At 62.4% G+C, this 57,671-nt stretch carries 49 protein-coding genes (2 of these 49 running past the window's edge); 29 read left to right on the top strand and 20 right to left on the bottom strand.

Going from position 1 to position 57,671, the window contains the following annotated elements:
* The 3 genes in view from BLR69_RS24900 to BLR69_RS24890 are tightly spaced (at most 10 nt apart) and all read left to right on the top strand, a layout consistent with a single transcriptional unit that may run on beyond the window.
* Positions 1 to 25 carry the final stretch of a type II secretion system F family protein gene (locus tag BLR69_RS24900; protein WP_071493025.1) on the top strand. It extends 863 nt beyond the left edge of the window, so only the last 25 of its 888 coding nucleotides appear in the window; the start codon falls outside the window, past its left edge; it ends in the stop codon at positions 23 to 25.
* A gap of 10 nt (positions 26 to 35) precedes the next feature.
* Positions 36 to 746, top strand: a complete 711-nt coding sequence (locus BLR69_RS24895; protein ID WP_071493024.1) for a tetratricopeptide repeat protein — start codon at positions 36 to 38, stop codon at positions 744 to 746.
* Between the two features lie 10 nt (positions 747 to 756).
* Entirely contained in the window at positions 757 to 1,026 is a 270-nt protein-coding gene (locus tag BLR69_RS24890) for a DUF3613 domain-containing protein (protein ID WP_071493023.1), read from the top strand.
* Between the two features lie 3 nt (positions 1,027 to 1,029).
* On the opposite strand, the gene BLR69_RS24885 is transcribed toward BLR69_RS24890, so the two are convergent.
* Both BLR69_RS24885 and BLR69_RS24880 read right to left on the bottom strand, forming a co-directional pair.
* Positions 1,030 to 1,818 (bottom strand): response regulator transcription factor, encoded by a 789-nt coding sequence (locus tag BLR69_RS24885; protein ID WP_071493022.1) that lies wholly within the window; start codon positions 1,816 to 1,818, stop codon positions 1,030 to 1,032.
* A gap of 124 nt (positions 1,819 to 1,942) precedes the next feature.
* Positions 1,943 to 2,392, bottom strand: coding sequence for a prepilin peptidase (locus BLR69_RS24880; protein WP_071493021.1), 450 nt, complete (start codon positions 2,390 to 2,392; stop codon positions 1,943 to 1,945).
* Between the two features lie 72 nt (positions 2,393 to 2,464).
* On the opposite strand from BLR69_RS24880, the gene BLR69_RS24875 reads away from it, so the two are divergent.
* Together BLR69_RS24875 and BLR69_RS24870 are read left to right on the top strand one after the other, a co-directional pair.
* A complete protein-coding gene (locus tag BLR69_RS24875) occupies positions 2,465 to 2,908 on the top strand; it encodes a TadE/TadG family type IV pilus assembly protein (RefSeq protein ID WP_071493020.1) in 444 nt (147 codons plus the stop codon).
* Positions 2,905 to 5,631: a PAS domain-containing sensor histidine kinase gene (locus BLR69_RS24870; RefSeq protein WP_071493019.1), complete on the top strand. Its 2,727-nt coding sequence runs from the start codon at positions 2,905 to 2,907 to the stop codon at positions 5,629 to 5,631. Before BLR69_RS24875 ends, BLR69_RS24870 begins: the two co-directional genes overlap by 4 nt.
* Here BLR69_RS24870 and BLR69_RS24865 read toward each other — a convergent pair.
* From BLR69_RS24865 to pbpC, 6 genes are all read right to left on the bottom strand, one after another.
* A complete protein-coding gene (locus tag BLR69_RS24865; protein ID WP_071493018.1) occupies positions 5,628 to 7,577 on the bottom strand; it encodes a pilus assembly protein TadG-related protein in 1,950 nt (649 codons plus the stop codon). The genes BLR69_RS24870 and BLR69_RS24865 overlap by 4 nt on opposite strands.
* A gap of 171 nt (positions 7,578 to 7,748) precedes the next feature.
* On the bottom strand, positions 7,749 to 8,306 hold the full coding sequence (locus BLR69_RS24860) for a DUF4136 domain-containing protein (RefSeq protein ID WP_071493017.1): 558 nt from the start codon (positions 8,304 to 8,306) through the stop codon (positions 7,749 to 7,751).
* 45 nt (positions 8,307 to 8,351) lie between these two features.
* Positions 8,352 to 8,954, bottom strand: coding sequence for a DUF4136 domain-containing protein (locus tag BLR69_RS24855; RefSeq protein WP_071493016.1), 603 nt, complete (start codon positions 8,952 to 8,954; stop codon positions 8,352 to 8,354).
* 24 nt (positions 8,955 to 8,978) lie between these two features.
* Positions 8,979 to 9,728 carry a methyltransferase domain-containing protein gene (locus BLR69_RS24850; protein ID WP_058423593.1) on the bottom strand — a complete coding sequence of 250 codons (750 nt, stop codon included), beginning with the start codon at positions 9,726 to 9,728 and terminating at the stop codon, positions 8,979 to 8,981.
* Positions 9,721 to 10,029, bottom strand: coding sequence for a MazG-like family protein (locus BLR69_RS24845; protein WP_071493015.1), 309 nt, complete (start codon positions 10,027 to 10,029; stop codon positions 9,721 to 9,723). The genes BLR69_RS24850 and BLR69_RS24845 overlap by 8 nt, the downstream gene beginning before the upstream one ends.
* 147 nt (positions 10,030 to 10,176) lie before the next feature.
* Complete coding sequence (pbpC, locus tag BLR69_RS24840) at positions 10,177 to 12,507, bottom strand: peptidoglycan glycosyltransferase PbpC (protein ID WP_071493014.1); 2,331 nt, start codon at positions 12,505 to 12,507, stop codon at positions 10,177 to 10,179.
* A 90-nt stretch (positions 12,508 to 12,597) separates the two neighbouring features.
* Here pbpC and BLR69_RS24835 point away from each other — a divergent pair, with 90 nt between their 5' ends.
* Complete coding sequence (locus tag BLR69_RS24835; protein ID WP_071493013.1) at positions 12,598 to 12,891, top strand: hypothetical protein; 294 nt, start codon at positions 12,598 to 12,600, stop codon at positions 12,889 to 12,891.
* A gap of 76 nt (positions 12,892 to 12,967) precedes the next feature.
* Here BLR69_RS24835 and BLR69_RS24830 read toward each other — a convergent pair whose 3' ends face one another.
* Positions 12,968 to 17,866 (bottom strand): alpha-2-macroglobulin family protein, encoded by a 4,899-nt coding sequence (locus tag BLR69_RS24830; protein ID WP_071493012.1) that lies wholly within the window; start codon positions 17,864 to 17,866, stop codon positions 12,968 to 12,970.
* A gap of 152 nt (positions 17,867 to 18,018) precedes the next feature.
* On the opposite strand from BLR69_RS24830, the gene BLR69_RS24825 reads away from it, so the two are divergent.
* Complete coding sequence (locus BLR69_RS24825; protein WP_071493011.1) at positions 18,019 to 18,798, top strand: hypothetical protein; 780 nt, start codon at positions 18,019 to 18,021, stop codon at positions 18,796 to 18,798.
* Positions 18,799 to 19,103: 305 nt separating this feature from the next.
* Complete coding sequence (locus tag BLR69_RS24820) at positions 19,104 to 20,441, top strand: MATE family efflux transporter (RefSeq protein WP_071493010.1); 1,338 nt, start codon at positions 19,104 to 19,106, stop codon at positions 20,439 to 20,441.
* Here BLR69_RS24820 and BLR69_RS24815 read toward each other — a convergent pair.
* The 5 genes from BLR69_RS24815 to BLR69_RS24795 form a co-directional block, all read right to left on the bottom strand.
* Positions 20,386 to 21,249, bottom strand: a complete 864-nt coding sequence (locus BLR69_RS24815) for an alpha/beta hydrolase (protein WP_083365826.1) — start codon at positions 21,247 to 21,249, stop codon at positions 20,386 to 20,388. The two genes, BLR69_RS24820 and BLR69_RS24815, sit on opposite strands and share 56 nt — an antisense overlap.
* Before the next feature lie 140 nt (positions 21,250 to 21,389).
* Entirely contained in the window at positions 21,390 to 23,303 is a 1,914-nt protein-coding gene (speA, locus tag BLR69_RS24810; RefSeq protein ID WP_071493008.1) for an arginine decarboxylase, read from the bottom strand.
* A gap of 143 nt (positions 23,304 to 23,446) precedes the next feature.
* On the bottom strand, positions 23,447 to 23,818 hold the full coding sequence (locus BLR69_RS24805) for a translation initiation factor Sui1 (RefSeq protein WP_017849660.1): 372 nt from the start codon (positions 23,816 to 23,818) through the stop codon (positions 23,447 to 23,449).
* Positions 23,819 to 24,155: 337 nt separating this feature from the next.
* Positions 24,156 to 24,692: an NUDIX hydrolase gene (locus tag BLR69_RS24800; RefSeq protein WP_071493007.1), complete on the bottom strand. Its 537-nt coding sequence runs from the start codon at positions 24,690 to 24,692 to the stop codon at positions 24,156 to 24,158.
* 2 nt (positions 24,693 to 24,694) lie between these two features.
* Complete coding sequence (locus BLR69_RS24795; protein WP_371322043.1) at positions 24,695 to 25,672, bottom strand: DUF2333 family protein; 978 nt, start codon at positions 25,670 to 25,672, stop codon at positions 24,695 to 24,697.
* Positions 25,673 to 26,060: 388 nt separating this feature from the next.
* Between BLR69_RS24795 and BLR69_RS24790 the strand changes: the two genes are divergently transcribed.
* From BLR69_RS24790 to BLR69_RS24730, 13 genes are all read left to right on the top strand, one after another.
* Positions 26,061 to 27,731, top strand: coding sequence for a response regulator (locus tag BLR69_RS24790; RefSeq protein WP_071493006.1), 1,671 nt, complete (start codon positions 26,061 to 26,063; stop codon positions 27,729 to 27,731).
* 53 nt (positions 27,732 to 27,784) lie between these two features.
* Entirely contained in the window at positions 27,785 to 29,746 is a 1,962-nt protein-coding gene (locus BLR69_RS31640; RefSeq protein ID WP_071493005.1) for a methyl-accepting chemotaxis protein, read from the top strand.
* Between the two features lie 235 nt (positions 29,747 to 29,981).
* Positions 29,982 to 30,437, top strand: a complete 456-nt coding sequence (gene aroQ, locus BLR69_RS24780; protein WP_071493004.1) for a type II 3-dehydroquinate dehydratase — start codon at positions 29,982 to 29,984, stop codon at positions 30,435 to 30,437.
* A 24-nt stretch (positions 30,438 to 30,461) separates the two neighbouring features.
* Positions 30,462 to 30,926 carry an acetyl-CoA carboxylase biotin carboxyl carrier protein gene (gene accB, locus BLR69_RS24775; protein WP_010213489.1) on the top strand — a complete coding sequence of 155 codons (465 nt, stop codon included), beginning with the start codon at positions 30,462 to 30,464 and terminating at the stop codon, positions 30,924 to 30,926.
* Positions 30,927 to 30,943: 17 nt separating this feature from the next.
* Positions 30,944 to 32,305 carry an acetyl-CoA carboxylase biotin carboxylase subunit gene (accC, locus tag BLR69_RS24770; protein ID WP_058423580.1) on the top strand — a complete coding sequence of 454 codons (1,362 nt, stop codon included), beginning with the start codon at positions 30,944 to 30,946 and terminating at the stop codon, positions 32,303 to 32,305.
* A 266-nt stretch (positions 32,306 to 32,571) separates the two neighbouring features.
* On the top strand, positions 32,572 to 33,450 hold the full coding sequence (prmA, locus tag BLR69_RS24765; RefSeq protein WP_071493003.1) for a 50S ribosomal protein L11 methyltransferase: 879 nt from the start codon (positions 32,572 to 32,574) through the stop codon (positions 33,448 to 33,450).
* A 30-nt stretch (positions 33,451 to 33,480) separates the two neighbouring features.
* Positions 33,481 to 34,677, top strand: coding sequence for a DUF3426 domain-containing protein (locus BLR69_RS24760; protein WP_071493002.1), 1,197 nt, complete (start codon positions 33,481 to 33,483; stop codon positions 34,675 to 34,677).
* Between the two features lie 185 nt (positions 34,678 to 34,862).
* A complete protein-coding gene (gene dusB, locus BLR69_RS24755) occupies positions 34,863 to 35,876 on the top strand; it encodes a tRNA dihydrouridine synthase DusB (RefSeq protein ID WP_016976994.1) in 1,014 nt (337 codons plus the stop codon).
* The gene (gene fis / locus BLR69_RS24750) at positions 35,873 to 36,193 is read left to right on the top strand and encodes a DNA-binding transcriptional regulator Fis (RefSeq protein ID WP_002555375.1); all 321 of its coding nucleotides are present in this window, start codon (positions 35,873 to 35,875) and stop codon (positions 36,191 to 36,193) included. Before dusB ends, fis begins: the two co-directional genes overlap by 4 nt.
* 82 nt (positions 36,194 to 36,275) lie before the next feature.
* The gene (gene purH / locus BLR69_RS24745; protein WP_071493001.1) at positions 36,276 to 37,883 is read left to right on the top strand and encodes a bifunctional phosphoribosylaminoimidazolecarboxamide formyltransferase/IMP cyclohydrolase; all 1,608 of its coding nucleotides are present in this window, start codon (positions 36,276 to 36,278) and stop codon (positions 37,881 to 37,883) included.
* A gap of 125 nt (positions 37,884 to 38,008) precedes the next feature.
* Positions 38,009 to 39,301, top strand: coding sequence for a phosphoribosylamine--glycine ligase (gene purD / locus BLR69_RS24740; protein WP_071493000.1), 1,293 nt, complete (start codon positions 38,009 to 38,011; stop codon positions 39,299 to 39,301).
* A gap of 100 nt (positions 39,302 to 39,401) precedes the next feature.
* Positions 39,402 to 42,173 carry a hybrid sensor histidine kinase/response regulator gene (locus BLR69_RS24735; protein WP_071492999.1) on the top strand — a complete coding sequence of 924 codons (2,772 nt, stop codon included), beginning with the start codon at positions 39,402 to 39,404 and terminating at the stop codon, positions 42,171 to 42,173.
* 238 nt (positions 42,174 to 42,411) lie between these two features.
* Positions 42,412 to 43,008 (top strand): MarC family protein, encoded by a 597-nt coding sequence (locus BLR69_RS24730; protein ID WP_003171467.1) that lies wholly within the window; start codon positions 42,412 to 42,414, stop codon positions 43,006 to 43,008.
* Here the strand turns inward: BLR69_RS24730 and BLR69_RS24725 are convergent.
* The 5 genes from BLR69_RS24725 to cobG form a co-directional block, all read right to left on the bottom strand.
* Positions 43,005 to 43,784, bottom strand: coding sequence for a hypothetical protein (locus BLR69_RS24725; RefSeq protein WP_071492998.1), 780 nt, complete (start codon positions 43,782 to 43,784; stop codon positions 43,005 to 43,007). The genes BLR69_RS24730 and BLR69_RS24725 overlap by 4 nt on opposite strands.
* A gap of 236 nt (positions 43,785 to 44,020) precedes the next feature.
* Complete coding sequence (gene cobJ, locus BLR69_RS24720) at positions 44,021 to 45,658, bottom strand: precorrin-3B C(17)-methyltransferase (RefSeq protein WP_071492997.1); 1,638 nt, start codon at positions 45,656 to 45,658, stop codon at positions 44,021 to 44,023.
* Complete coding sequence (locus BLR69_RS24715) at positions 45,658 to 46,389, bottom strand: precorrin-2 C(20)-methyltransferase (protein ID WP_071492996.1); 732 nt, start codon at positions 46,387 to 46,389, stop codon at positions 45,658 to 45,660. Before BLR69_RS24715 ends, cobJ begins: the two co-directional genes overlap by 1 nt.
* Positions 46,389 to 47,015: a precorrin-8X methylmutase gene (locus BLR69_RS24710; RefSeq protein ID WP_071492995.1), complete on the bottom strand. Its 627-nt coding sequence runs from the start codon at positions 47,013 to 47,015 to the stop codon at positions 46,389 to 46,391. The genes BLR69_RS24715 and BLR69_RS24710 overlap by 1 nt, the downstream gene beginning before the upstream one ends.
* On the bottom strand, positions 47,008 to 48,354 hold the full coding sequence (gene cobG, locus BLR69_RS24705; RefSeq protein WP_071492994.1) for a precorrin-3B synthase: 1,347 nt from the start codon (positions 48,352 to 48,354) through the stop codon (positions 47,008 to 47,010). Before cobG ends, BLR69_RS24710 begins: the two co-directional genes overlap by 8 nt.
* 38 nt (positions 48,355 to 48,392) lie before the next feature.
* Here cobG and cbiE point away from each other — a divergent pair, with 38 nt between their 5' ends.
* Together cbiE and BLR69_RS24695 are read left to right on the top strand one after the other, a co-directional pair.
* Entirely contained in the window at positions 48,393 to 49,598 is a 1,206-nt protein-coding gene (cbiE, locus tag BLR69_RS24700) for a precorrin-6y C5,15-methyltransferase (decarboxylating) subunit CbiE (RefSeq protein WP_071492993.1), read from the top strand.
* Complete coding sequence (locus tag BLR69_RS24695; protein WP_071492992.1) at positions 49,595 to 50,314, top strand: cobalt-precorrin-6A reductase; 720 nt, start codon at positions 49,595 to 49,597, stop codon at positions 50,312 to 50,314. The genes cbiE and BLR69_RS24695 overlap by 4 nt, the downstream gene beginning before the upstream one ends.
* A 118-nt stretch (positions 50,315 to 50,432) precedes the next feature.
* Here BLR69_RS24695 and BLR69_RS24690 read toward each other — a convergent pair whose 3' ends face one another.
* Positions 50,433 to 50,681 carry a DUF6124 family protein gene (locus BLR69_RS24690; protein WP_071492991.1) on the bottom strand — a complete coding sequence of 83 codons (249 nt, stop codon included), beginning with the start codon at positions 50,679 to 50,681 and terminating at the stop codon, positions 50,433 to 50,435.
* Between the two features lie 576 nt (positions 50,682 to 51,257).
* Between BLR69_RS24690 and BLR69_RS24685 the strand changes: the two genes are divergently transcribed.
* The 6 genes from BLR69_RS24685 to BLR69_RS24660 form a co-directional block, all read left to right on the top strand.
* A complete protein-coding gene (locus tag BLR69_RS24685; RefSeq protein WP_071492990.1) occupies positions 51,258 to 51,653 on the top strand; it encodes a DUF2946 domain-containing protein in 396 nt (131 codons plus the stop codon).
* 46 nt (positions 51,654 to 51,699) lie between these two features.
* Entirely contained in the window at positions 51,700 to 52,182 is a 483-nt protein-coding gene (locus tag BLR69_RS24680) for a copper chaperone PCu(A)C (protein WP_071492989.1), read from the top strand.
* Between the two features lie 11 nt (positions 52,183 to 52,193).
* On the top strand, positions 52,194 to 52,595 hold the full coding sequence (locus tag BLR69_RS24675) for a DUF2946 domain-containing protein (RefSeq protein ID WP_071492988.1): 402 nt from the start codon (positions 52,194 to 52,196) through the stop codon (positions 52,593 to 52,595).
* A 93-nt stretch (positions 52,596 to 52,688) separates the two neighbouring features.
* Positions 52,689 to 54,758, top strand: a complete 2,070-nt coding sequence (locus BLR69_RS24670; protein ID WP_071492987.1) for a TonB-dependent copper receptor — start codon at positions 52,689 to 52,691, stop codon at positions 54,756 to 54,758.
* Positions 54,759 to 54,882: 124 nt separating this feature from the next.
* The gene (locus BLR69_RS24665) at positions 54,883 to 56,265 is read left to right on the top strand and encodes a PepSY-associated TM helix domain-containing protein (protein ID WP_071492986.1); all 1,383 of its coding nucleotides are present in this window, start codon (positions 54,883 to 54,885) and stop codon (positions 56,263 to 56,265) included.
* A 150-nt stretch (positions 56,266 to 56,415) separates the two neighbouring features.
* Positions 56,416 to 57,671, top strand: partial view of a TonB-dependent receptor gene (locus tag BLR69_RS24660; RefSeq protein WP_071492985.1) — the 5' portion only. The gene runs 853 nt beyond the window's last position; 1,256 of the gene's 2,109 nt are visible here — the first part of the coding sequence; its start codon is at positions 56,416 to 56,418; its stop codon lies beyond the right edge, outside the window.

Below are 57,671 nucleotides of genomic sequence, written 5' to 3'. Positions count from 1 at the left end.
CGCCCGCGCGTTGAGTCACTTTTAAGGAGACCGCTATGAAAGCACTGATTGCCGGCCTGACGCTGCTGATGCTCGGCGGCTGCGCCACCAACGGCCAATCACCCTGGGCGACGCTGACCTCACCGGGCAGTTGCACCAAGCCGAGTTCGGACCAGGAATTGGCGCTCAACCTGTCCGATGACCTGGCAAGCGAAGGCAAGCTGCACGCCAGCCTGGCCAACCTGCAAAACCTGCCCGAGTCCCTGCCCCAGGTGCGCCAGCGCAAGGCCCGCACTTACCGCCTGCTCGGGCGCAGCGAAGCCGAGCCGTTGTACCGCAGCCTGCTCGGCACCTGCATGACGGCCGACGGCGAGCACGGCCTGGGGCAATTGGCGGTCGCCAGGGGCGACAACGGACAGGCCATGGCCCACCTGCAACGGGCAGCGCAGCTAGCACCCACAGACGAAAAAATCCGCAATGACCTGGGCGTGGTGTACCTCAACCAACTGCGTGTGGAAGACGCCCGTTTTGAATTCATGACCGCCATCGAACTCAAGCAAGGCGACCCGTTGGCCGCCGTCAACCTGGTTACGCTGTTGATCTACCAGAACGACTGGGGCCAAGCGGCCAAGGTGGTCAGCCAGTTGGGCCTGAGCCGCGAGCAGTTCACCGAAGCCCAGGCCCGTGCGGAGAAACTCAAGGCCACCGGCGTCGCCACACGCAAAGTCGCAGCGGTCAGTGAGACCCGGCCGGTGACCCTCAAGTAAGGAGAGTGAGATGAAAGCACATTACTTCATCGGGCTGGCGCTGCTACCGTTCAGCGTACTGGCCATCGAACCGGGCCCGTCTTCCCCGTACCAGGCGCAGACGGAAAACTGGATGGCACTGCAGGTCGATGGGCGCGCGGCTTCAGCCACGCCACAACGGACCACGCCCGCTGAGCGGGAGCAGGCCTTGCAACGTTGGCTGGACAGTAACAAGCACCCGATTCCGGAGTTCTTTGAGTCGCAATCCGGCGGGTCTTCCAAGGGCGGGAAGAGTCAGTAACCGTCAGTGCGCCGTCACCCGTTGCCGCAGCGCCGAGTTACTCGGCGACAAGGCCAGTGCCAGTTGGGTGCGGTTATGCATATGGGTGAGGCGCAACACCTGGGACACGTAGAGCTTGACTGTGTTCTCGGTGATCCCCAGTTCACAGGCGATCTGGTAGTTGGTCAGGCCCTTGCCCACCAGGCGCGCAACATCGAGCTGACGCGGCGACAGCTGATTGAAGATGGTCGGGATTTCGATCGGCCCTGCATCCTCGACGACAAGCTCGCCATCATCGGCCAAGCCAGCGCCAGGGCTGCGCCGCACTTTGTCGAGGTCCTGGTACAAATCGTTGATGGATTCAGAGAGGTATTGCAGCTTCTGGTTCAGGTGCCCCAGGTGCAGCTCTTTTTGCCGCTCCTCCAGCGCCGCTTCCTGGCGTTGCAGGCCTTCGAGCAACTCATCGAGGTTGATCGGCTTCTGGTAGTAATCCGAGATCCCTGCGCGCAGGGCCTTGATCACATCCTGCTTGTCGGCACGCCCGGTGAGCATGATTGCCTCGAACGCACGCTGCTTGCCCGCGACCTTCTGCATGGCCTGCACCAGTTCGATGCCATCCATGTCCGGCATATGCAGATCGCACAGCACCAGGCCAATTTCGGCGTCTTCGCTGAAGCGCTGCAAGGCGTGTCGGCTGGACTCACAGGGGACGCAGCGGTAACCGCTGCCTTCAAGAAATTCGCAGAGTTCTTCCACGATCAACGGTTGATCGTCGACCACGAGCACTTTTACCGCCGAGGTAAGCTTGTTCACGCGCTACTCCATGCCTGGCAAGCCAAAGGGCGACCCATCCATTTGGATAAAAATAACTTCCGGATACTACATAAACGTAGACGTACTTTCCGACTATGTACATAGAAGTAGAGCGGTTGTACGACTAATGGATCCAAAACCAGTACAGCACAAATCCTGTCAAAACAAAGGGGGCAAATGGCTGTTTGGTTGACACCTGCGCATCTGCCCTCCACCGACGCGCCCTAAGCCTTTGACTCACAAGCACCCAGCACGCCTGAAAGAGCGCCGCACCGATCAACGACCACAGCAGGTAGTCCAGTGTACTGGCCAGGGCCAGCGCAGCCAGCAGCTTCACATCCCCCGCGCCAAAGCGGCCCAACGCATAGCCGGGCAAGGTCAGCAACAGGGCCAGGGCAAAGGCCCAGCCGCCTTCGCTCGCGGGTGCTCCCAGCCAGGTCCTGCCCGTCCACAACAAAAAGATCAGCGCCAACAGCGCCGCCCCCAAGGTCAAGCCATTGCCGATCTGCCGCTGACGCATATCCTGCAACGTACACAGTCCCAGCCAGAGCAGAATCACCACGCCATGGATCACGTAAAAAACATCCCTTTTCCCTGAATGATTCTATGCTGATATCAAGTAGTAGCCGTCAGGGTAGACGCAGTCATGAAAACAGGCCTCCCTAGAAAGCAAAAAGGTGCGGCGGCGATTGAGTTCGCCCTGGTCTTCGCGATCTTTTTTGCCGTGTTCTACGGGTTGATCAGCTATAGCCTGCCGTTGCTGTTGATGCAGTCGTTCAACCAGGCGGCGGCGGAGGCCGTGCGCCAGGCCCTGTCGGTGGACCCGATAGCTGCCGGTACCGCTTACGGCACGCAGGTGACCGACCGCGCCAAAAACACCGTGATCACCCAGTTGAGCTGGATCCCTTCCAGCTTCCAGTTCTCCCCCAGTTACATCAGCAGCACCTACAACGGCACCACGTTGACCGTGGCGATCAACTACCCCACTACCAACCTCTATTCCGTGTTCCCGGCACTGGTGCTGCCGGGGATCGGCACCGTCCCGAACCTGCCGGCCAACCTGTCCGCCAGTTCGAGTCTGCAGTTTTGACGTCGGGGGACAAACTCTTCGGGCGCCTGCTCGGTCGTGCCAGCGCGCCGCCCCTCGACATGCCGGGTGTGCCCATGCCTGGCCTGCACGTGCAATTGGATGCTCAAGGCCACGTGCTCAGCATCCGCGGCACCCTGCGCTCACAGCTGACGCCCCACGCCATCGGCGAACGTCGACCGCCACTGCGTGAACTGCTGTGCGCCGACAGTGCCCTGGATATCGAAGGCAGCCCTGCCGACTGGCAACACCAGAGCCTGGACCTGGACTTCCAGAGCACAACCGGCCAGGTGCTGCACACCCGCGGCTGGATCGAACCCGACGGTGATGACTGGAGCCTGCGCCTGCAGGACATTGGCGATTTGCTCGCCGGCCGACAACTGGCCCAGCACCGCGAACAGAACCATCAACTCGCCTGCCAGATGAGCGAGCAATTGAGAGTGTGCAGCCTGACCCGCCTGCCCGAGGTGTTCAACGAGCACCTGCGCAGCCTGGCCCAGCGCTGGCACATCCCCTGCGTTGCCCTGGCCTTGCTCGATGGCGAAGACCACGGCTGGCGGATCTACAGCCAGTACGCCGCCCACGACGCCCCCGCCTTGTGGCAGGCTGGCCAACATTTGGGGATCAGCCTGGACAGCGTCAATGGCAACGCACCGTTGAGCCTGGCTCAGGAGCGCAGCGATAACCCGCGCCTGCACAGTATCTTCGGCGATGCCGACGGTTTCCTGGTGCCCTACCGCGACAGCCAGGGCGTGGCCGCCTGGTTGCTCTGTGGCCAGTACAACGGCCAGCCGCACACCCGCGACCGCGACTGGCTGAACCTCACCGCCGCCCTCGCCGCGCCGCTGCTGAGCCGGCTGCGCGAGCAGCGCTTCCACCAGCAGCTCGACCGCATGGAGGCTTTGCAGGGCCTGCTCGGCACCGGCTGGTGGGAGCTGCTGCCGGCCACCCAGGAAATCCAGCTGGCCCCGCAGTTGCTCAACAGCCTCAGCCAGGAAGATGGTCCTACCCGCCAACCCTTGAGCCAGTGGCTGGAACTGATCCACCCGGCCGATCGCCAGGCCCTCGACAGTCGCCTGCACGACCTGCAAGCCCTTGGCAAACCGCTGCTGGCCAGCGTGCGCCTGCAACGCACCGACGCCGAGCACAACCCGCTCTGGTATCGCGTGCAGGGCCAAGTGCTGGGCGTGGGCGACAACCGTCGCTGGATCGGTTTCATGCTCGACATCAGCGACATCAAGAACCAGCAACTGCAAGCCGCTGCCGCCCACGCGCGCCTGGACAACCTGATCGCCAGCTCACCGGCCGTGATCTATGTGCAGCGCTATGTCGACGGCGCCCTGCATCCGGCCTTTTTCAGCGACAGCCTGCTACCGTTGCTGGGCTGGACCCTGGCGGACTGCAACCACGACAGCCTGGCGTCCTTGATCCACCCCGAAGACCGCGAGCGGTACTTCGAACGCAGCCGCCAGTTGCTGCGCAAAGGTAACGTACGCAGCCGCTACCGCCTGCGCGACAAACAGGGCCATTACCATTGGCTACTGGATGAAGCCAAGCTGCTGCGTGACGATCTCGGCCTGCCGGTGGAGGCCGTCGGCCTGTGGCTGGACGTCACCGAGGCGACCCTGGCTGCCGAGCAGATTAAACAGAGCGAAGAGCGCTACCGCATCCTGGTCGAAGACTCCCCGGCGATGATCTGCCGCTATCGCCCCGACCTGACCCTGACCTTCGGCAATACACCGCTGGCCAACTACCTGGAATGCCTGCCCGCACAATTGCCCGGGCTGAACCTGGGGCACTGGCTGTCGGACGAACAACGCCAGGCCTTTGTGCAACGCATCGAACAGTTGACCCCGGAATTCCCGGTCAGCACCGCCGAAATCAGCCTGGAATTGCCTGGACGCGAACACGCCTGGTGGGTCTGGTCGGACCGTGGCGTGTTCGATGAGCAAGGCGCGCTGGTGGAGGTGCAGGCGGTGGGCCGCGACAACACCGAAGTACGCCGTTCCCAGCAGCAACTGACGCAAAGCGCCAAGATGGCCACCCTGGGTGAAATGGCCACCGGCCTGGCCCATGAAATCAACCAGCCGCTGAACGTGATGCGCATGGCCATCGTCAATGTGCTCAAGCGCCTGGGCAACGGCGATGCGCAGATCGACTACCTCACCGAAAAGCTCCAGCGCATCGACACCCAGGTGCAGCGCGCCGCGCGGGTGGTGGACCATATGCGTGTGTTCGGCCGCCGCTCGGAAATCGAGCAACAGCCCTTCGACCCGTCGCAGGCGGTGGAAGGCACGCTGTCGCTGCTCGGCGAAGGCCTGCGCGGCAAGGGTGTAGAGGTGCGCATCACCCCGGCGGACTTCAAGGTCCAGGTCAAAGGCTATGTCGACCAGCTTGAGCAGGTGCTGATCAACCTGATGGTCAATGCCCGTGATGCGCTGTTGAGCAAACGGGAAAAACACCCTGAATTTCGTCCCTGGATCGCGGTGCATTGCGAGCAGGACAGCCGCCATGTGCGGATCTGGGTAGAAGACAACGGCGGCGGGATTGACCCACGACTGCTGGAGCGGATTTTCGAACCGTTCTTCACCACCAAGCCGATTGGCGTGGGCACGGGGTTGGGGTTGTCGGTGAGCTACGGGATCGTGGAAAACATGGGTGGACGCCTGAGCGTCACCAATGGCGAGCACGGCGCGAAGTTTTGTGTGGAGCTGCCGATCAGCTAGATCACCAGGTAGGCGCGCCCCATGTGGCAACTGAGGTTGGCGCCGACTTCGGCGTTGCCAAGGCTGATGCCCAGGGCGGAGAGCAACGTGTTGACGATAGGGTCGAGGATCGGCGCCAGGACGTTCTGGACGAGGGTGACCACTGAACTGACGATGGTCGCCAGGGCACTTGTCACAGTGCCGTTCGCCGCACCGGGCGTGCTGCCGCTGGGCGGTACGTAAGTGACCTGCAGACCGTTCAAGGTCTGCCCCAGGCTGTAAATGATGTCGGCCGTGCCCGGCGGGCTTTTGTAAGTCGGCGGTGTATTCATTTCGGCCACGGGGAGAAACACCATCGAGTTGGTTTGCGCGGCCACGGTCGACAGCGCTTTCAAATTCAACCCGCCGCCTACCCCAGCGGTGCGCGGGCCGCATATCAGTGTCAGCACAATGCAATACCGCTCGCCAAAGTCGATCAACCTGACCGGTTGCACGTTGACGGGCGCCGAAGAAGAGAATGCGGCAACCGGGTCAACGTAACCCACACCCAAGGTGGCCAGTGAGGTGGTGGCCTGCACCGTCAACGATTTTGTGGCAGGCGTGGCACAGTTGTAGTCCGTGACATAGCTTTGTGCACTGGCAGCCTCGATGTAAATCGACAGCGTTTGAGTAATATCGACATCCGTGACGTTACACGCCACCAGGCACAAGACGCCGCCGACCACGGCCGGAATGTTCAAATTCAATAGCCCACCGACCACCTTCGACACCGGCGTCGCCAACCCGCTCAGTATTGATGTCACCCCAGAAACCACCTTGATGATCGGCGCATCGATGGTGACCAGGGTGCGCACTTGCGCAGTTCTCACGAAAATCTGATCGGTCTGCGGGTTCTTCAACAACCCGGCCTTGGCCTTCGCCGGGTTACCAATCGCCGACATCTGTGGCGGCTCGATGACTTTGGTCTGGATCGAGACGTTGCCGACCAATGGAATATTCAATTGAGCGGCCGCACTCACCGCGCTTTTGCTATTGGACAGTTGCGCCACAGTCTCCAGCAGTTGAAACAACTGCACACTGGTATTCAAGGCAGCAGCCGGTGTGCCGGTAGCGACCTTCAACAGATCTCCAACCTTCAACAGCTGGGTATTCGGGGCGATGGCTTTTAATGTAATCACGTCGTTGATCACCGCCGTGGCGACCGCGCCGTTTTTTTGCAGGACCTTCACCGCCGCATCGATCAACTGGCTGGCGGATACCGCAGTGCTCAGCAACGCGTCGTAGTCCCCCGCCTTGACGTTCAATTGAATCGCCAACTGGTCCAGGTAACTGAGCAGATTGACGTTCGTCGTCAGCAAGCCGTTCCAGCCCGCAGCGGTCAAGGACAGGCTGCCGCCCAGCAGATTGCCGATAACCATGTTCAATAGCGGAGAGTTGCCGGAGTTCACTGAGGCCAGGCTGCTGCGAATCGTCAGTTGCGCAACCGGCGGTGCATACGCAGCCACAGCAGTGGCACTCAGTATCGTCTGGGTGGAAATCGGCGCGCCGCTGAACATGTTCCAGATCCCACTGACAATGCTGGTTATCACGCTGCGCGTGGCGACCACGCGGACGGCATCGTTTTTGGTGGCATCGGCCGCAAACACGCGGACATTGCTGGCGTTGGTCGTCAAGGTGCCGCAGGTCACCACCAGGCCACGGCTGTTGTCGCCGGCGACCACGGTGAAGCCGTTGCGTGTGGCGTTCTGCACGGCGTAGTCATTGGCAGTGGTGGTGGGTGTGCACAGGCCGCCACGGCTGGCGGCTTCCAGCGCAGCGCTGTCGGCGACGGACTGCAGTTTGCGCTTTTCCAGGTAGAGGCGGCCGCTGTCTACCGCCAGCAGCAGGAACACCATGGCCATCGCCAGGGTAGCCGCCGCCATCAGGCCAATTGCACCACGCTGCCTGCAACCAAGTCGGGGAGACATCAGGCACTCCTTAGCGCTTACTCTCCGTAGATGGTTTTGAGTGTAGACAAGGGCTGGCCCGTTGCCATAAATCGGTTTGAGGGTTTGAGGGGCTGCTTCGCAGCCCGGCGCGGGGCAAGCCCGCTCACCACAGCAAGCCTGCTCGCCACAGCGAGCCTGCGCCTACAGAGGTTAGTGAGGGGGGTAGCTGGAGAGGACGCGGGTGACGGTGGTGCGGATGGCTTTGTCGCGATCCTGTGGGTTGGGCGAGGTGGCCATCATCTGTTCGTCGCTGCCGCGCCAGACCAGTTTGCCGTCCTTGCCATCGAGCAGGTCGATCTGGATGGTCGCCACTTTGTAGGTGATGTTGCGCGTTTCGTTGTACATCGGCGCGCCCCAATAGCCATTCCACGGGCCGCCCCAGGCGCCGCCGTAGTTGGTGGTGACCTGTTGCTGGCGGTCTTCGACGATCAGGTAGGCCTGCACGTTCAGGTCAGCCCTGGTGCCCGGCGCCGCAGGGCGCAGGCCGCGCTGGTCGAGTTGTTCTCCTACAGCCTGGCGGATGCGCTGTTCGGTGAGGTCGCTCTTGATGCGCGGGTCATCGGGGCGGTATTGCAGGGCCGGGTCTTTCCAGGCCCAGCTGCGGTAGGCGCCGAAATCCCGGCTGGCGTCAAAATCGTGGTTGACCTGGCTAGTCTGGCAACCGCCAAGCAGCACAACAAAAGCGAGCGTAGCGATACGACGAAACATGGTTGTTCTCCAAAGAGCGGCCCGCACTAAAGATGAGAATAGCGGTTAACTGGGAGGATACGCCGTCATTGCCTTTTGCACCGCCTGGCGCAAGGCATCTCCCCGCTCACTGAGGCTTCCCTGGCTGCCGGTCTCTGCGCTGGCACTCCACACCGGCTGGCCGGTGCGGGCATCGAACAGGTTGACGCTCACCACCACGACCTGCACTTCATAGGTGCGCACGATCGGCACCGAGTTGTACATGCCATACCCATTGCCATAGCGGTTGTAACCACCATAACCGTAGCCATAGTCATCCTGGACTTGCTTGAGACGCTTCTCCAGGCGCACGTCGGCGCTGACGAAAAGGTCCGCCGGGCGGTTGTCATGCAAGGGGCGCAGGCCGCGCTGGTCGAGGGCGCCGCTGACCGCTTCGGCGATCTGCGCCGAATCGGCCCAGGCGGTGCCCGCGGGAAGCTGACCGTTGCGCCAGGCCCAATTGCGGTAGGCGCCGTAATCGCGCACTGGCGCCGGGTAGGCACTGGCATCAAAGGTGTGGGCGGCCTGGGGCGGCGCCGGTGGGATCGGCGCCGACGCGGCGACATAAGGGTTGGGGCTTGAACAGGCGCCCAACCCCAGGGACAACAGGATCAAACAGAGACGACGCATTTCGACCTCCGCAGACTGGGCCGCTTAAACCGGACGGCAGATCCAGTGCAAATAACGCCCAAGTCCGGCAAAGCTTGGGTGACGACGGTGAGCGAGTTCCATCTCTACAAGATCCTGCAAATCCGCACGGGCCTGGAATTCCACCGGCATATAGTCGTGGAACACCCGCACGCCACTTTGGCTTTCGACCTGCCAAAGGCCTTCGAGTTGCGCCGCCAATTCACGCGGATCAAGCGGTTGTTGCGGCGTGAGACTCTGCTTTTCGCCGGCCATGTCATTCTTGCGCATTTTGCGGAAATGGCCTTTGAGCAGGTTGCGATAGATCAGCGCATCACGGTTGTAGAACGCCAGGGACAACCACCCACCCGGCGCCGTGAGCTGGTGCAGCACCGGCAGGATTGCATGGGGTTCAGCGAGCCATTCCAGCACCGCGTGGCACAGCACCAGGTCGTAGGGTTCGGTGAGCTGGCCGAGCAGGTCTTGCCAGGGCGCATGGATAAACGTCGCGGTCTGCCCCGCCTCGGCGAAACGTTGGCGGGCGCCTTCGAGCATCGGTTCGGCCGGTTCGGCCAGGGTCACCTGGTGGCCTTGTTCGGCCAGCCACAGCGACATATGGCCCAGGCCCGCGCCAATATCCAGCACACGCAGCGGACGCTTTGGCAGGGCTTCGGTAAGGTCGGCCTGGAGCACGGCCAGGCGGATCGCGCCTTTGGCACCGCCGTAGATTTTCTCGGCGAAGCGCGTGGCCAACTGGTCGAAATGACGGTCACTCATGGGCAAACCGCCGTTCGCTGTCGGCCAGTTTGGCGCGCACCACTTCGTTCATGTCCAGGCCCAGCTCACTGCACAGCAACAGCAGGTACAGCACGATATCGCCGACTTCCTGCCCGGCATGGGCGAGTTTGTCGGCCGGCAGCTGGCGCGACTGGTCTTCGGTCAACCATTGGAAGATCTCCACCAGCTCGGCCATTTCCACGCTGGCGGCCATGGCCAGGTTTTTCGGGCTGTGGAACTGCTTCCAGTGGTTGGTATCGCGGATGCGGTGCAGGCGTTCGGTGAGGTGTTCGAGGTTCATGCGGCAGGCTCCTGAAGGTGGATAGCTTCGGGGGGAATGGCCTTGAAGGCAAGTGAACCTTCAGACCGCCATCGGGGGCAAGCCCCCTCCCACCTTTGATAGGTGAACACATCCCAGTATGGGAGGGGGCTTGCCCCCGATAGCGATCTAATCAACGACGCTGAACTCGACACGCGCCGTCTGCCCAGCTTCGTCAAGGACACTGAGTTGATAGCGCCCCAGTTGTTCGAAACTGGCGTTGATAAAGTCCTGGTTGGCGCTGTCCCCCAACGGCGCGCCATTGAGGAACCACCAGCGCCGGCCACTACCGCCCAACGCGGAAAGTTTCAGGCGCAGCGCCTGTTGGCTGGCAGCGGGCAGGCGCAGTTGGTCACCTTCACGTACGCCAACGATGGATAAAGGTGACGACGCGGCCAGCGCCGGTGGCGGGCAATCAGGGTCGGCCGCGGGAATGCGCGCTTCGCGGCGTTCGACCCTGGGCAGCCAAGGCTCCAGGGGCGCGGGCCACAGGGCGATGCTCCTGGGCTCGGCGCCGGGGCAATGGGCGTCCACCCGCAAGCCCTTGGCATTGACCCACACGCTTTCCATCAAACCCACGCTCAACGGTTGGTCCAACGCCTGCAAAGTGGGTGGTGTGGTGTTGTCCAGGGTCCAGGCAAAGCGCTGGCGGCGGCAGTTGGGATCGCTGCGGCTCATCGGCTGGCCCAATGGCCAACAGATCGCCGCTACGCCGACATTCGCCGGCACCGGTTTGACCGGCGCGCTGATACCGCGCTGGCTGTCACGGTTGGTCAGTACGTCGTGCACCTGCAACATCAACGGTGCGGCGGAGGCCAGGCCGAACTGGCCCGGCACCGGCGTGCCGTCCGGGCGGCCGATCCACACGCCGATCAAGTAACGCGGCCCCACACCGATCGCCCAGGCATCGCGAAAGCCGTAGCTGGTGCCGGTTTTCCAGGCCAATACAGGACGCTGCACCAATTCGGCACGCGGGTCGCGGTCCGGCCGTGCCTGGCCGCTGAGGATACGTCGCACAATCCAGGCGGCCCCTGGCGACAGGAGTGGCCGTTCCCTGAGCGTATCGTCCGGCTGCAAGCGAAGGGTGGCGCTTTTGCCATCTCGGGCGAAGGCGCTGTAGCCACTCACCAGGTCTTCCAGGCGGCTGCCCGCACCGCCCAGGATCAGCGCCAGGTTCGGCTCGGCCAGCGCCGGCAATGCCAACGGCACGCCGCCGATGCGCATTTCGGCGGCGAAGCGCTTCGGCCCGTAGGCTTCCAGCAACTGCACGGCTGGGAGGTTGAGCGAGCTGGACAGCGCCGTACTCGCCGGCACTGCACCGGTAAAGCCCATGGAGAAGTTGCCCGGCCGGTAATCGCCATACCGCCGGGGCACATCCTGCAGCAGGGATTCGGAGTGGATCAGCCCCTCATCCAGCGCCATCCCATAAAGGAAGGGCTTCAAGGTGGAGCCCGGCGAACGCAGGGCGCTGATCATGTCCACATGGCCAAAGCGCTTGGCGTCGTTGATATCCACAGAACCGAGGTAGGCCCGCACGGCCATGGTTTCCTCTTCCACCACCAGGATCGCGGCGGAGGTATGCTCCGGCAAACGTGCGCGCCAGCCCAACAGCAGGTCTTCAAGGCGACGTTGCAGGGTCGCGTCCAGGGTGGTGCGGATCAGCGGCGGGCTGTCCGGCCGGTTCAGGCGCCGTGCGAGCAAGGGCGCCAGGCTCGGTTCCAGGCGTGGGGCGAGCAAGAGCGGCTCTTCCAGGGCCTCATCGACGGCAGCTTGCGGCCACACCTGGAATTCGGCGAGGCGGCGCAGCACTTTGTCACGGGCGTCCTGCGCGCGTTGGGGGTGGCGGTCCGGGCGCAAGCGGCTGGGCGCCTGGGGCAGCACGGCGAGCAAGGCGGCTTCGGCGTGGGTCAGCTGTGACGGCGACTTGCCCAAGTACGCCCAACTGGCGGCAGCCACGCCCTGCAACGTACCGCCAAACGGGGCGCGGTTCAGGTAGAGGTTGAGGATTTCTTCCTTGGACAGGTGCCATTCCAGCTGCGCGGTGCGCCACAACTGACGCAATTTGCCGTGAAAGGTGCGCGAATGCGGGTCCAGCAAGCGCGCCACCTGCATCGACAAGGTGCTGCCGCCCGACACCACCCGCGCACCGGTCAGGTTCTGCCATGTCGCCCGCACCAGCGCCAGCGGGTTCACTCCGGGGTGCTGGTAGAACCAACGGTCCTCATAGGTGAGCAGCGCATCCAGGTAATACGGCGACACCTCGCGGGTCTGCACGGGGTAGCGCCACACACCGTCGGCATCGGCAAACCGCCACAAGGGCGTGCCATCCTCAGCCAGCACCACCCGCGCCAAGTCATCCTTGGGCAGCGGCAACGGCCAGATGCGGTCAGCCAGCCACAGCAGGGCGATCACCAACAAGAGGATGGCCAGGGTCCAGCGGGCAACTAAACGCAAACTCAAACGGGCAAACCTCTATGCTGGTAGGGAACTAGCCTGTCGCAATAACAACCAAAGGCACAGATACGCCCACCTTCTCATCAGGACACACACATGCAGGTAGAAAGCTTTTTCGAATGGTTGGGCCAGGCGCTCGGTTCGATCATCCGCTTTATCGTCGACGGACTCAGCGGCCTGTTCGGTGCGCTGACCCACGCCGGTGGCAACTTCATCGATGGCCTGTCCCGCACCTTGGGCATGGACACCTCGATCATCAGCATCATCACCCTGATTGTCGGCCTGATGCTGCTGTACTCGGCGGTGCGCGCCTTCATGCGGGCGTCGATCATCATGGGCATCATCTGGCTGCTGCTGGGCCTGTGGCTTCTGAGCTGGGTCGTCCACTGACCCCAAAACACCGCAAATCATCTGTGGGAGGGGGCAAGCCCCCTCCCACATTGAGGTCCCCTTTCAAATTGAGCTATCAGCGCCCCTTGATCACCAGATCCGCCGGCGTCTCCCCCACCGCCTGCCAGTTCGGCCGGTACATCGACTCCACCTGCGGCGGCGGCACGCGATAAGTGCCCGGCGTCACGGCACGCGCCAGGTACAGCAGGTGCGTGGTGCCGGAACCTTCCAGGTTGATCGCCGCCACATAGCGGTCATCACGGAACTCCTGGTGCTTGAGCGAGGCGTTCTGCATCGACTCCCGCCACTCCTTCACCTGGCTGCTGGCGTTTTCCAGGCTGGCGGCGCTTTGCGCCAGGTTCTGGTTTTCCAGTTCCAGGCCGGCCGGCAGCAGGTCCACCACCAGGGCATCCGGTAAACGTTGCTTGGCGCTGACCGCCAGATGCACCAGTACCAGCTCACCGCTGTTGAGGTTGCGCAGGTTCAGTGGCTGGCCGTTCATGCCCAGGTATTCGCGGCGGATGCTCAGGTTGTCGCCACCGGCTGCCGGTGGCACCTGTGGATAACCCGAGATCGTCAGTTGCTGGTACACCGGTGCGTCGCCCTGATTGCTCAAGGTCAGATCGCTGGACAGCAGCTTGCCCTCCAGTTCCAGCGTCGAGTGTTGGTTGCTCAATGCCTGCACGCCGCCACTGCCGGTCAGCGACACCTGCCAGTTCGCCTCTGGCTTGGCAAACCCGAGGCGCCCGGCCAGGAACAGCGAGTTGCGCTCCTGGGTCGACAGGTACGGGCTGGCCGCCAACTGATCCGACAGGGTAAACAAGCGCTCCTCACGCTTGCCATTGGCCAGGTCGTTCTCTTCCAACAGGGCCAGGATCATTGCCTGGTCCCGCAGCGGGCTGCCGTAGTCGGCCAGCCACTCGTTGGCGTTACGCTGCGCCGCCAGCCCAGCGAGCAAGGCCTGGTCCGCACGCGGCTGGTCGCCCATGTTCTGCAGCGCGATAGCCAACTGCACCAGCGGCAAACCGGAGCGCGCATCGCTGCGTCGTTCGAAAATACTGCGCAGCGCCCCCAATGGCGCCTGCTGACTGCGCGCCAGCACCATGCCAGCGTAGGCCTGTACGGCGAAGCGCGTGTGGTCGGCGTTATCGCTGTAGTCGACGTCGATCAGGTTGCGTTCCTGCACATAACGCAGCAGGCGCTCGCTGGCCTTCTTCAAGGCTTGCGGCGGTACGGCAAAGCCCTGGTCGCGGGCACGCAGCAGGAAGTCGGTGACGTAGGCCGTCAGCCAGTATTCTTCTTCGCCGTCGGCGCCCCACAGGCCAAAGCTGCCGTTGTAGCGCTGCATACCCAGCAGGCGTTCGATGCCCAGCTCGATCTTGCGTTTACGTTCGCTGTCCGACTCGCCCTTGATCGACAGGCGCTTGAGCAGCGCATCGTCGGCATACAGCGACGGGTACAGGCCGCTCGCGGTCTGTTCCAGGCAACCATAGGGGTAGGCCTTGAGTGCGCTGATCTGTGCACCCAGGTTCAGCGGCGGCCGGCTCGACAGGCTCAACAGCGCCTGGCGCCCTGATGAGTCGAACTGATCCAGCGTGCCCGCCGGCAGGCTCCACGGCTGATCCTTGAGCACCGCGCGGTAATGCTTGAGCAGTGCCGGGTACGCGGGGCGCACGCCCAACGTCCACTCACGGGTGAACGGCGGCAGGTTTTCACCCGGCAGGTCCAGCCCGTTCACGGTGACCTTGACCTTGCCCTGGCCCAAACCGCCCCAGGCTTTCACCGGGATGCGCAGGGTGGTGCGCTGGCCTTGTTTCAACTCGACGGTCTGCGCGCCAGCGTTGAGCAACTCCAACTGCCCTTCGGCGCTCAGTTGCACATCCAGCTTCTGCGCCTGGCCCGACAGGTTGGACAGGTCCAGCGCCAACGTGGTCTGGTCACCACCGGCCAGGAAGCGCGGCGCCGACAGCTCGGCAATCAACGGCGCGGCGATCACCGTCTTGGCTTCGGCCATGCCATAGCGGTCGTCGGTCCAGGCCTGGGCCATCAGGCGCAGTTCGCCGTTGAAGTCAGGGATGTTGACGCTGACTTCGCCCTCGCCCTGCTCATTCAGGGTCACCGGCGCGCTTTGCAGGGCGACGATGGTCACGCTGGTATCCGGGCGCTTGCCACCCTTGGCCAACGCCGCGTCGCCGCCGAATGCCAGGCTGGCCAAACGCCCCTGCCCGGCTTCGATCAACTGGCCGTAGATATCGAACTGGTCCACCCCATAAGCCTTGCGGCCGAACAGGCTGGAGTACGGGTCCGGCGTCGGGTATTCGGTAATGTTCAAGATGCCCACGTCCACCGCTGCCACCAGCACATGCACCTGTTTCGGCACACTGCCATCGGCATTTTTGGCGGTGACTTTCACCGTCAGCGGCTGTTTGGGGCGCATTTTTTCCGGCGCGGTGAGGGTCACGCCGAGTTTGCGCTGGGTGCGATCCAGCGGCAGGTGCAGCAGGCCCACGGCACGCTTGGGTGTGATGTTGGCTTTGCGCTCGCCCGGGCGAATCACCAGGGCACTGACGTACAGGTCATGGCGCGACCATTTCGGGTCGAGTTTCACGGCGAAGCTTTTGCCCTCGGCCGGCACATCGATTTCCTGCCACCACAGCGGCCCTTCGGCGGACTCCACCAGCAAATAGCCTTTACCGGCAGCGGGTGGAGTAACGGTGATGTTGGCGGTATCGCCGTCGCCATACGCCGGTTTGTCCAGCGCCAGCTTGACCTGGTCGGGGCGTACGGCGCCGCCTTCGGTGTTGTCCTGGGCCTGGTAGCCGGCCCAGAAGCGCAGGCTGCTGACCAGGCCGGTCTGCGGGTCTTCCACCTCGACGCGGTACGGGCCCCACTCCACCTGGAAGCTGACCTTGGCCGTGTCGCCGGCCTTGATGCTCAGGGTCTGTTCGTCGAGGTTGAGGAATTTCTCGTTGAAGTGGTAGCTCCAGCCATCGCTCTCGGAGTAGTTCCAGTAGTAATCACGGCGCTCGCGCACCAGGCGCACCTTGAGGTTTGGCGCGGCGAGCTTCTGCCCGTCCTGGTTGGCCAGCAGCACTTCGAATTCCGCCGGGCCATCGCCATTGGTTTCCTTGCCGTCAAACAACCCGCGCAGGCCCGGCAATTGTCCGGCCGGCCAGATCGGTTGCACCAGGCGCCGGGTAATCGGTCGCCCGCCCGACTCGTGCAGGCTGGCCTGCACGATCAGTTGCAGCGGCGACTTGGCCTCGGCCCATTTGCTTTCCAGGGTCAACGCTTCCTGGCCCTTGGCGTCGAGCACGCTTTCGTCCAGTTCGAAATCCTGGCTCAGTTCTTCTTCGGTGACGGAGCCGAACTGATAGCCCGGCAGCGACTTGACCGCTTCGCGCAACGGCCGCACGTAAATCTGCCCGCTGACGCGGTTGCCCGATGCCGGCGCGCCATACAGGTAACGGCCATTGACCTGAATCACCGGGTTATCCGCCGGGCTCAGTGCGGTATCGCTGCCCTTGAGTTCCAGCGCCAGGCGCTCGGGCAGGAAGTCTTCGACCAGGAACTCATACAGTTGCGGCTTGCCGTCCCCCAGGTCGAACACCAGCTGCCAGCGCCCGGTTGGCGCTTCGCCGGCCAATTGCAGTTGATATTGATAGAGGCCGGAGGCGTCGGCATCCCACACGAATTTGCGGCTCACCTGTTCATCCGGGCGACGTACTTCGACGCTCACCGGCTGCGGCTTGACGGCATTGCCATCCTTGTCCCGTAGCAGGGCGTTGAGCAGCACGGTTTCACCGGGGCGGTACAGGTCACGCGGGCCGAACACGAAGAACTGCAAGGGATGGGACGGCTGGCCGCCGATGTCGAACTCGGCCAGGTCCAATGCGGCGCTGTCCAGACGCAGCATGCTGGTCTGTTCACCCAGCTTGGCCAGCAACACCTGGGCCTTTTTCGGCAACGGCAACTCGGCGTGGCCGCCCTTCTCGGTCTTGCCTTGGCCGACCACACGACCCTCGGCGTCGAGCACCTCGAGGTCGACGCCGTCCAGCGCCTTGCCACCTTCCAGCGCTTGGGTGAACACATCCAGGCGATTGGCGTAGCGGTGCACCGACAGGCCGATATCACTCAAGGTGAACAGCGTGGCCGGTTGGGAATAGTTGTAGGTGCCCGAGGCGCGCATTACCGCCAGGTACACACCCGGCTGCTGCAACTGCTTGAGGCCGGCGATCGGCAGCAACAGGGTTTCGCGGGTGTTGCGCGCCGGGTTCAGGTCGAAGCGACCGCCGTAGACCAGGTCGGCCAGCGGCAGCAGTTCGCGGGATTCATAACTCTGCAAGCTCGTGTTGCGCCCCCACTGCGCGAGGAAGGTCGGCAAGGATTCGGGCTTGATGCGGAAGAATTCGACGTCGATCTTGTCGACGTTCAGCGCGATCACCGGCAGGCCTTCGGCCAAACGCGTCGGCAGCAAAGTGCCACGGCTGGCGAAGCCGACGGTGGCTTGCAGGTCGCGGGTTTCCAGGCGGGCGCTGTACTCGGCGGCGAGTGTATTGCCGTTGACTGCCTTCACCCCGGCATCGACGGTGAGCACCAATTTGCGCTGCGGCTCCAGGTGGCGCAGGCGCAGTTCCATCAGGTTATCGGAGATTTCCCAGGCACCGTCGACCTTGCCGGACTTGCTGTCCACCAAGTGGAGTTTGTCGGCGAATTTCTGATCGGGGTCCAGTGGAATGGAAAAGCTCACGGACAGGGTGCTGGCTCCATCGAGCTGCACTTCGGACACGTCCACCACACTCAACTCACGCCCAGCGTAGCGCTGCTTCAGCGCCGCCACGTCCACCGCCGCCTTGGCCGGCTGGGGTGCAACCGTCGCCGCTGCTGGAGCGGTCGGGGCAGCCGGTTTATCGGAAGAATCGCAGGCGCTCAGCAGGGCCAGCGCACAGGCCAGGAACAATCCTTTGTTAAACATGGGGCACTCGTTGTGAGAGGGGTCCGAGGGGTGAACTATATATCAGCCCGCACGGGGCCGATGTGGTGCTGGTCACATTGACCGACGGAGGGTGGTTTGGTTCTTGATGGGACGCAATGCCGAGCCAAATCCCACAAACACTGGAGATCCAAATGTTGGCGGTGCAAGTCAAAGAAAACCCTGTTCATGACGCTGTGCAGCCTGGTCTTTTGGAGCACTGCCGGGCGAATCAAGCGCCAGCATCAATGATGCGTAATCTGAGCCATAGATACAACCTGACCAAAATACAGGCTGTTACAAGTAGCGCTGGAACCCTTAAACCAGTGAACACCACGAAGTTCGAGCTCACCTACAGTGGTGAGTATAAATACCTACAACCCAAAGGACTTCAAATGCAATTCCCCCCCCTCCCCAACCCCTCTGAATTCACCAGACTAGAAACCAACTCCAATGGAAAAACAGTCGCCCCGGAAAACAGTGAAAAATCCTTCATCACTCCCAACAATGAAATCGGTTTTAGAATCATCGCTGATAATGAAACGGCCTTCGTCAGCGAATTTGAAAAAATAATTCGGGATGACAAACCCTACCCGGGACAGACGGTAAGGATAGAACCAAACAACATATCAGATGAAATAAAAATCTCTGCAACTGAAGACAATAAACTTGTCATAGAAGTTGGGAAAACCAAATATTACCCTGACGCGCACAACCATAAAAACACTGACATCGTAATAGTTAGTAACAGTAAAGATGAACTCGCAAAAAACATCACTGTTGGTCCGAACGTCAATACAAACATCGTAACCAGGCGTTATCCAGGGGAAGGCACCTTCGTTGAGGAACCTGTTAAAAACCCTGGAAAAGAGGGCAGCTCGCCATCTCCATCCACCGAGCCTAAAACACACCTATCACAATTAAAACATAAATAACCCTAACACTCACCCATTCACGCTCATACAAGATAGTCGTCTCACGGCTATCTTGTATTCTCACTTCAGCAGGACATGAGACGGAGTAATAACCCGCGCACGTACAAGGCACCAGGATTTAGCGTTCGTCCCTATCAGGTAGCAACTCATCAACAACCAAGGCTTTTCCAGATAGCCACAACAACTGCCCCTACCTGTTTCCACAATACAGAAACGCCCTGGTACCGTTCAGTTCAGGCGCTCCTACATTCGCTCCGCAGAGCGATCATTGACCCGTTACAATGCCGCTCCCCCAAGGAGCCCCCATGCCCACCCTACTCACCGACTGGCGCCACCGCCCCACCCACCGCCGCGTCTGGGCCCTGGCCGCGCCGATGATCCTGTCGAATATCTCGGTGCCCCTCGTGGCCCTGGTCGACAGCATGGTCATCGGTCACCTGCCCCACGCTCATCAACTGGGCGCCGTGGCGGTCGGGGCCAGTCTGTATACCTTCCTGGCCTGGGCCATGGGTTTCCTGCGCATGGGCTCCACCGGTTTTGCCGCACAAGCTGCCGGGCGCAATGATGGGGCCGCGCTGCGACAAATCCTCCTGCAAGGCCTGCTGCTGGCGCTGGGCCTGGCAATGCTATTGGGCACGTTGGGCATACCGCTGAGCCATCTGGCGCTGGAATGGATGCAGCCCTCCCCGGAACTGAATCAACTGACCCAGGCGTTTTTCCACACCCGCCTGTTCGGCCTGCCTGCCGCCCTTGCCAGCTATGCACTGGTGGGCTGGTTCCTCGGCACGCAGAACGCCCGCGCGCCGTTGGCGATCCTGCTGACCACCAATCTGGTCAACATCGCCCTGAACCTGTGGTTTGTGCTGGGTCTGGACTGGGGCGTGGTCGGTTCGGCGCGGGCCTCCGTGATTGCCGAATGGACCGGCGCCTTGCTGGGCCTGGCGATGACGCAAAAAGCCCTGCGCGCCTACCCCGGCCATATCGCCTGGGCAGCACTGAAATTATGGGAGAGCTGGCGCCCGCTGCTGGCGGTGAACCGCGACATTTTCATCCGCAGCCTTGCACTGCAATCGGTGTTTTTCATGATTACGGTGCAAGGCGCACGTCTGGGCGATGCCACCGTGGCGGCCAATGCACTGCTGCTCAACGGCCTGTTGCTGACCGCACACGCCCTGGATGGATTGGCCCATGCAGTGGAGGCGCTTTGCGGCCACGCCATCGGCGCTCATGACCGCCAAGCATTGCGCCGTTCATTGGTGGTCGCCTGCGGTTGGTCACTGATCGCCAGCGTCGGCTTTGCCCTGTTGTTCACTTTCGCCGGCCATCTGTTTATTGCTATGCAGACCGATATCCCCAGCGTGCGCGAAACCGCCGATATCTACCTGCCCTACTTGGCCGTGTTGCCCTTGATTGCAGTGTGGAGCTACCTGCTGGACGGGCTGTTCATCGGCGCCACCCGTGCACGGGAAATGCGCAATGGCATGTTGCTGACCGTGGTGATCCTGCTGCCATTTGCCTGGGCATTGCAGGGGTTCGGCAACCACGGGTTATGGATCAGCTTCCTGCTGTTCATGGCCCTGCGCAGCCTTACTTTGTGGGCGATTGCCTGGCGCTTGAACCGACAGGACCAGTGGCTTGGATAAACGCCGTGACCTTATCCAGCACCGGCGCCAACCACCGTAAAGGCCTGGACAGGGAGGCCACCAGCGTCTGGTGGTTGGTCCTGGAGAAGTAAAACGCTTCTACCGGCACGCCGGCCGCGCGCAACTTATCAGCCAAGCCGCCAGTATTGCGCGTTGGGTTGACCAGATTGTCATCCGTTGAGGCCATCACCAGGCTTGGCGGCGCATCGGCACTGACGTGGTTGATCGGCTGAGACTCGGGCGGCGAGTCAGGGAAGAAGAACACCGGCCGTACGTCCTTGTTTTCAATGGGCAGAAAATCATACGGCCCGGCCAGACCGATCCAGCCTTTGAAAATGGCAGGCGATAAGCCCACCGCATTCAACCAGCGCGCATCCAGCGCCAACATCGACGCGTTATAGGCACCGGAGCTGTGGCCCATCACATAGAGTCGCTTGGGGTCTGCGCCATAGTCGGCGATATGGTGATAGGTCCAGGCCACCGCTTGAGCACCATCCTGGAGAAACGCGGGGTAACGCACTTGGGGATAAAGCCGGTAGTCGGCAATCACCACGACAATGCCGCGTGACGCCAGGGCTTCGCCGACGAAACCGTAGTCGTCCCTGGAGCCGCTGTTCCAACTGCCGCCGTAGAAAAACACAACGACGGGCGCGTTGGCTATGGCGGGAGCGGGACGGTAGATATCGAGTTTCTGGCGGGGATCAGCGCCGTAGGCGATGGCCGCAGTCTTGGTGAAGGTGCTGGAAGGTGTGAGCGCGTTGAGGACTTTGATGGGGGAGCAGGCCGCAAGACATGCGGCGAATACCATGACGAAACACTTCCTCAACATTGACGAACCTCACTGTAGGAGCGAGCTTGCTCGCGAAAAACCTCTAGGCGACGCGGGCATTCTGGTTGCCCGCGTTATCGTTAACGTTCTTCGCGAGCAAGCTCGCTCCTACAGGGGAATCATGAGGACAGGTAGGAGGACCGCGTCAGGCCCAGACGCAACGCATCCAGGAACTGCGTACGCTCACTGGCACTGATCTTCGCGCTCGCACACTTGTCACGGTAGTGCGTCATCAACTCCTCCGGCGACAAGTGCACGTAGCGCAGCATGTCTTCGATGGTGTCATGGGTCTCGATACCGGCGCTGTACACCGAACCGTCTTCACGCTGGTAGATGTTCACCGAATCGGTATCACCGAACAGGTTGTGCATATCACCGAGAATCTCTTGATAGGCGCCCACCAGGAAGATGCCCAGCAAGTAGTCCTCACCTTCGTTCAAGCCGTGCACCGGCAGGCTGGTCTCGATGCTCTGCTCGTCGACGTACTGCTTGATCTTGCCGTCGGAGTCGCAGGTCAGGTCTTGCAGTACGGCGCGGCGCAGCGGCTCTTCGTCGAGGCGGTGCAGCGGCAGGATCGGCAATACCTGGCCGATGGCCCAGGTGTCCGGCAGGCTCTGGAACACCGAGAAGTTGCAGATGTACTTGTCGGCCAGCTTGTCGTTGAGTTCGTCCAGCACCTGACGGTGCGAGCGCTGACGGGCCTTGAGCGAGTTGTGCAGGCGGCGGCACACAGCGAAGTAGCACTGCTCGGCCAGGGCTTTTTCGGCCAGGGTCAGCTTGCCGTCGGCGTACTGCGTGGCCACGTCGCTCATGTAGTGGGTGGCGCGCCAGTAGGTTTCGGTGACCATCTCGATGTCGGTCGGGCCGAGCAGGTCCACCAGCCATTGCACGGTTTCCGGCAGGGCTTCCTTGTTCTCGATCACCGGCACGTCGTCGTTGTGTTTCTCGACGTCGGTGACCTGCACCACCAGCATGGCGTGGTGAGCGGTCAGGGAACGGCCGCTTTCGGAGAAGATATTCGGGTGCGGCAGGCTCTGCGCGTCGCAGAATTCCTTGAGCATGCCCACGACCACGCCGGCATAGTCATCCATGTCGTAGTTGATCGAACTGGCGTTACGCGAATGCGTGCCGTCGTAGTCCACGCCCAGGCCGCCACCGACGTCGATGTGGTCCACCGGCAGGCCGAGGTTGCGCAATTCGCCGTAGTAACGGATAGCTTCCTTGAAACCGTGCTGGTAGTCGGCCAGGTTGGCGATCTGCGAGCCCATGTGGAAGTGCAGCAGGCGGATACCCTGGTCCAGGCCCGCCGCGCGGAAGCGCTCGACCACCGACAGCAGTTGCGCCGCCGACAGACCGAACTTGGACTTCTCGCCACCGGTATCCGCCCACTTGCTCGACGCCAGCGACGACAAACGCACGCGCAGGCCAACCTGTGGCTTGACCTTGAGGCTGGCGGCCTCTTCGATCACCAGTTCAACTTCGGATTCTTTCTCGATCACGATGAACACATTGTGGCCGAGCTTCTGGCCCATCAGTGCGAGGCGGATGAACTCCCGGTCCTTGTAGCCGTTGCAGACGATGGTGCCGCCCTTTGGCGCCAGGGCCAATACGGCGAGCAACTCGGGCTTGGAGCCGGCTTCCAGGCCGATGGACACATTCTGAGTGGCAATGATGTTTTCGATCACCGCTTCCTGCTGGTTCACCTTGATCGGGTACAGCGCGGTGTACTTGCTCTGGTACTCCAGGCGTTCGATGTTCGAATCGAAAGCGCCGGTCAGTTGGCGTACACGGTCTTGCAGGATGTCGGGGAAGCGCACCAGCAGCGGCAACGACAGGCCGCTCTTGCGCAGCTCGTCGACCTGCTCGTACAGGTCGACGGGCGTGCTGTTCGGGCCGTTCGGACGGACTTCTACGCGACCGGCTTCATTGATCGCGAAATACCCGGCCCCCCAATGGCGGATCCCGTAAACACTGCGGCTGTCCGCAACTGTCCATTGGCTGCCATCGTCTTTGCGTGTGCGTCGTACGGACATCGAAGTCCCCTATAAATGAAGGCGAAAGCGCCGCCCCTGGTTGAGGCTGGCGCAGTCTAAAGAATGAAAATGACGATTTGCCTGCGTGCAAGGTAGGACCCCACGCGCAGGACAGAGTTTAGACACAGGTCGGGAAGAGGCTTTCAGCCGCCGGACTTCTTGGCCTTGTACCCGAGCTTGATCAGCTCGGCCAACAGCAACTCGACGTGATCGCCCTGGATCTCGATGACACCGTCTTTCAACGCGCCACCGGTGCCACAGCGCTTTTTCAGCGTAGTGGCGAGTTCCTTCAGCGCGTCTTCGGCCAGCGGCACACCGGTGATGGTGGTCACCGTCTTGCCGCCACGGCCTTTGCTCTCGCGTCGCACGCGGGCAATACCGTCGCCTTCGGGAATCAGGGTCTGTTTGCAGGTACACGCGTCCACGGGCTGACGACAGTCCGGGCAGTGTCGACCTGCGTCGGTGGAAAATACCAGGCCACCAAGGGCGGCGAAGGATGCGGCTTTTTTGGCCACCGGCAATCCTCTTGGGAGGACAAAGACTGATCGGCACCTTCAAAGAGGTTGCCGACCGCGAAGCCCCACTCAGGCAGGGGCAGCGCTACCGAACCACCAACGTCACTATTCCTTGTAGGAGCGAGCTTGCTCGCGAAAGGTCCTCAACGATAACGCGGGCATTCAGGCTGCCCACATCGTTCTCGAGTTTTTCGCGAGCAAGCTCGCTCCTACAGGGATCGGCAATCGATCATCAGTGATTGCGTGGTGAAACAAAGGCGGTTCGGGTGAAAAGTCGCGCAGTGTAACCACAAAAAGCCGACTTGCTAAGAGCCAAATGGCGCCAATTTATGCAACTTTAGCGACGTGAGGCCAGATAGCGGCGCAAGCCTTCCTGGGCGTCCGGGCAGTAGGGCTTTTGCTCGGCCTCCTGCAGGACGGTTTCGATAGGTAAAAAGCGCGCTTCCATCACCTCCTCCGGCTGCAGGCGCAGCGGCCCGTCCCACACGGCCGAGTAGGATTTGCACCAGAGCCGGCTGTCGCCATCTTCGAAATAGAAATGGTCATGCTCGGCCAGTTCCACCCCACTGACCCCAAGCTCTTCTCCGAGCTCACGGGCGGCCGACACGGCATAGGACTCACCCGCCGCGACCATCCCGCCCGCCGCCGTGTCCCAGAAACCGGGGTACAACGCTTTGCTCAAGGTGCGTCGATGCACACACAGCTCGCCGCGGGAGTTGAACAGAAAGATAAAGGTGCAACGGCCAATCAGGCCGCGCTGGCGCAGGTCCGACCTGACCAGGTGCCCGAGCAGGTTGTCCTGTTCGTCGACCCAGCAGATCAGTTCAGCGTCGGAGGCCGCACGGTGGGCGGCCTCCTTTTGAGTAGCGTCCATCATCAACCCTGGTTGAGGAGCTGACGCAAGTCGATCACTGCAGCGTTTGCCCGGGAAATATAGTTGGCCATCACCAGCGAGTGGTTCGCCAGTACGCCGAAGCCACTGCCGTTGAGAATCATAGGACTCCACACCGGTTCCTGCGAGGCTTCCAGCTCACGAATGATCTGGCGCACGCTGACGGTGGCGTTTTTCTTGGCCAGTACGTCGGCAAAGTCCACTTCGATGGCTCGCAACAGGTGGGACAGTGCCCAGGCCTGGCCACGGGCTTCGTAGAACACGTTGTCGATCTGCATCCATGGGGTTTCCACCACTTCTTCATCAACCTGCGGCACTTCACCCGGCGCCAGCGCTTCGGTTTTCAGCGCGGTGTTCAACTTCACCCGGCCCACACTGGCCGACAGGCGTTGCGACAGCGAGCCCAGGCGGGTGGCGACATCGCCCAGCCAGTTGTTCAGGTTGTCGGCACGCGCATAGAACAGCGCGCCCTTCTGGTTCGGGTCGGACAGGCGCGCTTCATAGCGGCTCAGCGAATTGATGCCTTCCTGGTACTCGGACTCGCTGGACGGCAGCACCCAGCTTTTGTTGTCGAAGTTGAAGCGCGGCTCGGCCTTGGCCAGATCAGCGTCTTCGGCCGACTGCGATTGGGAGCGGGCGAAGTCTTTGCGCAGGGCGCGGGTCAGGTCACGCACCTGCACCAGCACGCCATATTCCCAGCTCGGCATGTTGTCCATCCACAGGCCAGGCGGGAAGCGGTCGTTGGAAATGTAGCCGCCCGGCTTGTTCAGCAAGGTGCCGACCACGGTCTTGAGGGTTTCGACGGTGGTAAAGCCCACCACCATCTGCTTGCCGTCTTTTTCGGCGGCAATCTGCGCATTCTGCTGGACCGGGAACAGCGCCGGCTCTTCGCTCCAGTACCAGCCCAGGGCACCTGTGACCAACAGGTACAGGCCGAGCACACTGAGCACGGCACGGCTCATCAGCAGGGTACGAAAATAGCTGCGGTTGGCCGACTTGGGCTCAGGGGCGGGGCCTTTGGCACTGCCTGCACGGTTTTTCCAGTCCAGCATGGCGATATCCTTTCAATCACTTGAGTTCATGCACTTGAATTGATGGTGTGCGTTCAAACACTCCGACCACAACCCTACCCCATCGTGCCCGCCCGTGCGGGGCTTTTCGCCAAACTGGCGCACAGAGGGTGTTGGACTATAAAGGATGCACGCTTTTTACGCCGTGCGACCAGCGGGTCAGCAACTGAATACTCCGCACGCGCAGTTTATTGACGTATGACACTCATCCCATGGGAAAGAGGTGCTAGCATAGAGCCATCAGTCGACCTCAGCATGCACCCTCACTAGTAGTCAGGATATGACCGAGCCAGAAGACCCCAGCCGTGAGCGCCTCAAGCAGCATTTTGCCCAGCGGGTAATTCATCAGGCACGTCAAATTCTTGAGATCTGGCAGCGCCTGCAACGCAGCGAGTGGTCCGGCACCGACCTTTCCGAACTCAGTGAGGCCAATCTGCGCCTGCTGCGCTTTGCCGAGCGTTTCGAACAGCCGGAACACAGCCAGCTCGCGCAGCACATCGGCGAGTCCCTCAAGGCCGTGGACGAAAACCGCGGGCGCCTGAGCAGCCAACTGATCACCGAACTCAACCGCCTGATGCAGCGCCTGTCCCGTACCGGGTTGCGCCAGGGCGACCAGCTCGAACAAACCTTCCTGCCGCCGATGCGCAAGCCGATCTACGTGATGCTGGCCGATCACGACCGTGCCGAGCGCCTGGCCAAGCAGTTGGAGTTCTTTGGCATGAGCGCCCAATCCCTCGACAGCGTGGCGGCGTTTCGTGCGTCGATGGCCGAGCGCCTGCCTTCGGCGATTGTGATGGACGTGGATTTCTGCGGTGCCGGCCTGGGCCTCAAGCTCGCCGCCGAAGCCCAGGAAGGCCTGGAACAGAAGCTGCCGCTGCTGTTCTTCAGCCTGCACGAAACCGACACCCCGACCCGCCTGGCCGCCGTGCGCGCCGGGGGCCAGGAATTCCTCACCGGTACGCTGGAAGCTTCCAGCCTGCTGGAAAAGATCGAAGTGCTGACCTGCGTCGCCCAGTACGAGCCGTATAAAGTGCTGATCATCGACGATTCGCGGGCCCAGGCGCTGCACACCGAGCGGCTGCTCAACAGCGCCGGTATCGTCACCCGCACCTTGATCGAACCGATCCAGGCCATGGCCGAGCTGGCGGACTTCCAGCCCGACCTGATCATCCTCGACATGTACATGCCCGCCTGTACCGGCACCGAACTGGCCAAGGTCATCCGCCATAACGACCGTTACGTCAGCGTGCCGATCATCTACCTGTCGGCCGAAGACGACCTGGACAAACAACTGGACGCCATGAGCGAAGGCGGTGACGACTTCCTCACCAAGCCGATCAAGCCGCGCCACCTGATCACCACCGTGCGCAACCGCGCGGCGCGGGCGCGCAACCTCAAGGCGCGGATGGTGCGCGACAGCCTGACCGGCCTGTACAACCACACCCACATATTGCAATTGCTCGAAGACTGCAGCTTCCGCGCACGCCGCGAGAACAAACCGCTGAGCTTTGCCATGCTCGACATCGACCACTTCAAGCGGGTCAACGACAGCCACGGCCACCCCATGGGCGACCGCGTGATCAAGAGCCTGGCGCTGTTTCTCAAGCAGCGCCTGCGCAAGACCGACTACATCGGGCGCTATGGTGGTGAGGAATTCGCCATCGTGATGCCCGACACCGATCTGGAATCGGCCTGCAGAGTGCTGGATGAAATCCGTGGGCGCTTTGCCGAGATCCACTACCCGGCGCAACCCCAGGATTTGTGGTGCACCTTCAGCGCAGGGCTGGTGGAGCTGTGCGACGGCTCCGATAGCCTGATGATGGCCGCCCAGGCCGACGAGGCGCTGTACCGTGCCAAGGACGCTGGGCGCAATCGTGTGCAAGCCGCACGTACATCAAAGCAAAGTGCCATCTTTTCACCGGAATCCACTGATTCCGTCATAACTTTGTAACGGAAACGCAATAACTTCAGGCACTTATCTTTTGCTGTCGGTTGAAACCACGCATGCGCCTGAAGCTGCTGACCAATCTCAATACCCTTCTTCTGGTGGCCGTGTGCCTGGCGCTGGGGGCGACGTTGTGGTGGTCGCAACGGGCGCTGGAGCGGCCCTATTTGCTGATGGAGCGCTACCTGGGCCTGTCGCAGAGTTTCCAGAACGAAGCCGCGCGCAACATCGACGACTACCTGGCCAGCGGCGACGCCCTGCGCTTGAGCAGCGCGGGCCAAAGCCTGGAAAGCCTGGTACAGCATCTGGATGAACTGCCGGCGGACCTGGCGCAGAACCTGCGCCCAAGCCTGGTGGACCTGGATGCGTTCAGCAAGACCGACTTGCTGGCGGCCGGCAAGCTCGCAGGCGACCCGCAAGCCTTGCTGCTGCAAGCCGAACGTGAATTGGGCGCCAACCTGGAGCAACTGAGCCAGTACGCCATCGGCGTGAGTTCTCCCGAAGCCGCCCGCTATCTGCCGCCGTTGCTGGCCGCCTCCCAGCACCTGGGCAAGTTGTCGCTGGCCCGCGACAAACTGGTGAGCAGCGGGCGTGCGGAACTGGCCGACGATGTGGAACGCGAAGTCGGCAACATTCGCAGCCAGGCAGACCTGCTGGAGCAACTGCCGTTGCTCGGCGTGAAGGCCAGCGCCGAGTCCAGCGCCGATGATTTTTCTGCGCTGATGGGCCTGGAGAACAGCGAAAAAACCGAAGCCCAGGACACCGGCGTCGACCTCAAGCGTGAACTCAACAGCCTGCTGACCCGCTACCCCGCCGAACTCAAGCGCACCCGCGATCAGATCCAGCAACGCACCGACCTGGCCGCCAAGACCCACCAGAAAATCAACACCGTGCAACAAGCCATCGCCGGCCTGGAGCCGGTCGTGCGCGCGCAACACGCCAAAATCCAGGGCGAAGTGCGCCTGATGCAAGGGCTGATGATTGGCCTGATCCTGTTGATCGCGCTATTGATCGACACCCTGCAACGCAAGCTGGCGCGGGTGCTGACCAACCTGGCGCCAGCCCTGTCGACTTGGGCCGAAGGTGACTTCAGCCGGCCGATTGCCCTGGGCAAGACCAACCGCGAACTGCACGATATCGAAGCGTCTTTGAACCGCCTGCGCGCCTACCTGGTGGATTTGGTCGGCACCATTCGCGGCAACGCCGAGGAAGTCGCCGGCAGCAGCCGCACCCTCGCCGAACTGAGCAGCGGACTGCACGACGGCGCCGAACGCCAGGCCGGGGATACCGCGCAGATCCGTGATTCGCTGGGCGAACTGGAAGCGACGATCCAGCAAGTCGCCGGCGACGCCAGCCAGGCTGCCGGTGCCAGTCGCAGCGCCGGCCAGGCCGTGGAACAAGGCCAGCGCGTGATCGGCCTGAGCCTGACCGGGCTACATGCCCTGGTGGGCGAAGTGCAGCAAAACGCGCAGATGATCGAAAAACTGGCTGAGGAATCTGCCACCATCGGCGGGGTACTCACGGTGATCCGCTCGATTGCCGACCAGACCAACCTGCTGGCCCTCAACGCCGCCATCGAGGCCGCCCGCGCCGGTGAAGCCGGACGCGGTTTTGCCGTGGTGGCCGACGAGGTGCGCTCGCTGGCCCAACGCACCGCGGGCGCCACCGCCGAAATCCAGACCTTGATCGCCGGGCTGCAAAGCGCCGCCCACCAATCGGTGCAAGGCATGCGCGCCCAGGTCGAACACGCCGAAGCCACCGCACAGCAAGCCCAGGCGGCGGACGGTGCGCTGGATGAAATCGTCGGCGCGATCCAGACCATCTCCGACACCGCCGTGCGCATCGCCGATGTGACCGCGCAGCAGAGTGGTGCCGTCAGTGAGATTCGCGACAACAGTGAGCGGATTCATCAGTTGGGTGAGGATAATTTGCTGCGAATCGGTCAGGGCCGACGACAGGGTGAGCAGTTGTTGGTGCTGGGTGGGCAGCTCAACACTGCCGTTCAAGCCTTCCGCGTCTGACACGACCTTCAACCTTATAGAGATCAAATGTGGGAGGGGGCAAGCCCCCTCCCACATTTTATCTCCACAGGATTCGAGACGGTGTTACCAATGACCGGTTCCAGCCTCACAGTCACAAATTTCGCGCTATCCTCGCTAATCGTGCCGCCTACTGCATAGAACTGGACAGTCACAAAGGCTTTGCGGCATAGTCGCCGGGTTCTGCCGTACCCACATCAATAACAAGGAACAGCCGATGGCGACCTTACTGGTTCTTCACGGACCCAACCTGAACCTGCTCGGCACCCGCGAACCGGGCGTCTACGGGGCAGTCACCCTGGAGCAGATCAACCTTGATCTCGAACGCAGGGCGCGTGAAGCCGGCCACCATCTGCTCTACCTGCAAAGCAATGCCGAGTACGAATTGATTGATCGCATCCATGCCGCGCGCGGCGAATGCGTGGACTTTATCCTGATCAATCCCGCCGCTTTTACGCACACAAGTGTTGCATTACGTGACGCGCTGCTGGCGGTGAGCATCCCATTCATCGAAGTGCATTTGTCGAACGTGCACAAACGCGAAGCTTTCCGCCATCACTCCTACTTCTCCGATGTAGCGGTAGGTGTGATCTGCGGCCTTGGCGCCAGCGGTTACCGACTGGCCCTGGAGGCCGCCCTGGAACAACTTGAACAACCGGCCAAGCGCCCCTGACCGACCCTTGGGAGTTGATGATTCATGGATATCCGTAAAGTTAAGAAACTGATCGAACTGCTGGAAGAATCCGGTATCGACGAGCTGGAAATCAAGGAAGGCGAAGAGTCCGTACGGATCAGCCGCCACAGCAAGACCCCGGCCCAACAGTTCTACGCGCCACAGATGCAAGCGCCGGCTCCGGCCGCTGCTGCTCCGGCCGCCGCCCCTGCTGCTGCCGCTGCACCTGCCGCCCCAGCCGCCCCTGCGCTGAACGGTTTCGTGGTCAAGTCGCCAATGGTCGGTACGTTCTACCGCACCCCGGCACCGACTTCGCCAGCCTTCGTTGAAGTCGGCGCTACCGTGAAAGTGGGCGACACCATCTGCATCGTTGAAGCGATGAAGATGATGAACCACATCACCGCTGAAAAAGCCGGCGTCATCGAATCCATCCTGGTAGAAAACGGTCAGCCGGTTGAGTACGACCAGCCGCTGTTCACCATCGTTTGAACCGCGGAGTGCCTTCGATGTTGAAACCTGCGAAGAAACTGGAAAAAGTCCTGATCGCCAACCGCGGTGAGATCGCCCTGCGAATCCTGCGCGCCTGTAAGGAACAAGGCATCAAGACCGTCGCTGTTTACTCGACGGCCGATACTGAATTGATGCACGTGAAACTGGCGGACGAAAGCATCTGCATCGGCCCACCAGTGGCTACAAGCTCGTACCTGAAAGTCTCAAGCATCATCGCTGCAGCAGAAGTGACAGGCGCTACCGCCATCCACCCAGGCTACGGCTTCCTCGCGGAAAACGCCGACTTTGTCGACCAGGTGGAAAAATCCGGCTTCACCTTCATCGGCCCGAAAGCCGAGACCATCCGCCTGATGGGCGACAAGGTCTCCGCCAAGGAAGCCATGATCGCTGCCGGCGTGCCAACCGTTCCAGGTTCCGACGGCCCGCTGCCTGAAGACGAGGAAACCGCTCTGCGCATTGGTCGCGAAGTCGGCTACCCGGTGATCATCAAGGCCGCCGGTGGCGGTGGTGGTCGCGGCATGCGCGTGGTGCACAAGGAAGAAGACCTGATCGAAGCCGCCAAGCAGACCCGCTCCGAAGCAGGCGCCTGGTTCAACAACCCGATGGTCTACCTGGAAAAGTACCTGACCAACCCACGTCACGTGGAAGTCCAGGTACTGTCCGACGGCCAGGGCCACGCCATTCACCTGGGTGACCGCGATTGCTCGCTGCAACGTCGCCACCAGAAGGTACTGGAAGAAGCCCCGGCACCAGGTCTGGACGAAAAAGCCCGCCAGGAAGTATTGGCCCGCTGCGTCAAGGCATGCATCGATATCAACTACCGTGGCGCGGGTACTTTCGAGTTCCTGTACGAAAACGGTCGTTTCTACTTCATCGAGATGAACACTCGCGTGCAGGTAGAGCACCCGGTCTCGGAGATGGTCACCGGTATCGATATCGTCAAGGAGATGCTGAGCATCGCCGCCGGCAACGTGCTGTCCTTCACCCAGGACGACGTGAAGATCCACGGCCACTCCCTGGAGTGCCGGATCAACGCCGAAGACCCGAAAACCTTTATCCCGAGCCCAGGCCTGGTCAAGCATTTCCATGCTCCAGGTGGCAACGGCGTACGTGTGGATTCGCACCTGTACAGCGGCTACAAGGTTCCGTCCAACTACGACTCGCTGATCGGCAAGCTGATCACCTGGGGCGCCACCCGCGATGAGGCCATGGCCCGCATGCGCAACGCCCTGGACGAAATCGTGGTGGATGGCATCAAGACCAATGTCCCGCTGCATCGGGAACTGGTGCGTGATGAAGGCTTCTGCGAAGGTGGTGTGAACATTCACTACCTGGAACACAAGCTGGCTAACCAGTAAGTGCTCCAAACAACAAAGCCGCCTCCGGGCGGCTTTGTTGTTTCCGGGCCCCGGATTTCCTGGATGTACGGGGTCCAATGTGGGAGGGGGCTTGCCCCCGATGAGGGAGTGTCAGTTGATGCATCTGTGTCTGATCCAGCGCCATCGGGGCAAGCCCCCTCCCACATTTGATCGGTGTATGTCGTCTTCTTCTGTGCGCTCGCGTAAACTTGCGCCCTTTCGCAGCCCCACCCCGCTGCACACTCATTTTTTCAAAGGTGCCCGCCATGCCTTGGCTGCAAGTCCGTCTCGCCATCAGCCCAGAACAAGCCGAAACCTATGAAGACGCTTTCCTCGAAGTAGGCGCTGTCTCCGTAACATTCATGGACGCCGAAGACCAACCGATCTTCGAGCCCGAACTCAACACCACGCCGCTGTGGTCTCACACCCACCTGCTGGCCCTGTTCGAAGACGGCACCGACGCCAACGCCGTGCTGGCCCATATGGAACTGCTCACCGGCGGCCCGCTGCCAGAGCACCACAGCGAAGTCATCGAAGACCAGGACTGGGAACGCAGCTGGATGGACAACTTCCAGCCGATGCGTTTCGGCCAGCGCCTGTGGATCGTACCGAGCTGGCATGCCGCGCCCGAGCCCGACGCAGTCAACCTGCTGCTGGATCCGGGCCTGGCGTTCGGCACCGGCACCCACCCGACCACCGCACTGTGCCTGGAATGGCTGGACGGCCAGGACCTGACCGACAGCCACGTGCTGGACTTCGGTTGCGGCTCGGGGATCCTGGCGATTGCCGCCCTGCTGCTCGGCGCCAAGGAAGCCGTGGGCACCGACATCGACGTGCAAGCCCTGGAAGCCTCCCGCGACAACGCCGGGCGCAACAACATTCCTGAAGGCAAATTCCCACTCTACCTGCCGGAGCAACTGCCCCAGGTACAGGCCGACGTGCTGGTGGCCAACATCCTCGCCGGGCCGCTGGTGTCGCTGGCACCGCAACTGTCGAGCCTGGTCAAGCCGGGCGGCCGCCTGGCGCTGTCTGGCATCCTGGCCGAGCAGGGCGAAGACGTCGCCGCCGCCTACGCGAAGGATTTCGAGCTGGATCCGATCGCCGACCGCGATGGCTGGGTACGCATCAGCGGTCGTCGGCGCTAGAATGAGCGCTTGCCTGAATCGGATGGCCGCATGACCGACAGTTTCGTCACCCAGTGCCCGCATTGCCAATCGCGCTTTCGCGTCAACCACGCTCAATTGAGCGTGGCCCGTGGCGTGGTTCGCTGCGGCTCGTGCCTGCAAGTGTTCAATGCAGCTCGCCAGTTGCTGGAGCAACGCGCCCAGGCGCCGCAGCCCGAGGCCACTCCCGAGGCGCCGCGCGCCATCAGCCAGAAGCAGTGGACCGCCGAAGAGCTGGACCTGGACAACCTGGACCTGGACGAAGAACTGGCCAAGCTGGAACGCCGCGAGATTCAGCATACATTGCCCGTTAGTGCAGATCGTCGCCAGCCCGGCACCGACCGCCGCCAAAAGGAAGAGTCCTTCAGCGCCAGCCGCGATACGGTCAAGGCCGAAGAAGAAAAATGGGCGGCAAGCCTGTTCAGCGAGCCGCCTGAAGAGCGCCTCCACGTCAACGAAAACGAGCCAGAACCTGCGACCAGGCAGCGCACCGAACCGTCCATGTCGTTCCACACCGACGATCTCGACGATGAGCCGCCACTGCGTTCAACACCAGACGATGACAACATCGACCCACCGTTCACGCCGCTGACCAAAGCGGCCGAGCCCGAAGATCGCCTGCCACCTCGCCGCAAGCGCCCACGCGCTGAAACCGGCGCCCATGACGACCTGCTGCAGGACCTGGAAGACGATCCGCTGCATCTCTATGCGCAAAAACGCCCGACGGGCCTGGGCCGTCGACTGCTTTGGTTGCTGCTGGTACTGATCGCCGCCGCCGGCCTCGCGGGCCAGTACATCGCGTACCAATTCGACGACCTGGCCCGCCAGGACGCCTATCGCCCGTGGTTCCAGCAACTGTGCCCCACCTTGGGTTGCACCGTGCCATCACGGGTCGATATCGCCCATATCAAGAGCAGTAACCTGGTGGTGCGCAGCCACCCGGACTTTGCCGGGGCACTGGTGGTGGATGCCATCATCTATAACCGCGCGACCTTCTCCCAGCCTTTCCCGCTGCTGGAGCTGCGTTTTGCCGACTTGAACGGCAACCTGATTGCCAGCCGTCGCTTCAAACCTGCCGAATACCTCAGCGGCGAGTTGGCCGGCGTTAGCGAAATGCCATCGCAAACCCCGATCCATATCTCCCTGGATATCCTCGATCCAGGCAACAAAGCCGTGAATTACAGCCTGAGCTTCCACTCGCCCGAGTGAATCGGTTCACGCATCAAGGTTTGACGGCGGGTTATTGACAAAGGCCCGCACAACCAAACCGGTAGCGATAAAGAAATAACTGTTCAGATTTTATCCAATTCAGCCTTTATCCAGTCATCGAGAGCGGGTATCATGCCAACCCTTTTTCGAACTCTAATGATCCGGCCCCACAACAGGGAAGTCCTATGTCGGCGGTACGCATCGGCCCATACACATTGCAGAACGGCTTGATTCTCGCCCCGATGGCGGGCGTCACCGACCAGCCCTTTCGTCAGCTGTGCAAGCGTTTGGGCGCGGGTCTAGTAGTCTCGGAAATGGTCACCAGCGACATGAGCTTGTGGAACACCCGCAAATCGCGAATGCGCATGATCCACGAAGGTGATCCCGAGCCGCGCTCGGTACAGATCGCCGGTGGAGATGCACAGATGCTGGCGGATGCGGCCAGGGCCAACGTGGAGTTGGGAGCGCAGATCATCGACATCAACATGGGCTGCCCGGCCAAGAAGGTCTGCAACAAGGCCGCCGGTTCCGCCCTGTTGAAAGATGAGCAGTTGGTCGCCGAGATCCTGCAGGCCGTTGTCGCCGCAGTGGATGTGCCGGTTACCCTGAAGATTCGTACCGGTTGGGACCGGGACAACAAGAACGGCCTGACAGTGGCGAAGATCGCTGAACAGGCAGGCATTACAGCGCTTGCGGTGCATGGCCGCACCCGCGCCGACCTTTACACCGGTGAAGCCGAGTACGACACCATTGCCGCGATCAAGCAGGCTGTGTCGATGCCGGTATTTGCCAATGGCGACATCGACTCCGCCGAGAAAGCCCGGCGCGTGCTGCACGCCACCGGTGCCGATGGCTTGTTGATTGGCCGGGCCGCCCAGGGGCGGCCATGGATTTTTCGTGAGATCGAGCACTTTCTGCGTACCGGTGAAGTGTTGCCGGCACCGGAGCTGATCGAGGTGGAACGTATTCTGCTAGAGCATCTGGCCGCCCTGCACGCCTTCTATGGAGACGTGATGGGAGTACGCATTGCTCGCAAGCATGTCGGCTGGTATCTCGCAACCCTGCCGGGCGCCAGGGAGTTTCGCGCCCACTTCAATCGTTTGGATGATACGGAAGCACAGTGCGCCAACGTTCGTGAGTTCTTCAGCGAGCGTTACAAGAGCCTGGGGACAGGGGACGGAGAGGGGGTGGCCGCATGACGATGATGACCGAGACTTTAGTGAGTGGAACAACACCCGTGAGCGACAACGTCAATTTGAAACAGCACCTCAACACGCCGAGCGAAGAAGGCCAGACCCTTCGCGGGAGTGTCGAGAAGGCGCTGCACAATTATTTCGCCCACCTTGAGGGCGCTTCCGTCACGGACGTGTACAACCTGGTGCTCTCCGAAGTCGAGGCGCCCTTGCTCGAAAGCGTGATGAACTACGTCAAGGGCAACCAGACCAAAGCCAGTGAGCTGCTGGGCCTCAACCGTGGCACCTTGCGCAAAAAGCTCAAGCAGTACGATTTGTTGTAAGCATTCAATCAAACCAGAAAGGCGCCCGCGTAAAAAACGGTCGCCTTTTTTGCTGACTCCTTTGCTTTTGATGGAAATTGAAATGACCGACCAGACTACCCGCCTGCCGATCCGCCGCGCCTTGATCAGTGTCTCCGACAAGACCGGGATCCTCGAATTTGCCCGGGAGCTGGAAGCCCTGGGCGTGGAAATCCTCTCCACGGGCGGGACCTTCAAACTGCTGCAGGACAACGGCGTGGCCGCAGTGGAAGTGGCGGACTACACCGGTTTCGCAGAAATGATGGACGGTCGGGTCAAGACCCTGCACCCGAAAATCCACGGCGGCATCCTCGGCCGTCGTGGCACCGATGACGCGATCATGGCCGAGCACGGCATCAAGCCGATCGACCTGGTGGCCGTCAACCTCTACCCGTTCGAAGCCACCATCAACAAGCCAGGCTGCGACCTGCCGACCGCCATCGAAAACATCGATATCGGCGGCCCGACCATGGTGCGTTCGGCGGCCAAGAACCACAAAGACGTGGCCATTGTGGTCAACACCAGCGATTACGCCAACGTATTGGAAAGCCTGAAAGCCGGTGGCCTGACCTACGCCCAGCGTTTCGACCTGATGCTCAAGGCGTTCGAACACACCGCCGCCTACGACGGCATGATCGCCAACTACATGGGCACCGTGAACCAGACCGCTGAAACCCTCAGCACAGAAGGCCGCAGCCAATTCCCGCGCACCTTCAACAGCCAGTTCATCAAGGCCCAGGAGATGCGCTACGGCGAGAACCCGCACCAGAGCGCGGCGTTCTACGTGGAGGCCAAGCCTGCCGAAGTGGGCATCGCCACCGCGACCCAACTGCAAGGCAAAGAGCTGTCCTACAACAACGTGGCCGACACCGACGCCGCGCTGGAATGTGTGAAGAGCTTCGTCAAGCCGGCCTGTGTGATCGTCAAGCACGCCAACCCGTGCGGCGTGGCCGTGAGCCCGGACGCTGAAGGCGGTATCCGCCAGGCGTACGAACTGGCCTACGCCACCGATACCGAATCGGCCTTCGGCGGCATCATTGCCTTCAACCGCGAACTGGATGCCGAGACCGCTAAAGCGATCGTCGAGCGTCAGTTCGTCGAAGTGATCATCGCCCCAAGCGTCAGCGAAGAAGCCCGCGCCATCGTCGCCGCCAAAGCCAACGTGCGCCTGCTGGCCTGCGGCGAGTGGTCGGCTGACCGTGCGGCGGCCTGGGACTACAAGCGCGTCAACGGTGGCTTGCTGGTACAGAGCCGTGACATCGGCATGATCGGCAGCGCCGACCTGAAAGTGGTGACCAAGCGCGCACCGACCGAGCAAGAGATCAACGACCTGATCTTCGCCTGGAAAGTGGCCAAGTACGTGAAGTCCAACGCCATCGTCTACGCCAAGAACCGCCAGACCATCGGTGTCGGCGCTGGCCAGATGAGCCGGGTGAACTCGGCGCGTATCGCCGCGATCAAGGCTGAGCACGCCGGTTTGCAGGTGGTGGGTTCGGTGATGGCTTCCGATGCGTTCTTCCCGTTCCGTGACGGCCTGGACAACGCCGCGAAAGCCGGTGTGACCGCCGTGATCCAACCGGGCGGCTCGATGCGCGATGCCGAAGTGATCGCCGCAGCCGACGAGGCCGGAATCGCCATGGTCTTCACCGGCATGCGCCATTTCCGCCACTGATTGATCGTTCCCACGCTCCGCGTGGGAACGCAGCCCGGGACGCTCCGCGTCCCTGGGACGCAGAGCGTCCGTAGAGGCATTCCCACGCAGAGCGTGGGAACGATCATCCACACGAGGTTTTTGAAATGAATGTTTTGATCATTGGCAGCGGTGGCCGTGAACACGCCCTGGCCTGGAAAGTTGCCCAGGACCCACGCGTCCAGAAAGTCTTCGTTGCCCCCGGCAACGCCGGCACCGCCATTGAAGCCAAGTGCGAAAACGTTGCTATCGACGTGCTGGCCCTTGAGCAACTGGCCGACTTCGCTGAAAAGAATGTGTCCCTGACCATCGTCGGTCCGGAAGTGCCACTGGTTGCCGGTGTTGTCGACCTGTTCCGCAGCCGTGGCCTGGACTGCTTCGGCCCTACCGCCGGTGCGGCCCAGTTGGAAGGCTCCAAGGCGTTCACCAAGGATTTCCTGGCCCGCCACAAGATCCCGACTGCCGACTACCAGAACTTCACCGAGATCGAGCCGGCCCTGGCTTACCTGCGTGAAAAAGGTGCGCCGATCGTGATCAAGGCCGATGGCCTGGCTGCCGGTAAAGGCGTGATCGTGGCGATGACCCTGCAGGAAGCCGAAGACGCCGTGCGCGATATGCTCGCCGGCAACGCGTTCGGTGACGCCGGTTCCCGCGTAGTCATCGAGGAGTTCCTCGACGGCGAAGAAGCCAGCTTCATCGTGATGGTCGACGGCAAGAACGTCTTGCCGATGGCCACCAGCCAGGACCACAAGCGCGTCGGCGACGGCGACACCGGCCCGAACACCGGTGGCATGGGGGCCTACTCCCCTGCCCCAGTGGTCACGGCCGACGTGCACCAGCGCGTCATGGACCTGGTGATCTGGCCGACCGTGCGCGGCATGGCCGACGAAGGCAATGTGTACACCGGTTTCCTGTATGCCGGCCTGATGATCGACAAAGCCGGTAACCCGAAAGTCATCGAGTTCAACTGCCGCTTCGGCGACCCGGAAACCCAACCGGTGATGCTGCGCCTGCAATCGAGCCTGGTGCTGTTGGTCGAGGCTGCATTGGCCCAGGCACTGGACAAGGTTGAAGCGCAGTGGGACCCACGTCCGAGCGTTGGCATTGTACTGGCGGCCGGCGGCTACCCTGCCGACTACGCCAAGGGCGATGTGATTGAAGGCCTGGACGCGGCTGCTACGCTGGAAGGCAAGGTGTTCCATGCGGGCACCGCGCTCAAGGATGGCCAGGTCGTGACGGCCGGTGGCCGTGTGCTATGCGCCACCGCCATGGGTGCCAGTGTCGACGCCGCACAGCAGCAGGCGTACAAGCTGGCGGCGAAGATCGACTGGAAAGGCTGCTTCTACCGCAAGGACATCGGCTATCGCGCCATTGCGCGGGAGCGTGGCGAGAACCAGTAAGCAGCTATCCGTTCGGCTAGGCAGGGGCCTCTGGCCCTTGCCGTATGCAGGCCTACCCGCGCATAGTTAACCGTGCATCAACCTACGAAGGGATTTCGCCGTGCGCTGGCTCAGGATCGCCATAGGTTTCACTGTCAGTCTGCTGACACTGCTCTGCTTGTTCCCGGCCCAGGCCGCCGCACAAGGCAGTGGCTGGGCAGTATTGCTTGATGAACAGGCCGACCTGCAGCTGAGCGACATCCGTTCCTCGCGCTACACCAACCAATTCAGCCCCATCGAACTGGACCGCATTACCGCTGCGGAACCGGACGGTGCGCTGTGGGTACGTTTCAAGCTGCAACCCGGCAAGCACGAACAAGTGCTGCGGGTATTCGCCCCGGACCTGTCGCACCTGAGCCTCTACGTGCTGGACGGCGACACCCTGGTGGAACAACAAAGCACCGGCACACGCCAGCCCCAGGCTGAACGACCGTTGCCCAGCAGTGACTTCATGCTGCCGATGCCCCAGAGCCAGAAGCCCCTCGAGGTTTACCTGCGCCTGGTCTCGGAACACGAACTGCGCCCCTACATCACCCTGGAACCAGCCGTACTCGCCGCCGCCGACCAGACCCAGACGCTGATCTACGGCCTGCTGTTCGGCTGCCTGCTGATGCTGATCCTGCACAACCTGACGCGCTTCGCCTATCACCGCTCGCGCAGCAGCCTGTGGCTGGCGGCGTGCGAAGTGCTGCTGATGCTCAGCCTGGCGCTGCTGCTCAACCTGGTGGGCCCATGGCTGCCGAACTGGCATGCGATCCAGACGCCCGGCGCCTACCTGGCGCTATTGCTCACCGCGCCCTGCGGCTTGATGTTTGCCTACCGGTTCTTCATGCCCCTGGGCCCTCACCCGCTGAACAAGTTGCTGATGGCGGACATCCTGTTCATCGTGCTGTGCGGCCTGTTGCTGTTGTTCGTCAACACCCTGCCACTGAACATCATCACCTACGCCCTGGTGGCCCTGGCCGGCTTGAGCATGTTGTTTGTCTCGGCCTATCACTGGCAGAAAGGCTACCGCCCGGCACGCCTGTTCGTGGCGGCGATGGTGGTGTTCAACATCGGTACGCTGATCATCCTGCCGGCGTTGCTGGGCCTGACAATGGTCTCGCCCCAGGGCCTGATCGTCACGCTGCTGGCGTTCATCTGCTTGAGCGGTCTGCTGATGAGCCTGGCGTTGGGCGAACGCCAGCGTGCGATTGTCGAGGCGCGTTTCAGCCTCAGCCGCGACCTGGCGGCGAGCAATGCCGAAATCGCGGCCAAGGCCGAGTTCCTGGCCAAGATCAGCCACGAGATCCGCACCCCCATGAACGGCGTGCTGGGCATGACCGAACTGCTGCTGGGCACGCCGCTGTCGGTGAAACAGCGTGACTATGTGCAGACCATTCACAGCGCCGGCAACGAACTGCTCACGCTGATCAATGAAATCCTCGATATCTCCAAGCTCGAATCCGGCCAGATCGAACTGGACGATGTGCAATTCGACCTCAACGCACTGATCGAAGACTGCCTGAGTATCTTCCGCGCCAAGGCCGAGCAGCAGAACGTCGAACTGATCAGCTTTATCCAGCCCCAGGTGCCCCGCGTGATCAGCGGCGACCCGACGCGCCTGCGCCAGGCCATGTTGAGCCTGCTGGAAAATGCCCTGCAAAAGACCGATGAAGGCGAAGTGCTGATCGTGGTTGCCCTGGACGACCGCAGTACCAAGCCACGCCTGCGCATTGCCGTCCAGGACAGCGGCCTGCCCATGGAACCCGCCGAGCGCGATGCCCTGCTGCACAGCGAACTGCACAGCAAGAATTTCTTCTCGGCCACCCGTTTGAACGGCCACCTGGGCCTGGTTATCGCCCGCCAGTTGATCCTGTTGATGAATGGCGAGTTCGGCATCAAGAGCGGCAGCCACCAGGGCAGCACCCTGTGGCTGACCCTGCCGCTGGACCCGGAACGCCTGGAACACCCGACCTCCGACCTCGACGGCCCGCTCAAAGGCGCGCGCGTGCTGGTGGTGGACGACAACGACACCTGCCGCAAAGTGCTGGTGCAACAATGTTCGGCCTGGGGCCTCAACGTCAGCGCCGTGCCCTCGGGCAAGGAAGCCCTGGCGTTGCTGCGCACCAAGGCGCACCTGCGCGATTACTTCGATGTGGTGCTGCTGGACCAGAACATGCCCGGCATGACCGGCATGCAACTGGCGGCGAAGATCAAGGAAGACCCGAGCCTGAACCACGACATCCTGCTGATCATGCTTACCGGCATCAGCAATGCGCCGAGCAAGATCATCGCGCGCAACTGCGGGATCAAGCGCATCCTCGCCAAACCGGTGGCCGGCTACACGCTCAAGACCACCCTGGCGGATGAACTGACCCAACGCAGCAAAGGCAACGTGCCGCCACGCCCGGTCCTCAACGTCCCGGCCGCCATCACCGTGCCGACGGATTTCCGCATCCTGGTAGCCGAGGACAACAGCATCTCCACCAAGGTGATTCGCGGCATGCTCGGCAAGCTCAACCTCAGTCCGGACACTGCCAGCAATGGCGAGGAAGCGCTGGAAGCAATGAAGGCCCAGCGCTATGACTTGGTGTTGATGGACTGTGAAATGCCGATCCTCGATGGTTTCTCGGCGACCCAGCAACTGCGCGCATGGGAAGTCAGCCACCAGCGTATCCGCACGCCGGTGGTGGCGTTGACGGCGCACATTCTGTCGGAACACAAGGAGCGCGCGCGCCAGGCCGGGATGGATGGGCATATGGCCAAGCCGGTGGAGTTGTCGCAGTTGCGCGAGTTGGTGGAGTTCTGGGTGGCGCAGCGTCAGCAAAGGCCCGAGCACGCCCCGTCTTAACTTGAAACGTTGCCCTCCTGTAGGAACTGGTTTTTGTGGTGAGCGGGCTTGCCCCGCGCTGGGGCGCGAAGCGGCCCTAAAACCAAACGCCGCAGAGTGCCTGACATAACTCGGCGTTCTTATTGGGGCTGCTTCGCAGCCCAGCGCGGGGCAAGCCCGCTCACCACAAAAGCCCCTCCCACATTTGATCTCTGGCGCCTGATAGACTCTCCACACTTTCCTCCTGCGAGCCGCCCCCATGCTCCACGTGTTATTCAGCGTCTACCTGAAAATGCTGGTGCTCTACAGCCCGTTCTTCGTGCTGTCCTGCTTTATCAGCCTGACCCGTGGCTACTCCAGCAAGGAACGGCGGCGCCTGGCGTGGAAGGTGGCGTTGGCGACCCTGGTATCGAGCGTGTTGCTCTACCTGTTCGGCCGGGTGATTTTCAGTGTGTTCGGCATCACCGTCGACGCCTTCCGCATCGGCGCCGGCAGTGTGCTGTTCATTTCCGCCCTGGGCATGGCCCAGGGCAAGTCGGCGGTGCAGACCGACAACGTGCAGCAGGATGTCACCATCGTGCCGCTGACCATCCCGCTCACCGTCGGCCCCGGCACCATCGGTGCGCTGCTGGTGATGGGCGTGAGCCAACCGCACTGGGATGACAAGCTCACCGCCATCCTCAGCATCGCCCTGGCCAGCCTCACGGTGGGCGTGGTGCTGTACCTGTCCAACCGTATCGAACGCATCCTCGGTGACCAGGGCTTGCAGATTGTCAGCCGGTTGATGGGCCTGTTCGTCTGCGCCCTGGCCGCGCAGATCATCTTCACCGGGGTGCGCGGCTACCTGGTGCCTTAGATCCGGTATTTGGCAATCGCCAGTTGTACTTTGTCTCCCGCACTCTCGCGCATCAGTTGGAGGGTCTTTTCGTTGACCACCGAGGTATTCAGCACCAGGCACGTCTGCCCGCTGAAGGCCTCGCACGAGGAACTGTCCCACTCCAGGAAGGGCAGCCCGACCTGTTTGCTCACGCCGTGAGTGCTGTAGGTCACCAGCACCATCGTCAATTCGCCATCGGTTTCGGCACAGGAGGCCAGGCCGAAATCACCGCCCTGGTGCACCGAGCTGTTGCGCTTGAACAATTCAAAAGACGCCGGCGCCTGCTTCAACGCCTCCAATGCATCCGCCGCCAGTTTCGGCATCACGCTAAGCAGCGGCGCGGACAAGGACGTGGAAGCCAATAGCGTGGCAATAAGGTTCAACGCCGCCAACTGCACGGTCAGCCCCTTGCCCGAACGTGAAACCCGTTCGAAGCGGCTACGCACCGGGAGCCACCCCAGGCTGACCATCACCTTGATGAATTCGTCGTACCAGTCCTCGGTACCGCGGTGCACATTCAACACATCGCTGACGTAGCTGCTGGCCAGCAGATAACTTTTACGCACGTACTCTCGGTTCAGACCCGAAAGGCCTTCGGCAAACGAAATCACACTGTTGTTGACCACCGCCGCATTGAAGTCATCTTCGGTGTCCAGCGGTACAGACGCGTGCTTGCCTGACGCGCCCGGTAATTTGTAGGCGGCAATCAACTTGCGCCTTTTTGTACTGTTGATCCGTCTGTGATGTCGCTCCATTTTGATTCTCCACAAGCACCCCAACGTGGGGCTTGTGTCCACCCTAGTTCACTGGCCGGTGGGCTTTCCAGACGATAAAAAACCCTTGGCGCAACCCGTTGAACCGCAACGCCCAGCAATGACGCGGCATGACGGGCGAGCTTCCACATTTCGTCGCAAAAGAAAGAAAAAGCGCCAAACAACGCCAGGAAAATCCCTGGGCTATTCGGCGCTTTCAGGCAGACGACAGGCCGTTTTCAGGAGGCGGGTTTTTCACCGTACCAGCGCGGTGTGTAGACCCATTCACCACCACCAGCACGGGGGAACGTGCAGGTGGTGGATGAGCCGATCAGCACCATGGTGCGCATGTCCACCTGCTCCGGCGTCAGTTCCCCCAGCGAGGTGACACGCAGGGTCTGCCCCGGGCGACCGATATCACGGCCCAGCACCACCGGCGTTTGCGGCGTGCGATGCAGCGCGACGATTTCCAGGGCGCGCCCCAGTTGCCACGGCCGCGAACGCGAGATCGGGTTGTAGAACGCCAAGGCAAGGTCGGCCTGGGACGCGAGGTCCAGGCGCTTTTCGATGATCGACCAGGGCTTGAGGTTATCCGACAGCGACATCACGCAGAAGTCATGGCCCAGCGGTGCGCCGGCCTGGGCGGCGGTGGCAAGCGAAGCCGAGACGCCCGGCAGGACTTCCAGGTCGACCTGATGCCAGGTGGGGTCGCTGGACTCGTGCAGCGCCTCGATCACCGCAGCCGCCATGGCGAACACGCCCGGGTCGCCGGACGACACCAGCACCACCGAGCGCCCTTGGGCCGCCAGCTCGAAGGCGTGGCGGGCACGCTGCATTTCTTCGCGGTTATCGGTGCAGTGCTGCACTTGATCCTCCCGGAACGGGCCGGCCATGCGCACGTAGGTTTCGTAGCCGAGCACGTCGGTGCAACGCGCCAGTTCGGCCTTCACGGCAGGCACCATCAACTCGGCGGCACCGGGGCCAAGGCCGATCACGGCAAGGCGACCACGAACACGACCGATCTGCGACAAGTCCAGCGGCTGTTCAGCCACGCTGACCACGATATCGGCGTCCTGGGAAACGCCGGTAAAACGCAACGGCACACCCAGCTCCAACGCCGCGTCATGCAGCGACGCTTCGGCCATCTGTGTGTCGCTGGCCAGCAGGCACGCCAGGGACTGGATGGCAATGCCCGCTTCATGCAATGCCGTGCGCACACGCTCGGCCAATTGCGCGCCGGGCTTGCAGGTCACGCTGACGTTCTTCGGGTAGATCAGCAATTCATTGGCGGTGGGTTGGCGCTCGGCACTGCCGACATGAATCGCCAGGCGCGCTTGCGGGTCCTGCGGCAAGTTGGCCTGATCCAGCCACGGCGCTGCGCCCTCGATGCGCACGTGTTCACCGGCCAGCAGGTCGGAAACGAACCGCTTGCCCAACTCCAGGTCGGCCAGTTCATAGCCCTGCGGCGGGTTGAGCAGGCAGGTGCCAAACCGCAGTTCGCCACTGGTGGTGATCGCCGCCGCCACGTTCAACACGGCAGCAATCTCGCGCGCCATGACGTTCACGCCACCAAGACCACCGAGCAACGGCACCACGGCGCTGCCATCTTCCGCCACGGCCAGCACGGCCGGCTCTTCGCCTTTTTCCAGCAGCAATGGCGCCAGGGTGCGAATCACGATACCGGCGGCGCACAGCACAATCAGCGGCGTGCCTTGTTGATAGAGCTGACGCAGGGTCGCGCCGAACTCACTGTAAGCCCGGTCCGCGCCTTCAACACGTCCGGCCAGACCGTGGATCAGCGCCTCGGGATAAACCTGCTGGATCCGGAGCGCGGTGGCCAGGCTGCCCTGACCCAGAATCACAATCGCCGGGTTCATCAACCTTGCCACCTTTCACCCGGCACGATGATCAGCGAAAAGTACGGCGAAGACGCCGGATCCACCTGATCCAGCGGCACGATCTTCTGGTTGGCCATGGTCGCCCGCTCCACGTACAACGCACGCTCGGCCAGGCCGAGCTCTTCGAGCACCTGGCGCACTTTCGGGAAGTTGCGGCCCAGCTTCATGATCACCGCTGCGTCGGCGTCTGCCAGGCGGCGCTTCAGATCCTCATGGGGCAACACGCCCGAGAGCACCGACAGGCTCTGGTTGCGATACACCAACGGCGCACCCAGCACCGAGGCGCCGCCGAGCATCGAGCACACGCCGGGGATGACTTGCGCTTCGTAGCGTTCGGCGAGGCGGTCATGCAGGTACATGTAGGAGCCGTAGAAGAACGGGTCGCCTTCACAGATCACCGCCACATCACGGCCGCCATCCAGGTGCGCGGCGACATCAACACTGGCAGCGTCGTAGAAATCGCTGATCACCTGCTCATAGGACATCGGTGCCGGCAGTACCTCGGTGGTCACCGGGTACACCAGCGGCATCAGGGTCTGCTGGGGCACCAGGTGATCTTCGATGATGCCGAAGGCATTGCCCTTCTTGCCCTTGGCCACGAAGTACGCCACCACCGGCGATTCGCGCAGCAGGCGCAACGCCTTGAGGGTGATCAGTTCCGGATCGCCAGGGCCTACGCCCAGGCCGATCAAACGTCCGCGTGCCGGCATTATTCGACCTCCGTGGCCAGGGCATTCACCGCCGCGGCGGCCATCGCACTGCCGCCCAGGCGACCCTGCATGATCACGAACGGCACGCCACGGCTGTCCGCCGCCAGCATCGCCTTGGATTCGGCAGCACCGACAAACCCGACCGGGAAACCCAGGATCAAGGCAGGTTTAGGCGCACCGGCATCGAGCATTTCCAGCAGGTAGAACAACGCGGTCGGCGCATTGCCGATCACCACCACGCTGCCTTCCAGGTGCGGGCGCCACAGCTCCAGCGCGGCGGCGGAACGGGTGTTGCCCAGTTCGCGCGCCAGCTGCGGCACGCTGTCGTCGCGCAGGGTGCAGATCACTTCGTTATTGGCTGGCAGACGCGCACGGGTCACGCCTTCGGAGACCATCCGCGCATCACACAGGATCGGCGCGCCAGCGGCCAACGCATCACGCCCGGCCTTGCCCGCGCCTTCGGAAAACTGCAGGCCGTCGATGGCTTCGACCATGCCACACGCATGAATCACCCGCACCGCGAGTTTTTCCAGGTCGGCCGGAATGCGCTCCAACTTGGCTTCCGCGCGAATAATGGCGAAGGAGTTGCGATAGATCTCCTGACCGTCGCGGATGTAATCAATCATCGGTGTTGCTCCGTGGACGAGCGCGCAACAGGGCGCCCGCCGCTTCAATGGAAAGGGTGCGCGCGTGCAGCCGGCCGAAACCGGGTTGGGCTGCCTCGCGAAAATAGAGGTCGTAGTGGCCGGGGCTCACCGCCAGCAAGGTGACCGGCGCGACGTGCGCAGCCGCGCAGGAACGGGGGCAGCCGGACAGGTGCACGTCATGGCCGGGCTGCAAGGCAGCCACTTGCACGGCATCGGCCTTGGTGTCGGCCAGGGCCTTGCCGCACCCGCTGGCGCCGGTGCAGGCGGTCATGCGCGCCAGCGGCTGATCGATGGAGCAAAGGAAGCCCAGTTGCGCCAGGCGCTCGGTCACGGCGTGCGGTTTTTCGATGTTGGGCAGCAGCACGCCTTGCCAAGGCGTGAAGCGCAGGGTGCCGTCGCCGTACTCGCTGGCCAGGTGTGCGGCGCCTTTGAGCATCGTCGCATTCAGGCGGCCCAAGGGTGCGATGGCGGCGACGTAGAACTGATTCTTTTGCTCTTGTGGATAAGTGCCGAGGTGCAGAAAAGCCCCGCTGGGCGGGCGTTTGAAGCCATCAGCAGGCAATAGCGACAGGTTTAAGTGACTCAGCACGTTATCCACAGGAAGGTGGCGCATGCGGGTTTGTTCTGGAGTGGCAATGTCCAGAAACGCCTCCAGCACAGCCACCACCAGCGCATGCCCCTGCTCCAGCGGTACGGCGGCCAGCGGTGTATCCAGCCCCGGGCAACCGGCCAGGCCGAACGCGAGGAGCGTCTGGCCGTTGCGCATGAAGGCCGACAGCCACAGGTCGTGGTGATGTTCGAGCATCGCCAAGGCTTCGCCGCCATCCAGCTGTATGGCGAACTTGGCTGACAGTTCATGGAAACGGGGATGGTTTTGCAGGGTGGCGAGGATCTGCTCAGCCAACGGGCGGGTGTCGAACAGCATCTGCGGGTCGATCCCGGCACTGGGGCTGAGCATCAGGTTGCGGACATCGTCGCCGGCGGCATTGTCGGGACCCAGGCCTGCGTCCAACAGCAGGGCGATCAATGCCTGCTCTTGGGCACCAATCCCGCGAATCTGCAGGTTGGCACGGTTAGTCGCCTCGATCACCCCGCCCGCATAGGCCTGGGCCGCATCTGCCACCACTTGGGCTTGCTTGCTGGTGATCGAACCACCGGCCAATTTGATCCGGCAAATACCGCCGTCCAACGCCTGGACAATGCGCAGCAACCCCGGACAAGCCGAGGGGCGCAAGGTATTCACAGAAGGCGTTGGGTTCACGGGGCTACCGGTTGGTGGGTAAAGGCGCGGTATTATGCCTGCTTTGTCCGGCGGCATGAAAAGCCTGCCCGTCGGATGTCGTTCAAGGAATTCATATGTCGCCCTGGCTGACGGTTGTAGGCATCGGTGAAGACGGCTTCAAGGGGCTGGGCAGGAACGCCCGGCATGCCCTGTTGCGCGCCACGCGGATTATAGGTGCTCAGCGCCAGTTGGACCTGTTGCCGGTGTGTATCCGTGGCGAGCGCCAGGTGTGGCCGAGCCCGTTTTCGCTTGAGGCGGTGCTGGCGCAGCGCGGCGAACCTGTGTGCGTGTTGGCCAGCGGCGATCCGATGTTCTATGGCGTGGGGGCCAGCCTGTCGCGGCAGGTGCCTGCTGAAGAATTGCTGATTTTACCGGCGCCCTCGTCGGTGTCCCTGGCGGCGGCACGGTTGGGCTGGCCGTTGCAGGACGTGGTGACGTTGTCGGTGGTGGCGCGGCCGTTGGCGGCGATCAATGCGCACCTGGCCAGTGGCGTGCGCTTGTTGGTGTTGAGCAATGACGGTCGCAGCCCTGCCTTGATTGCCTCACTGCTGGCTGAGTCCGGGTTTGGGCCGAGCCGTTTGAGCGTGTTCGAGCACTTGGGCGGCACGGATGAGCGGCGTATCGACGGTTTGGCGGGTGATTGGCAGCACGCCTCAGTCGCTGATTTGAACTTGGTCGCCATCGACTGCGTGGCCTCTGGCGCAACACCGCGCCTGTCGCGTCTGGCGGGCCTGCCCGATTCAGCCTTCAAGCACGACGGCCAACTGACCAAACGCGATGTGCGCGCCATGACCCTCGCCCGCCTCGCGCCGATGCCCGGCGAATTGCTGTGGGACGTGGGCGCGGGCAGCGGCTCCATCGGTATCGAGTGGATGCGTACGCACCCGAGCTGCCGTGCATTGGCGATTGAAGCCGATGAAGGCCGCCAAGGCCTGATCGAGCACAACCGCGACGCCCTTGGCGTGCCGGGCCTGCACCTGGTTCGCGGCAAGGCGCCCGAGGCGTTGTTTGGCCTGGAAGCACCGGACGCCATTTTCATCGGCGGCGGCGTCACCCGTGACGGCGTGCTCGATACCTGCTGGCAGCAGCTGCGGCCGGGCGGACGCTTGGTCGCCAATGCCGTGACCCTGCAAAGTGAAATGACCTTGATGAACTGGCGTGCGCAGCATGGCGGTGAGTTGACCCGCATCCATGTGGCGCAGGCGCAGCCGTTGGGGGAATTCGATACGTGGCGCCAGGCGCTGCCGATCACCTTGCTGGACGTGGTCAAGCCGCTATGAAACGCATCCTGCTGTTGGGCGGCGTGACCGAAGCGTTGGCCATTGCTCGTACATTGGGCCCGGAACATATCTACAGCCTGGCCGGGGTTGGGCGCGTGCCCACCGACCTGACCTGCCAGGTGCGGGTCGGCGGTTATGGTGGGGCTGGGGGATTGGCGCAGTTTGTTCGGGATGAAGGGATTAGCCTGATTCTCGACGCGACCCATCCGTATGCGGCGCAGATCAGCCGCAATGCTGCCGAGGCTGCGCAGTTGAGCGACGTGCCATGTTGGGCACTGCGGCGTCCGGCGTGGCAGCCGCAAGCGGGGGATGACTGGCGTGAGGTCAGCGATTGGGCGTCGTTGATTGAAGCGTTGAAGCCGTTCAAACGCCCGCTGTTCACCTTGGGCCGCGAGCCGTTGCAGCATCTTGATGAAATCCCGCCGGAGCAGTTCTGGACGCTGCGCGCGCTGGATGTGTATCCGGGGAATGCGCGCTGTGAAGTGATTGGCGCGCGGGGGCCGTTTTTGATCGAGGATGAGCGTGCGTTGTTTGCACGGCGTGGCATTGATGTGTTGATCAGCAAGAACAGTGGCAGCACTGCGACGGAACCGAAGCTGGAAGTGGCGCGGGAGCTTGGGGTGCCGGTGTTGGTGTTGAAGCGGCCGGTGTTGGCGATGGTGGATCGAGAATTCACTACTGTGCCTGCGGTACTACAGGCAATCGCCACTCTCTAAACAGCATCGATTCAGTGTGGGAGGGGGCTTGCCCCGATTACGGTGTATCAGTCTAAACATCTGTGACGGGTCCATCGCCATCGGGGGCAAGCCCCCTCCCACATTTAGAACGGCATCATCATGCAGCGCTTTTCGTTTGCCCGGCAGCATCGTGTACACGCTCCGCAAGCAACTGCGCCAGCTCAATCAACTGCGCGACGCCGAGCAATGCTTCGCGTGGCGCGCCTTCCAGGTTGAAGGCAATGTCACAACTCAGCGCATTGGCTGAGGCGAGGGTTTCGCTGAGGTTGACCAAAAGATCTTCACTGCTGATTCCATCGGCCACGGTGAAGAGCCGGACGGGGGGATTTGGGGCAGGTTTGATCATTGTGAAGCTCCTTAATCTAAGTGGAGCTGCCACTCATCGCCGCGACGCGATAGGGGTGGCAGCTGTGCGCAGGTTCGCGGACCGGAGATCAAGGAAACCGGCATACCCGAAGGTATCCCGCGCACAGCCACCATAGCGCCGCACAGTAGACGATAAAAAAGCGTCAACTGAAAGGAGGCAATGCTTGATCCGTTCGGGCCGCGACGCCCGGCCGCTGCGTTTGCAGCGGTGTACGGAGACTAGGGACTGAGTTTCCTAGGGGCAACCTTAAAGGCTTGTCGGACATTTCTGTCGAATGACTCCATATTCGAGCCGAGCGCAATCCAAAATGTGGGAGCGGGCTTGCTCGCGAAGACGGTGTGTCAGTCACCACATGTATTGGCTGACACTCCGCTTTCGCGAGCAAGCCCGCTCCCACAATTAGCACCGCGTTGCCCTTGATATCGGCAACCTTTCAGTTCCCGTCTATCCTCAACCACTGACACTGCGACACCAAACCACACCGCCCCTTTTTACTTATCCCCCCCGATCAGGCTAAATACCCGCCTGATCGTTTAACCCTACGGATTGTCCGCCATGGCCCGTCAACGCTTTGCAATCGTCTGGATCGCCTGCCTTGCAGTGCTGTTCAACGCCTTTGCCATGCCGATGGCCAGCGCGATGCAGCAGTCCAGCGACCCGGTCCAGCAATTGCTGTGGGGCAGTTTCTGTTCCTCCAATGGCGCGAGCCTCAAGACCATCGCCCTGGGCAAGCTGGAGATCCCGGCGCCGCAGCAGGACGATCATTCCACCATGCAGCATTGCTGGTGCTGCTCGGGCTCGGCGCCGTTGGTGGCGTTGCCGGGGCATGTGCCGCAGTTGTATCTCACCCGATTCAATACTTCACAGAGCTTGCCGCCACCCCAGCTGCAAAGCCCCACCCCGCGCCAGCAATGGCCGAGCCTCAACCCCCGTGCCTCTCCAACGGTCTGATTTCTTCGCAAGTGAACTGCGTTTAGAACCGTTCTGGAGAACTGCCATGCTCAAATCTTCCCTGCTTCTGGCCGCGTTGTTGCTGCCGGTGTTCAGTGCTGCCAATGCCGATGACTACAAGGCCGGCGACCTGCTGGTCAGCGATCCCTGGTCCCAGGAGTTGCCGCCGAATGCGCCGACCGTCGCGGCGTACTTTGTGATTCACAACACCGGAGAAAGCCCGGACCGCCTGCTCAGCGTCGACACGCCGGTGGCAGACAAGGCCGAGCTGCATGAGCATGTGATGCAGGGCGACCTGATGAAGATGCAGCAGGTGCCCAGCGTCGCCGTACCGGCCAAGGGCGAGCTGACCTTCGCGCCCATGGCCTATCACGTGATGCTGCTGGGCCTCAAGGACCGCAGCCTGCTGGCCGACGGCAAGCAATTCCCGCTGACCCTCACCTTCGAAAAAGCCGGCAAGGTCGAGGTGGAAGTGTCGGTGCAGAAAGTGCCGCCGATGGCCGCCCACGAACACAAGCACACCCAATAGGCTGACACGCGATGGGCGCCCCTCGCGCCAGGTTATCTCCACATGCTCGCCTGAAGCGCGGCAGTTGGATCAGCCTGTTCGCCATGCTGATGATCTTCATCGGTCCGCTGATTTCCCAAGCGATGCCGGTGGATCATCACGCCGGTATGTCGATGACCATGTCCATGGACATGCCGATGGACCACGGCGATGCCCATCACCAGAAAGCCCCTGACGACCACCACGCCCTCTGGTCCAAGTGCGGCTATTGTGACCTGCTCTATAGCTGCCCCGCCCTGCCCGGCGGCGTTTCAACCTTCACCCTGAGCAGCCCGCCGCCGGCCAACGCCCTCCCCCCCGCCACACGCCTGGGCCATGCCCGGCAGAGCATCTTCCCTGGCGCCCGCAGCCGCGCTCCGCCCATCGCTTCGTAAGCACTTAACACCGTTACTTCACCCCGGCCGACTTTAGACAGACAGCCGCAGGCTGCTGGCCGTGTTGTTTACGACTGATTGATGGAATTTGTCATGTCCAGGTTTTCTGCTGACACCCGTTTGGGATATACCCCCGTGCTCGCCGCCCTGTGCGGTGCGCTCCTGGCACCTCACGCTCAGGCCGACGAGCACGCCGAACATGAGCTGACGCCCACCGTGATCACGGCGATCGCCCCCAGCTCACCGCTGACCGTTATCACCAACCCCAAAGACCCACGCCAGCCGGTGCCCGCCAGCGATGGCGGCGACTACCTCAAGACCATCCCCGGCTTCACCCTGGTGCGCAATGGCGGCACCAATGGTGACCCGGTGCTGCGTGGCATGTTCGGCTCGCGCCTGAACATCCTCACCAACGGCAGCATGATGCTCGGCGCCTGCCCCGGCCGCATGGACGCGCCCACCTCGTACATCTCGCCGGAGACCTACGACAAGCTCACCGTGATCAAAGGCCCGCAAACCGTGCTCTGGGGCCCGGGCGCGTCAGCCGGCACCATCCTGTTCGAGCGCGAGCCGGAGCAGTTCGGTGAGCTGGGCACACGCCTCAACGCCAGTGTGCTGGCCGGTTCCAACGGGCGCTTCGACAAGGTCATCGATGCCGCTGCCGGCGGGCCGCTGGGCTACGTGCGGGTGATCGGCAACCAGGCCCACGCCGATGACTACAAGGACGGCAACAACGACACCGTCGCCTCGCGCTACGACAAATGGAATGGCGATGTGGCGGTCGGCTTCACCCCCGACGCCGACACCCTGCTGGAACTCACCGCTGGCCGTGGCGATGGCGAAGCACGTTACGCCGGGCGCGGCATGGACGGTTCGCAGTTCCTGCGTGAAAGCCTCGGGCTGCGCTTTGAAAAGTCCAACATCGGCGAGGTGCTGGACAAGGTCGAGGCCCAGGTCTACTACAACTACGCCGACCATGTGATGGACAACTACAGCCTGCGCACACCGTCCGGCACCGGCATGATGGCGGGGCCGATGGCGTCCAACGTCGACCGGCGCACCCTCGGCACACGTATCAAGGCCACCTGGCGCTGGGCCGATGTGCAACTGATCAGTGGCCTGGACGCGCAGACCAACGAACACCGCCAGCGCAGCAGCATGGGCATCGACACCTACAAGGACTTGCCGCGGGTCAAGGACGCCAACTTCCATAACTACGGCGTGTTCGGCGAACTGACCTGGTACGCCGCCGACCGTGATCGCCTGATCACCGGTGCGCGCGTGGACCGCGCCTCGGCCAAGGATTTCCGCCAAACCAGCGGCTCGGGGATGATGACCCGCCCCAACCCGACCGCCGACGACACCCGCGCCGACACCCTGCCCTCGGGCTTCGTGCGGTATGAACACGACCTGGCCGATAGCCCCACTACCGTTTATGCAGGCCTGGGCCATTCGGAACGCTTCCCGGATTACTGGGAGCTGTTTTCGCCCAACACCGGCGCGGTCGGCTCGGTGAATGCCTTCGACGGCGTGACGCCGGAGAAAACCACCCAGCTCGACTTCGGCGCGCAATACAAAGCCGACGACCTGGAGGCCTGGGCCTCGGGGTACATTGGCCGGGTGCAGGACTTCATCCTGTTCGACTACAGGCCCGGGATGATGGGCACCACCTCCCAGGCGCGTAACGTCGACGCCCGCATCATGGGCGGCGAATTGGGCGCGGCGTACAAGCTGACGCGCAACTGGAAAGCCGACGCCACCCTCGCCTACGCCTGGGGCAAGAACAGCAGCGACGGCAAGGCGCTGCCACAGATGCCGCCGCTGGATGCACGCCTGGGCCTCACCTACAGCGAAGACGACTGGAGCGCCGGTGCGTTGTGGCGTGTGGTCGCGGCGCAGAACCGCATCGACCAAAACAAGGGCAACGTGGTCGGCAAGGACTACGACAAGAGCGGCGGCTTTGGCGTGTTCTCGCTGAACGCGGCGTACCGCATCAACAAGCACTTCAAGGTCAGCACCGGCGTCGACAACCTGTTCGGCAAGGCCTACGCCGAGCACTTGAACCTGGCCGGCAACGCCGGGTTCGGCTACCCGGCCACCGACCCGCAAGCCATCAAGGAGCCAGGGCGAACGCTCTGGACCAAAGTCGACATGAGCTTCTAAGAGCATCGGGGGCAAGCCCCCTCCCACACTTTTGATTTTGTGAACACCATCAAATGTGGGAGGGGGCTTGCCCCCGATGACGGCCAACCAGACACAAAAAATCCAAAGCCTTGCGGAGCCCCCGATGAGCACTCAAAAAATATCCTTCTACAACCTGGCCTGGCGCTGGCACTTCTACGCCGGCCTCTTCGTCACCCCTTTCATGGTGCTGCTGGCCCTGACCGGCATCATCTACCTGTTCAAACCCCAGCTCGACCCGCTGATGTACGGCGACCTGCTCAAGGTGCAAAGCGCCGAGCACGCCCTCAGCGCCGACGAGCAACTGCAACGCGCCCAGGCGGCCTACCCCAAGGGCGTGATCAGCAAATACCTGCCCCCCGCTGACGCCACCAGCAGCGCGCAATTCGTGATGCATAACAACGGGCGCGACGTGACGGTCTTTGTCGACCCGTATCGCGGCACGCTCCTCGGCGAGCAGGATGCCAAATACAACCTGCAAGCCATCGCCCGCGCCCTGCACGGTGAGCTGATGATCGGCACGGTCGGCGACCGCCTGGTGGAACTCGCTGCCGGTTGGGGCGTGATGCTGGTGGTGTCGGGCCTGTACCTGTGGTGGCCGCGTGGCAAGTCATCCGCCGGTGTTCTGTGGCCGCGCTTCACTGCCCGAGGCCGGGTTTTCTGGCGTGACCTGCATGCGGTCACCGGCTTCTGGGGCGCCTCGCTGTTACTGGTGATGCTGCTCAGCGGCATGACCTGGACCGGCTTCTGGGGTAAGCAGTACGCCGAACTTTGGAATCGCTTCCCGGCGGCGATGTGGAACAACGTGCCGCAGTCCGACCAGCAGGCGCGCAGCCTTAATACAGCCAGTCAACAGACCGTGCCCTGGGCCATGGAGAACACGCCGATGCCGATGTCCGGCGACCACGCCGAGCACATGAACCACGGCGCCCTGCACACCGGTCCAGCCGCGCCCACGGTGCGCCTGCAACAGGTGGTCGACCTGGCCACCGCGCGCCACGTCGAGCCCGGCTACAGCATCACCTTTCCCACCACCGCCGAAGGTGTATTCACCATCGCCGTGTTCGCCAACGACCCTCGCAACGACGCCACCCTGCACGTGGACCAGTACACCGGCAAGGTCCTCGCCGATGTGCGCTGGGAGCACTACAACCTGGTGGCGCGCGCCACCGAGACCGGGGTGATGCTGCACGAAGGCAAGATGTTCGGCTGGGTCAACCAGCTGATCGTGCTGCTGATCTGCCTGATGATCCTGCTGAGCGCGGTCAGCGGCGTGGTGATCTGGTGGAAACGTCGGCCGGTGGGCGGGCTGGGTGTTCCGCCGCTGCGCCACGACCTGCCGAAGTGGAAAACCGCGATGGTGATCATGCTCGGGCTGGCGATCATTTTTCCGCTGGTGGGCGCGTCGCTGATCGTGGTGTGGGTGTTGGATCGCCTGGTGCTGTCGCGGCTGTTCGCACAACGTGAATCTGCCTCAGGTTCGACATGAAATAGGCGAGATGCCCCACATAGAGGCGTTATGTAGTCTTACGCGGGCTTTCGCCCTCGACGCAGGAAGTGTTAACTTATAACACTTACTGCATACCTCAGCTCGCCGCGCCCAGCGGCGAGCACTGCCTCCAAGAAGATTTTCCACCCGATGAACAAGTACCTCGCGTCCGGCCTGTGCCTGCTCGCCCTGCATACCAGCGCCCAGGCCCTGACCCTGCCCGCCAGCCCCGTCACCGCGCCTGCCGTGGACGATGACCACGTCGACCTCAAGACCCCGACCACCGCGGGTTCGCGCCTGAATCTCACGGCCCTGCAAACGCCTGGTAGCGTCGAGAGCCAGACCGGCACGCAGATCCGCGAACGCGGCGACGCCAGTGTGCAGGACGCGATTTCCCGCGCCACCGGCATCAGCCGCACCGGCACGCCGGGCGACGGTGGCACCTCGCTGTCGGCGCGGGGGTTTACCGGCCAGGGCTCGGTGATGCAGCTGTATGACGGCACCCGCATGTACATGGGCATGGGCACCTCGACCTTCCCGGTGGACACCTGGTCGGTGGAGCGCGTTGATGTGCTGCGCGGCCCGGCCTCGGTACTGTATGGCGAAGGCGCCACCGGTGCGGTGATCAACACCGTGCCGAAAAAGCCCTTCGACGGCGAGATCGAAAACCACATACGCCTCGGCTACGGTTCCTACGATCGCCAGCAACAAGCCCTGGACAGCGGCGGCTCGCTGACCGACACCCTGAGCTATCGCCTGAACCTCAATCGCCTGCGCAGCAACGGCTTTATCGACCGTGGCGACTCCAGCAGCGACTTCGTCAGCGGTGCCCTGCGCTGGCAGGCGGCAGACAACCTGAGCTTCACTTTCGCCAGCGACTACGGCGACCAGCGCCCGCAGAACTACTTCGGCACACCGCTGATCAACGGCCAGTTGCACAAGGGCCTGCGCGACAAGAACTACAACGTCAGCAACGACACCCAGCACTACAACGACCAGTGGACGCGCCTGACCAGCGAGTGGCAGATCAACGACAACGTCAGCGCCACCAACGAGCTGTATTACCTGAAAAACCAGCGCCGCTGGCAGAACGCCGAGAACTACAACTTCACCGGCGGCCAACTGACCCGCAGCGGCAACTACGGCATCAAGCACAACCAGGAACAGGTCGGCGACCGCCAGACCTTCACCTTCAAGCACAGCCTGTTCGGCCTCGACAGCCAGACCGTGACCGGCGTGGAGTACAACCGTATCCGCTTCCGCCTGGCCAGTAACTCGCCGTTTACCGACACCTTTGCCAGCGGCCAACCCATCGACGTGAACCACCCCGCGCCGGGCCAGTTCGCCAGTAACGACCCGTTCAAGCCGCTGTTCGCCACCACCACCAAAACCGTTGCCGGCTTTGC

The organism is Pseudomonas azotoformans (assembly GCF_900103345.1).
Classification (GTDB): domain Bacteria; phylum Pseudomonadota; class Gammaproteobacteria; order Pseudomonadales; family Pseudomonadaceae; genus Aquipseudomonas; species Aquipseudomonas azotoformans.
The sequence above is the reverse complement of the archived record's forward strand: the minus strand, read 5'-3'. Positions and strand labels throughout refer to the sequence as shown.

What these genes read in the sequence shown, in the direction of transcription:
- BLR69_RS24800 (WP_071493007.1), bottom strand. Translation starts at nt 24,692, where the DNA reads ATGGACGCTACTCAAAAGGAGGCCGCCCACCGTGCGGCCTCCGACGCT.
- dusB (WP_016976994.1), top strand. Translation starts at nt 34,863, where the DNA reads ATGTCGGCGGTACGCATCGGCCCATACACATTGCAGAACGGCTTGATT.
- BLR69_RS24855 (WP_071493016.1), bottom strand. Translation starts at nt 8,954, where the DNA reads ATGCGTCGTCTCTGTTTGATCCTGTTGTCCCTGGGGTTGGGCGCCTGT.
- speA (WP_071493008.1), bottom strand. Translation starts at nt 23,303, where the DNA reads ATGTCCGTACGACGCACACGCAAAGACGATGGCAGCCAATGGACAGTT.
- cobJ (WP_071492997.1), bottom strand. Translation starts at nt 45,658, where the DNA reads ATGAACCCGGCGATTGTGATTCTGGGTCAGGGCAGCCTGGCCACCGCG.
- BLR69_RS24825 (WP_071493011.1), top strand. Translation starts at nt 18,019, where the DNA reads ATGTTGGCGGTGCAAGTCAAAGAAAACCCTGTTCATGACGCTGTGCAG.
- cobG (WP_071492994.1), bottom strand. Translation starts at nt 48,354, where the DNA reads ATGCCGCCGGACAAAGCAGGCATAATACCGCGCCTTTACCCACCAACC.
- cbiE (WP_071492993.1), top strand. Translation starts at nt 48,393, where the DNA reads ATGTCGCCCTGGCTGACGGTTGTAGGCATCGGTGAAGACGGCTTCAAG.
- BLR69_RS24790 (WP_071493006.1), top strand. Translation starts at nt 26,061, where the DNA reads ATGACCGAGCCAGAAGACCCCAGCCGTGAGCGCCTCAAGCAGCATTTT.
- BLR69_RS24685 (WP_071492990.1), top strand. Translation starts at nt 51,258, where the DNA reads ATGGCCCGTCAACGCTTTGCAATCGTCTGGATCGCCTGCCTTGCAGTG.
- BLR69_RS24875 (WP_071493020.1), top strand. Translation starts at nt 2,465, where the DNA reads ATGAAAACAGGCCTCCCTAGAAAGCAAAAAGGTGCGGCGGCGATTGAG.
- BLR69_RS24890 (WP_071493023.1), top strand. Translation starts at nt 757, where the DNA reads ATGAAAGCACATTACTTCATCGGGCTGGCGCTGCTACCGTTCAGCGTA.
- BLR69_RS24845 (WP_071493015.1), bottom strand. Translation starts at nt 10,029, where the DNA reads ATGAACCTCGAACACCTCACCGAACGCCTGCACCGCATCCGCGATACC.
- BLR69_RS24815 (WP_083365826.1), bottom strand. Translation starts at nt 21,249, where the DNA reads ATGGTATTCGCCGCATGTCTTGCGGCCTGCTCCCCCATCAAAGTCCTC.
- BLR69_RS24850 (WP_058423593.1), bottom strand. Translation starts at nt 9,728, where the DNA reads ATGAGTGACCGTCATTTCGACCAGTTGGCCACGCGCTTCGCCGAGAAA.
- BLR69_RS24760 (WP_071493002.1), top strand. Translation starts at nt 33,481, where the DNA reads ATGACCGACAGTTTCGTCACCCAGTGCCCGCATTGCCAATCGCGCTTT.
- BLR69_RS24820 (WP_071493010.1), top strand. Translation starts at nt 19,104, where the DNA reads ATGCCCACCCTACTCACCGACTGGCGCCACCGCCCCACCCACCGCCGC.
- BLR69_RS24680 (WP_071492989.1), top strand. Translation starts at nt 51,700, where the DNA reads ATGCTCAAATCTTCCCTGCTTCTGGCCGCGTTGTTGCTGCCGGTGTTC.
- BLR69_RS24675 (WP_071492988.1), top strand. Translation starts at nt 52,194, where the DNA reads ATGGGCGCCCCTCGCGCCAGGTTATCTCCACATGCTCGCCTGAAGCGC.
- BLR69_RS24835 (WP_071493013.1), top strand. Translation starts at nt 12,598, where the DNA reads ATGCAGGTAGAAAGCTTTTTCGAATGGTTGGGCCAGGCGCTCGGTTCG.
- BLR69_RS24895 (WP_071493024.1), top strand. Translation starts at nt 36, where the DNA reads ATGAAAGCACTGATTGCCGGCCTGACGCTGCTGATGCTCGGCGGCTGC.
- BLR69_RS24715 (WP_071492996.1), bottom strand. Translation starts at nt 46,389, where the DNA reads ATGCCGGCACGCGGACGTTTGATCGGCCTGGGCGTAGGCCCTGGCGAT.
- BLR69_RS24665 (WP_071492986.1), top strand. Translation starts at nt 54,883, where the DNA reads ATGAGCACTCAAAAAATATCCTTCTACAACCTGGCCTGGCGCTGGCAC.
- BLR69_RS24860 (WP_071493017.1), bottom strand. Translation starts at nt 8,306, where the DNA reads ATGTTTCGTCGTATCGCTACGCTCGCTTTTGTTGTGCTGCTTGGCGGT.
- BLR69_RS24670 (WP_071492987.1), top strand. Translation starts at nt 52,689, where the DNA reads ATGTCCAGGTTTTCTGCTGACACCCGTTTGGGATATACCCCCGTGCTC.
- aroQ (WP_071493004.1), top strand. Translation starts at nt 29,982, where the DNA reads ATGGCGACCTTACTGGTTCTTCACGGACCCAACCTGAACCTGCTCGGC.
- purH (WP_071493001.1), top strand. Translation starts at nt 36,276, where the DNA reads ATGACCGACCAGACTACCCGCCTGCCGATCCGCCGCGCCTTGATCAGT.
- purD (WP_071493000.1), top strand. Translation starts at nt 38,009, where the DNA reads ATGAATGTTTTGATCATTGGCAGCGGTGGCCGTGAACACGCCCTGGCC.
- fis (WP_002555375.1), top strand. Translation starts at nt 35,873, where the DNA reads ATGACGATGATGACCGAGACTTTAGTGAGTGGAACAACACCCGTGAGC.
- BLR69_RS31640 (WP_071493005.1), top strand. Translation starts at nt 27,785, where the DNA reads ATGCGCCTGAAGCTGCTGACCAATCTCAATACCCTTCTTCTGGTGGCC.
- BLR69_RS24830 (WP_071493012.1), bottom strand. Translation starts at nt 17,866, where the DNA reads ATGTTTAACAAAGGATTGTTCCTGGCCTGTGCGCTGGCCCTGCTGAGC.
- prmA (WP_071493003.1), top strand. Translation starts at nt 32,572, where the DNA reads ATGCCTTGGCTGCAAGTCCGTCTCGCCATCAGCCCAGAACAAGCCGAA.
- BLR69_RS24710 (WP_071492995.1), bottom strand. Translation starts at nt 47,015, where the DNA reads ATGATTGATTACATCCGCGACGGTCAGGAGATCTATCGCAACTCCTTC.
- BLR69_RS24695 (WP_071492992.1), top strand. Translation starts at nt 49,595, where the DNA reads ATGAAACGCATCCTGCTGTTGGGCGGCGTGACCGAAGCGTTGGCCATT.
- BLR69_RS24730 (WP_003171467.1), top strand. Translation starts at nt 42,412, where the DNA reads ATGCTCCACGTGTTATTCAGCGTCTACCTGAAAATGCTGGTGCTCTAC.
- BLR69_RS24725 (WP_071492998.1), bottom strand. Translation starts at nt 43,784, where the DNA reads ATGGAGCGACATCACAGACGGATCAACAGTACAAAAAGGCGCAAGTTG.
- BLR69_RS24795 (WP_371322043.1), bottom strand. Translation starts at nt 25,672, where the DNA reads ATGAGCCGTGCCGTGCTCAGTGTGCTCGGCCTGTACCTGTTGGTCACA.
- accC (WP_058423580.1), top strand. Translation starts at nt 30,944, where the DNA reads ATGTTGAAACCTGCGAAGAAACTGGAAAAAGTCCTGATCGCCAACCGC.
- BLR69_RS24690 (WP_071492991.1), bottom strand. Translation starts at nt 50,681, where the DNA reads ATGATCAAACCTGCCCCAAATCCCCCCGTCCGGCTCTTCACCGTGGCC.
- accB (WP_010213489.1), top strand. Translation starts at nt 30,462, where the DNA reads ATGGATATCCGTAAAGTTAAGAAACTGATCGAACTGCTGGAAGAATCC.
- BLR69_RS24865 (WP_071493018.1), bottom strand. Translation starts at nt 7,577, where the DNA reads ATGTCTCCCCGACTTGGTTGCAGGCAGCGTGGTGCAATTGGCCTGATG.